The sequence below is a fragment of the Pseudoalteromonas sp. SR43-5 genome (genome assembly GCF_014163835.1).
Lineage (GTDB): Bacteria > Pseudomonadota > Gammaproteobacteria > Enterobacterales > Alteromonadaceae > Pseudoalteromonas > Pseudoalteromonas distincta.
Genome location: NZ_JACJEA010000011.1, coordinates 57,672 through 115,342 on the forward strand (window position 1 = coordinate 57,672; position 57,671 = coordinate 115,342).

General features: G+C 40.0%; 58 protein-coding genes and 1 pseudogene (2 of these 59 cut by a window edge). 5 read left to right on the forward strand and 54 right to left on the reverse strand.

The window, feature by feature from the left end; genetic code table 11:
* The 6 genes in view from H5090_RS08420 to ccmA are tightly spaced (at most 2 nt apart) and all read right to left on the reverse strand, a layout consistent with a single transcriptional unit that may run on beyond the window.
* Window positions 1-199 carry the 5' portion of a heme lyase CcmF/NrfE family subunit gene (locus H5090_RS08420; RefSeq protein WP_182695464.1) on the reverse strand. The gene continues 1,772 nt to the left of window position 1, outside the view, so the window shows 199 of its 1,971 coding nt (coding positions 1-199); it begins with the start codon at window positions 197-199; its stop codon lies off the left edge, out of view.
* Window positions 200-201: 2 nt separating this feature from the next.
* On the reverse strand, window positions 202-681 hold the full coding sequence (ccmE, locus tag H5090_RS08425) for a cytochrome c maturation protein CcmE (protein ID WP_002959283.1): 480 nt from the start codon (window positions 679-681) through the stop codon (window positions 202-204).
* Window positions 678-881, reverse strand: a complete 204-nt coding sequence (ccmD, locus tag H5090_RS08430) for a heme exporter protein CcmD (protein WP_002959284.1) — start codon at window positions 879-881, stop codon at window positions 678-680. The genes ccmE and ccmD overlap by 4 nt, the downstream gene beginning before the upstream one ends.
* 2 nt (window positions 882-883) lie before the next feature.
* Complete coding sequence (locus H5090_RS08435; RefSeq protein ID WP_138488717.1) at window positions 884-1,621, reverse strand: heme ABC transporter permease; 738 nt, start codon at window positions 1,619-1,621, stop codon at window positions 884-886.
* Complete coding sequence (gene ccmB, locus H5090_RS08440) at window positions 1,621-2,307, reverse strand: heme exporter protein CcmB (protein WP_002959286.1); 687 nt, start codon at window positions 2,305-2,307, stop codon at window positions 1,621-1,623. Before ccmB ends, H5090_RS08435 begins: the two co-directional genes overlap by 1 nt.
* Window positions 2,307-2,927: a cytochrome c biogenesis heme-transporting ATPase CcmA gene (gene ccmA, locus H5090_RS08445; RefSeq protein ID WP_152609331.1), complete on the reverse strand. Its 621-nt coding sequence runs from the start codon at window positions 2,925-2,927 to the stop codon at window positions 2,307-2,309. The genes ccmB and ccmA overlap by 1 nt, the downstream gene beginning before the upstream one ends.
* A gap of 103 nt (window positions 2,928-3,030) precedes the next feature.
* On the opposite strand from ccmA, the gene H5090_RS08450 reads away from it, so the two are divergent.
* Together H5090_RS08450 and H5090_RS08455 are read left to right on the forward strand one after the other, a co-directional pair.
* Window positions 3,031-5,484, forward strand: coding sequence for a flagellar hook-length control protein FliK (locus H5090_RS08450; protein WP_182695465.1), 2,454 nt, complete (start codon window positions 3,031-3,033; stop codon window positions 5,482-5,484).
* A 2-nt stretch (window positions 5,485-5,486) separates the two neighbouring features.
* Window positions 5,487-5,795 (forward strand): EscU/YscU/HrcU family type III secretion system export apparatus switch protein, encoded by a 309-nt coding sequence (locus H5090_RS08455; RefSeq protein WP_138488715.1) that lies wholly within the window; start codon window positions 5,487-5,489, stop codon window positions 5,793-5,795.
* A 29-nt stretch (window positions 5,796-5,824) separates the two neighbouring features.
* On the opposite strand, the gene H5090_RS08460 is transcribed toward H5090_RS08455, so the two are convergent.
* From H5090_RS08460 to H5090_RS08610, 31 genes are all read right to left on the reverse strand, one after another.
* The gene (locus tag H5090_RS08460; RefSeq protein ID WP_024595394.1) at window positions 5,825-6,226 is read right to left on the reverse strand and encodes a DUF2802 domain-containing protein; all 402 of its coding nucleotides are present in this window, start codon (window positions 6,224-6,226) and stop codon (window positions 5,825-5,827) included.
* A gap of 17 nt (window positions 6,227-6,243) precedes the next feature.
* Complete coding sequence (locus H5090_RS08465) at window positions 6,244-6,741, reverse strand: chemotaxis protein CheW (protein WP_002959294.1); 498 nt, start codon at window positions 6,739-6,741, stop codon at window positions 6,244-6,246.
* A 24-nt stretch (window positions 6,742-6,765) separates the two neighbouring features.
* On the reverse strand, window positions 6,766-7,557 hold the full coding sequence (locus tag H5090_RS08470) for a chemotaxis protein CheW (RefSeq protein WP_182695466.1): 792 nt from the start codon (window positions 7,555-7,557) through the stop codon (window positions 6,766-6,768).
* A gap of 3 nt (window positions 7,558-7,560) precedes the next feature.
* Window positions 7,561-8,331 carry a ParA family protein gene (locus tag H5090_RS08475; protein WP_182695467.1) on the reverse strand — a complete coding sequence of 257 codons (771 nt, stop codon included), beginning with the start codon at window positions 8,329-8,331 and terminating at the stop codon, window positions 7,561-7,563.
* Between the two features lie 12 nt (window positions 8,332-8,343).
* Complete coding sequence (locus H5090_RS08480; protein WP_182695468.1) at window positions 8,344-9,303, reverse strand: flagellar motor protein MotB; 960 nt, start codon at window positions 9,301-9,303, stop codon at window positions 8,344-8,346.
* 1 nt (window position 9,304) lies between these two features.
* Entirely contained in the window at window positions 9,305-10,069 is a 765-nt protein-coding gene (locus H5090_RS08485; RefSeq protein ID WP_024595391.1) for a flagellar motor protein, read from the reverse strand.
* The gene (locus H5090_RS08490; RefSeq protein ID WP_182695469.1) at window positions 10,062-11,225 is read right to left on the reverse strand and encodes a chemotaxis response regulator protein-glutamate methylesterase; all 1,164 of its coding nucleotides are present in this window, start codon (window positions 11,223-11,225) and stop codon (window positions 10,062-10,064) included. Before H5090_RS08490 ends, H5090_RS08485 begins: the two co-directional genes overlap by 8 nt.
* 58 nt (window positions 11,226-11,283) lie before the next feature.
* On the reverse strand, window positions 11,284-13,500 hold the full coding sequence (locus H5090_RS08495) for a chemotaxis protein CheA (protein WP_182695470.1): 2,217 nt from the start codon (window positions 13,498-13,500) through the stop codon (window positions 11,284-11,286).
* 15 nt (window positions 13,501-13,515) lie between these two features.
* A complete protein-coding gene (locus tag H5090_RS08500) occupies window positions 13,516-14,289 on the reverse strand; it encodes a protein phosphatase CheZ (protein ID WP_024595388.1) in 774 nt (257 codons plus the stop codon).
* A 17-nt stretch (window positions 14,290-14,306) separates the two neighbouring features.
* Entirely contained in the window at window positions 14,307-14,690 is a 384-nt protein-coding gene (gene cheY / locus H5090_RS08505) for a chemotaxis response regulator CheY (RefSeq protein ID WP_004588308.1), read from the reverse strand.
* Window positions 14,691-14,730: 40 nt separating this feature from the next.
* Window positions 14,731-15,441, reverse strand: a complete 711-nt coding sequence (locus H5090_RS08510) for an RNA polymerase sigma factor FliA (RefSeq protein WP_002959310.1) — start codon at window positions 15,439-15,441, stop codon at window positions 14,731-14,733.
* 26 nt (window positions 15,442-15,467) lie between these two features.
* Window positions 15,468-16,328: a MinD/ParA family protein gene (locus H5090_RS08515; RefSeq protein ID WP_182695471.1), complete on the reverse strand. Its 861-nt coding sequence runs from the start codon at window positions 16,326-16,328 to the stop codon at window positions 15,468-15,470.
* Window positions 16,321-17,802 (reverse strand): flagellar biosynthesis protein FlhF, encoded by a 1,482-nt coding sequence (gene flhF, locus H5090_RS08520; protein ID WP_182695472.1) that lies wholly within the window; start codon window positions 17,800-17,802, stop codon window positions 16,321-16,323. Before flhF ends, H5090_RS08515 begins: the two co-directional genes overlap by 8 nt.
* A 21-nt stretch (window positions 17,803-17,823) precedes the next feature.
* Window positions 17,824-19,935, reverse strand: coding sequence for a flagellar biosynthesis protein FlhA (flhA, locus tag H5090_RS08525; protein WP_039484610.1), 2,112 nt, complete (start codon window positions 19,933-19,935; stop codon window positions 17,824-17,826).
* 72 nt (window positions 19,936-20,007) lie between these two features.
* Window positions 20,008-21,138: a flagellar biosynthesis protein FlhB gene (gene flhB / locus H5090_RS08530; protein WP_182695473.1), complete on the reverse strand. Its 1,131-nt coding sequence runs from the start codon at window positions 21,136-21,138 to the stop codon at window positions 20,008-20,010.
* A gap of 9 nt (window positions 21,139-21,147) precedes the next feature.
* A complete protein-coding gene (gene fliR, locus H5090_RS08535; RefSeq protein WP_024596364.1) occupies window positions 21,148-21,927 on the reverse strand; it encodes a flagellar biosynthetic protein FliR in 780 nt (259 codons plus the stop codon).
* Between the two features lie 2 nt (window positions 21,928-21,929).
* Window positions 21,930-22,199 (reverse strand): flagellar biosynthesis protein FliQ, encoded by a 270-nt coding sequence (fliQ, locus tag H5090_RS08540; RefSeq protein WP_002959325.1) that lies wholly within the window; start codon window positions 22,197-22,199, stop codon window positions 21,930-21,932.
* A gap of 40 nt (window positions 22,200-22,239) precedes the next feature.
* Window positions 22,240-22,980 (reverse strand): flagellar type III secretion system pore protein FliP, encoded by a 741-nt coding sequence (gene fliP / locus H5090_RS08545; protein ID WP_002959327.1) that lies wholly within the window; start codon window positions 22,978-22,980, stop codon window positions 22,240-22,242.
* A gap of 4 nt (window positions 22,981-22,984) precedes the next feature.
* On the reverse strand, window positions 22,985-23,368 hold the full coding sequence (gene fliO / locus H5090_RS08550; protein WP_002959331.1) for a flagellar biosynthetic protein FliO: 384 nt from the start codon (window positions 23,366-23,368) through the stop codon (window positions 22,985-22,987).
* Window positions 23,365-23,763 (reverse strand): flagellar motor switch protein FliN, encoded by a 399-nt coding sequence (fliN, locus tag H5090_RS08555; protein ID WP_002959332.1) that lies wholly within the window; start codon window positions 23,761-23,763, stop codon window positions 23,365-23,367. The genes fliO and fliN overlap by 4 nt, the downstream gene beginning before the upstream one ends.
* A 20-nt stretch (window positions 23,764-23,783) precedes the next feature.
* A complete protein-coding gene (fliM, locus tag H5090_RS08560) occupies window positions 23,784-24,875 on the reverse strand; it encodes a flagellar motor switch protein FliM (protein WP_002959334.1) in 1,092 nt (363 codons plus the stop codon).
* Window positions 24,876-24,884: 9 nt separating this feature from the next.
* Complete coding sequence (gene fliL, locus H5090_RS08565; RefSeq protein ID WP_002959335.1) at window positions 24,885-25,415, reverse strand: flagellar basal body-associated protein FliL; 531 nt, start codon at window positions 25,413-25,415, stop codon at window positions 24,885-24,887.
* Window positions 25,416-25,472: 57 nt separating this feature from the next.
* The gene (locus H5090_RS08570) at window positions 25,473-27,494 is read right to left on the reverse strand and encodes a flagellar hook-length control protein FliK (RefSeq protein WP_182695474.1); all 2,022 of its coding nucleotides are present in this window, start codon (window positions 27,492-27,494) and stop codon (window positions 25,473-25,475) included.
* A gap of 89 nt (window positions 27,495-27,583) precedes the next feature.
* Window positions 27,584-28,030 carry a flagellar export protein FliJ gene (gene fliJ, locus H5090_RS08575; RefSeq protein WP_182695475.1) on the reverse strand — a complete coding sequence of 149 codons (447 nt, stop codon included), beginning with the start codon at window positions 28,028-28,030 and terminating at the stop codon, window positions 27,584-27,586.
* Entirely contained in the window at window positions 28,030-29,364 is a 1,335-nt protein-coding gene (fliI, locus tag H5090_RS08580) for a flagellar protein export ATPase FliI (RefSeq protein WP_002959338.1), read from the reverse strand. The genes fliJ and fliI overlap by 1 nt, the downstream gene beginning before the upstream one ends.
* Before the next feature lie 18 nt (window positions 29,365-29,382).
* Entirely contained in the window at window positions 29,383-30,189 is an 807-nt protein-coding gene (gene fliH / locus H5090_RS08585; protein ID WP_002959339.1) for a flagellar assembly protein FliH, read from the reverse strand.
* Window positions 30,190-30,192: 3 nt separating this feature from the next.
* Window positions 30,193-31,233: a flagellar motor switch protein FliG gene (fliG, locus tag H5090_RS08590; RefSeq protein WP_182695476.1), complete on the reverse strand. Its 1,041-nt coding sequence runs from the start codon at window positions 31,231-31,233 to the stop codon at window positions 30,193-30,195.
* A complete protein-coding gene (gene fliF, locus H5090_RS08595; protein WP_039484629.1) occupies window positions 31,226-32,941 on the reverse strand; it encodes a flagellar basal-body MS-ring/collar protein FliF in 1,716 nt (571 codons plus the stop codon). Before fliF ends, fliG begins: the two co-directional genes overlap by 8 nt.
* Before the next feature lie 20 nt (window positions 32,942-32,961).
* Window positions 32,962-33,294 carry a flagellar hook-basal body complex protein FliE gene (gene fliE, locus H5090_RS08600; protein ID WP_039484631.1) on the reverse strand — a complete coding sequence of 111 codons (333 nt, stop codon included), beginning with the start codon at window positions 33,292-33,294 and terminating at the stop codon, window positions 32,962-32,964.
* 156 nt (window positions 33,295-33,450) lie between these two features.
* Window positions 33,451-34,917, reverse strand: a complete 1,467-nt coding sequence (locus H5090_RS08605) for a sigma-54 dependent transcriptional regulator (protein ID WP_182695477.1) — start codon at window positions 34,915-34,917, stop codon at window positions 33,451-33,453.
* Complete coding sequence (locus tag H5090_RS08610) at window positions 34,914-36,026, reverse strand: PAS domain-containing sensor histidine kinase (protein WP_182695478.1); 1,113 nt, start codon at window positions 36,024-36,026, stop codon at window positions 34,914-34,916. The genes H5090_RS08605 and H5090_RS08610 overlap by 4 nt, the downstream gene beginning before the upstream one ends.
* 132 nt (window positions 36,027-36,158) lie before the next feature.
* On the opposite strand from H5090_RS08610, the gene H5090_RS08615 reads away from it, so the two are divergent.
* Window positions 36,159-36,752 carry a DNA-3-methyladenine glycosylase I gene (locus H5090_RS08615; protein WP_182695479.1) on the forward strand — a complete coding sequence of 198 codons (594 nt, stop codon included), beginning with the start codon at window positions 36,159-36,161 and terminating at the stop codon, window positions 36,750-36,752.
* 302 nt (window positions 36,753-37,054) lie between these two features.
* Here H5090_RS08615 and H5090_RS08620 read toward each other — a convergent pair whose 3' ends face one another.
* Together H5090_RS08620 and H5090_RS08625 are read right to left on the reverse strand one after the other, a co-directional pair.
* Window positions 37,055-38,491 (reverse strand): sigma-54-dependent Fis family transcriptional regulator, encoded by a 1,437-nt coding sequence (locus tag H5090_RS08620; RefSeq protein ID WP_138488706.1) that lies wholly within the window; start codon window positions 38,489-38,491, stop codon window positions 37,055-37,057.
* Between the two features lie 201 nt (window positions 38,492-38,692).
* Window positions 38,693-40,699 (reverse strand): 6-hydroxymethylpterin diphosphokinase MptE-like protein, encoded by a 2,007-nt coding sequence (locus H5090_RS08625; protein WP_310736313.1) that lies wholly within the window; start codon window positions 40,697-40,699, stop codon window positions 38,693-38,695.
* A gap of 243 nt (window positions 40,700-40,942) precedes the next feature.
* Between H5090_RS08625 and fliS the strand changes: the two genes are divergently transcribed.
* Together fliS and H5090_RS08635 are read left to right on the forward strand one after the other, a co-directional pair.
* Complete coding sequence (gene fliS, locus H5090_RS08630) at window positions 40,943-41,344, forward strand: flagellar export chaperone FliS (protein ID WP_182695480.1); 402 nt, start codon at window positions 40,943-40,945, stop codon at window positions 41,342-41,344.
* Window positions 41,345-41,352: 8 nt separating this feature from the next.
* Window positions 41,353-41,667 (forward strand): hypothetical protein, encoded by a 315-nt coding sequence (locus tag H5090_RS08635; protein ID WP_182695481.1) that lies wholly within the window; start codon window positions 41,353-41,355, stop codon window positions 41,665-41,667.
* Window positions 41,668-41,763: 96 nt separating this feature from the next.
* Here H5090_RS08635 and fliD read toward each other — a convergent pair whose 3' ends face one another.
* From fliD to flgC, 15 genes and pseudogenes are all read right to left on the reverse strand, one after another.
* Window positions 41,764-43,197, reverse strand: a complete 1,434-nt coding sequence (gene fliD, locus H5090_RS08640) for a flagellar filament capping protein FliD (protein WP_182695482.1) — start codon at window positions 43,195-43,197, stop codon at window positions 41,764-41,766.
* Window positions 43,198-43,258: 61 nt separating this feature from the next.
* Window positions 43,259-43,684: a flagellar protein FlaG gene (locus tag H5090_RS08645; protein ID WP_182695483.1), complete on the reverse strand. Its 426-nt coding sequence runs from the start codon at window positions 43,682-43,684 to the stop codon at window positions 43,259-43,261.
* A 156-nt stretch (window positions 43,685-43,840) separates the two neighbouring features.
* Entirely contained in the window at window positions 43,841-44,482 is a 642-nt protein-coding gene (locus H5090_RS21070) for a flagellin (protein WP_404936426.1), read from the reverse strand.
* Between the two features lie 123 nt (window positions 44,483-44,605).
* Window positions 44,606-45,358: pseudogene (locus H5090_RS21075) on the reverse strand (flagellin hook IN motif-containing protein); the annotation flags it as partial.
* A gap of 309 nt (window positions 45,359-45,667) precedes the next feature.
* Entirely contained in the window at window positions 45,668-47,167 is a 1,500-nt protein-coding gene (locus H5090_RS08655; RefSeq protein ID WP_182695484.1) for a flagellin, read from the reverse strand.
* 298 nt (window positions 47,168-47,465) lie between these two features.
* Window positions 47,466-48,719: a flagellar hook-associated protein FlgL gene (gene flgL, locus H5090_RS08660; RefSeq protein ID WP_182695485.1), complete on the reverse strand. Its 1,254-nt coding sequence runs from the start codon at window positions 48,717-48,719 to the stop codon at window positions 47,466-47,468.
* Window positions 48,720-48,721: 2 nt separating this feature from the next.
* Complete coding sequence (flgK, locus tag H5090_RS08665; RefSeq protein WP_182695486.1) at window positions 48,722-50,728, reverse strand: flagellar hook-associated protein FlgK; 2,007 nt, start codon at window positions 50,726-50,728, stop codon at window positions 48,722-48,724.
* 1 nt (window position 50,729) lies between these two features.
* Window positions 50,730-51,746 carry a flagellar assembly peptidoglycan hydrolase FlgJ gene (flgJ, locus tag H5090_RS08670; protein ID WP_182695487.1) on the reverse strand — a complete coding sequence of 339 codons (1,017 nt, stop codon included), beginning with the start codon at window positions 51,744-51,746 and terminating at the stop codon, window positions 50,730-50,732.
* Between the two features lie 166 nt (window positions 51,747-51,912).
* On the reverse strand, window positions 51,913-53,007 hold the full coding sequence (locus tag H5090_RS08675; protein WP_182693935.1) for a flagellar basal body P-ring protein FlgI: 1,095 nt from the start codon (window positions 53,005-53,007) through the stop codon (window positions 51,913-51,915).
* An 11-nt stretch (window positions 53,008-53,018) separates the two neighbouring features.
* Entirely contained in the window at window positions 53,019-53,702 is a 684-nt protein-coding gene (gene flgH / locus H5090_RS08680) for a flagellar basal body L-ring protein FlgH (protein ID WP_010553251.1), read from the reverse strand.
* 16 nt (window positions 53,703-53,718) lie between these two features.
* Window positions 53,719-54,507 carry a flagellar basal-body rod protein FlgG gene (flgG, locus tag H5090_RS08685; protein WP_002959420.1) on the reverse strand — a complete coding sequence of 263 codons (789 nt, stop codon included), beginning with the start codon at window positions 54,505-54,507 and terminating at the stop codon, window positions 53,719-53,721.
* Between the two features lie 21 nt (window positions 54,508-54,528).
* Window positions 54,529-55,272: a flagellar basal body rod protein FlgF gene (locus H5090_RS08690; protein WP_024589964.1), complete on the reverse strand. Its 744-nt coding sequence runs from the start codon at window positions 55,270-55,272 to the stop codon at window positions 54,529-54,531.
* A gap of 144 nt (window positions 55,273-55,416) precedes the next feature.
* Complete coding sequence (flgE, locus tag H5090_RS08695; protein ID WP_182695488.1) at window positions 55,417-56,787, reverse strand: flagellar hook protein FlgE; 1,371 nt, start codon at window positions 56,785-56,787, stop codon at window positions 55,417-55,419.
* A 60-nt stretch (window positions 56,788-56,847) separates the two neighbouring features.
* Window positions 56,848-57,528 carry a flagellar hook assembly protein FlgD gene (locus H5090_RS08700; RefSeq protein WP_002959427.1) on the reverse strand — a complete coding sequence of 227 codons (681 nt, stop codon included), beginning with the start codon at window positions 57,526-57,528 and terminating at the stop codon, window positions 56,848-56,850.
* Window positions 57,529-57,541: 13 nt separating this feature from the next.
* On the reverse strand, window positions 57,542-57,671 hold the final stretch of the coding sequence (gene flgC, locus H5090_RS08705) for a flagellar basal body rod protein FlgC (protein WP_002959429.1). It continues 302 nt past the right edge of the window; 130 of the gene's 432 nt are visible here — the last part of the coding sequence; its start codon lies beyond the right edge, outside the window; its stop codon occupies window positions 57,542-57,544.

Below are 57,671 nucleotides of genomic sequence, written 5' to 3' on the forward strand. Positions count from 1 at the left end.
TAAAGTCGTCTGTTAAACTTGCATAAATAAGTGCAGCAAAAGAGATTAGTACAAAAGCAAACTGGCCTATTGCTAAAGATGGAGCCGCACGCATTAACCGAAGATTACCAGTATGCGCGCCCCAAAGAGGAAAAATACACAGTAAAACGCTTAGCACCATGGCAAGCGTTAAAGAAAAATAACCAATTTCTGGGATCATAGCTAATTACCACTATCTAAGTTGTATTTTGGTTTTTCGTGCTTAATACCTTTAACTGCCTCTGCAACTTCTGCTGGCATATATTCTTCGTCATGCTTTGCAAGCACTTCAAATGCTTCAATAACATTAGGCTCGACTAATACGCCCTGCGCTACAATGCCTTGCCCCTCACGAAACAAGTCTGGCAATATGCCTTGATAACGCACAGTCACTAATGGGCCTGTATCTATTAGCTTAAAGCTTACTTGTAAGCTTTGTTCATTACGCTCAACCGTGCCTGGCACAACCATGCCGCCAATACGTAACTTTTGACCTATATGTGGTTTTTCTTTGTTAGGGCCTTTGCCATCAATTAATTCGCTTGGCGTATAAAAAAGATTAATATTTTCTTGCAGTGCATAAAGCACTAAACCAATTGACCCACCAATACCAAACAGTACGGCAATGATTACCAATAGGCGCTTTTTACGTCTTGGATTCATGAGATTTGTTCCTGCTTAGCTTTTTTAATTCGCGCTTCACGTATTATTTGTTGCTCCACTGAAGCCATAATACGTTTGGTGTCTCTCAAAGAGTTCACTAAAATACCGAGTAAAATAAGTGCGCATGTACCAAAAGAAAGCCAGACATAAAATCCATAACCTCCCATTGCAATAAAATCAGAAAAAGAGTCAAACTGCATAATTACCCCTTATTTAACAACGAGCGAACCCACGGTCGGTGCTTTTCTCGTTGCAAAATTTCATTTTTAAGACGAATTAAAGTCACTGTTCCAACAAAAGCAGCAAAGGCTAAAATATTAACCATAAGAGGCCAAAACATACTTGGATCTATTGCTTTTGTATCTAGCTTTGTAATGCTTGCACCTTGGTGTAACGTATTCCACCACTCAACAGAGTAATGAATAATAGGTAAATTAATTACGCCAACAATTGCTAAAATAGAAGCCGCACGCCCTGCTGACTTCTTATCTTCAAATGCATGGTAAAGCGAAAGTACGCCAAGATATAAAAATAATAAAATAAGTTCAGACGTTAAACGCGCATCCCATACCCACCAAGCACCCCACATAGGTTTACCCCATGCAGCGCCAGTAATAAGCGCTATAGCAGTAATACATGCACCAACAGGCGCAATAGCAATAACAGCAAGCTCGGCATTTCGTAGCTGCCATACAAGTGCAACGATAGCGGCAATCGCCATTGATGAGTAAGCCCCCATAGATAAAATGGCAGAAGGCACATGAATAAAGATGATACGGTAGCTGTCTTTTTGTTGGTAATCGGCAGGTGCAAAACCAAGCCCCCATACCCATCCAACAATCATACTAACTAAGGTAACTACGGCAAAATAAGGCAGTAACGTATTGCATAACTGGTATGCACGCTCTGCTTTAGCATAGGGATGTAACCACTTCCACATTAACTTACACTCACTTTTAAAGCTGACGATATGGCAATTGGTGCGCTTATAATAGCAATAAGTAACATTGCACCAAGGATGGCAAGCTGCCCACTATAATCCAGTGACATTGTACTGGTATCGATAGCCGACGTTGCAAAAATCAAAACAGGAATATACAAAGGCAGTACGAGTAAACTCATCAAAATACCCCCTTTTTGTAACCCCACAGTAAGCCCTGCGCCTATTGCGCCAATAAAGCTCAATAATGGTGTGCCTAATAATAATGTTAAAACGGTTGCTGTTAACGCCGTACTTTCTAGGTTTAACAACAATGCAAATAGCGGAGTCATTAATACAAGCGGTAAACCTGTCACCACCCAATGAGCAGCCACTTTAGCAAGTACGGTTAGCGATAATGGATAAGAGGATGCAATTAACTGCTCCAACGAGCCATCGTTAAAATCATCCCTAAACAACTTATCTAAACCCAACATGGTAGAGAGTAATGCGGCAACCCAAATAATACCTGGCGCCATTCTCGCAAGTAGACCGGGCTCAGGCCCTATTGCTAACGGAAATAATGAAATTACAATTAAGAAGAATAAAATAGGATTTACAATTTCGGCGCGCTGGCGAAACGCAAGTTTTACATCTTTGGTAAATACCGCACTAAATAGCAACCAATAAGAGTGTTGACGAGTCATTAGTGGCGATACTCCAGTGTAACCGTTTGTAAGTTACTAAAGTGGGTCGTTAAGTCTTGGTGAGTCGTTAATAAAATAGCACCACCGCTTTGTAAGTGTTCAGTAAATCGCTGCTGTAAAAAGGCGACACCGCTTTTATCAAGCGCGGTAAATGGCTCATCAAGTACCCATAATTTAGCATCACTTAACCAAAGCCTAACAAGCGCTACACGTCTTTGTTGTCCAGCAGATAACATTCTAACGGGTACGTCTTCAAGTCCAACAAGGCCAAGTTGCGCTAAAATAGGATATAAATCAGGCTCATTTATGTAGCCATTAATTTGTAACCAGTGGCGAACATTTTCAACTGCACTAAGCTGAGTACTTACACCTGTTTTATGCCCTATAAAAAGCAGCTCTCTGGCATACTCTTCATAGTACTTAGATATAGGTTGATCTTGGAACAAAACAGACCCTTCATCAGGCACAGAAAAGCCAGCAATAATACGCAATAGCGATGTTTTACCAGCCCCATTAGGACCCGCTAATTGCATGATTTGACCGCTATTAAGGCTAAAATTAAGATCCGCAAACAAACAACGATCTTGCTTGATGCAGGTGACGGACTTAATGTGTAACAAGATGACGATTCTCTCTGCCAAAAATTAGGCGTTAGTCTACCATAATGATAGGGTAATACGAATATTGCTTTATAATCGATTAACAAAAACTTGATTTAAAATAATGAATACACCAACGCAAATAACATTATCTAACTCATTGGTTATCAATCAATCTGCTCACAGCCAGACCAATGAGTTACCACAGTTACCTAGTGAGGTACTTGCGGCTAAAAACATCCAATTTTCGAAAGACTCGATTACGCTTGATGTATTTATTGATAAGCATTGGCAAACATTAAGGCTTGGCACTTCAAGCGCACCACAAAACCTGCAAAAAATAGTCAGTGCTAACATACAAATCAGCCCTGATGGTAAGCAGCTCAACATCTCGCCAAACAGTACAACCTTTACTTTAAATCAGCCGGTACAATTGCAGCGCTTGTTAAATTATGTAAGCACGGGCACTGAGGTACAAAGCCAACCAATGGATGTAAAAGTTGCTGTATCCCCGTCTCCCAAGTTAGTTATTGATAAACTCAACGCAAGTATTGCCATAAATAAAGACGTAGCCCAGTTACTTACAACAGAACAGCCTTTAAAAGTAGTTGTTAGTACGACTAATAAAGGCGCACAGATTAATGTTATTAACCGCTTTGCTGATACGGTTCACTCGCAACCACTTAGCCAAACTAAACTTACTAATTTACTCGCGGCCTTATTACCCAGTGCGCAGCTTCAAGCAACACCAAAACTGGCTATTTTAACTCATCCTCAAAAGTCAGGTTCATTTACAACACCTATTACTAATCAACAACTTGCCGAACTACCTAATACACCTATTAAAGTAAATTTAGTGAACCAGGCAGATAAATTATTTATTAAAACCGATACAAACAATATAAAAGTAACGCTTAACAACTCATTCTCAAAACCATTTAACGAGTTACTTTTAGCGCAAAAAAGCAATGCACCTGAAGTAGCCGTTTCTGCGAGTAATATTAAAGTAAATCCATTATTGACCCTAAATAGTCCAATAAAATCGTGGCTACAAAATAGTTTTAGTGATTTAAAAACGCGAATTAATGATGCGGTTAAATATTTTGAAAATAAGCCTTTTGCTACAATAAGTAAATCTGAGTTAACGCAGCTATCAACTTCGCCCGCGCAACAAAAAACGTCTTTTGCTATACAACTGAGTGAATCACCGCTAATTAGAGTTAACATTACTCAAAGTGTGAGTACTGCGTTAAATAACAATACGAGCAATATTTTGCCAGAGCACTTTTCAAGGCTCCCGCCGATTGTACAATTAACGCAACTAGTAAAAGGAAGTGTTAGTGTTTGGCAAACACCTGCAAACACAGCAGCAACTTACACGCCAATAACAAATAATTCTACTCCAGGTGAAGTGGCGAGCGCTAAGCCAAGTGATTTAAAAACAAGCCAATTAAGCTCCCTTATTACTAGTGAAAACAGTAAATCGAACACCTTGCTTAACCCTACCAATGAAGTAGTCACTAAGGGACTTACCACCTCCTCAGCACAGCTTGCAATAAACGATAACAATCAAAACAACACAAGCACAGTGAACACTAAAAGCATTACCTTGTTAACTGAGCCGTTATCTAATGCGCCCTCTCGTAGTCAAATGCTACAACCAATAGAAGCAAAACTATTAAGTACATTATTAAAGCTTCCTGATGCCACAACCCCTACAGATAGGCTGGCTTACAATAAACAACTTTTAAGCAGTCAAATTACTGATATTACAGATAAGGCAACAAAAGACACCCCTGATTTAACTCGCTTAATTAATCAGGCATTTAACCGTATGGTTTCAAGTAATAACATAAACCCTGCAACCATACAGCGTGAGATACTTGCTACTTTACAGCCCACTCAACTAGCGGGTGATATGCTGCAAAGTAGTTTCACTAAAGGGCTTGAACAGGTGGCTGTGAGTATTTTAGCTGCGCCTCTGATTAGCCAATCAGTAACGCCTATCAGTTTTAATAATCAAACTGGCTTAGATGCTCTCTTACAAGTACTTATACCTACTTTTAAAATGGGTAACACGGGAGCAAAAATGCTTGAACAGCTTCAACAAGCTCAAGTACAAGCTTTGGCCAGCGAAATCGTACACGTTAAAAACACACTTACCCAAGTGAGTCTCTCAACACCAAATCAACAGCCAGACACAAACCCGCTTGCACAATTTTTATTACCGATGAGATTACCTCCAGAAGCAGCCCAAACAGAAATAACACTTGGACAGTATAAAAAGCCAAGCGCCGGTAAATTAGAAGATAAAAATGTATGGTTTGTCAGATTAAACTTTGATTATGCCCAACTTGGGCAGCTACAAATTACTGCAGAGTTAATGGATCAAGCACTCGATTGCCAGCTATTAGCCTCGAGCCAAGAAGTAAGTGCAATTGCTCACCCTCACTTAGATAATTTAAGATCAAAACTAGCTAAACATGGCTTACAAGTTGGCGAGCTCAATTTAAGGCGAGGCGATGCCAACAATCAGGCATTCTATAAATCTCACGCAATTATTAATATTAAGGTTTAGCTATGAGTGAAACACCGATTAATAAATCAGCCATTGGGCTTTTGTACGAAGCTGGTAACACACCCACTGTAAGTGTTAAAGGGTTTGGTGAATTAGCTGATGAAATAATAGCAGCGGCTAAACTAAAAGGAATTATGATCCACGAAGATGCAGCACTTGCTAAAACGTTGTCGCATTTAGAGTTAGGAGAAGAAATTCCTAAAGAGCTTTATTATGTTATTGCAGAGCTTATTGCGTTTTCGTATGTATTAAGAGGTCAATTTCCGCCAGGTTGGCAGGATTTTCAAGGTAAGTTAAATATTAAGGCTTGAGCCAATTTATCCGCACATAAAAAAAGGCGCTAAGCACCTTTTTGTTTATGTAATGAAAATAGTAATTCGGCTTCTGCTCGTGGTAGTTCGCACTCGCGTATTACTTCATCAAGGTCTGCACCTAACTCAACCATTTTTACAGCACGAGAGTAAATTTTAGCATCAGGGTCATCGTATTTTTGCGCCGCTTGCTGTTGCATTAAATCTTGGTTTTGTTGTTCAACTTCAAGCACTCGCTTACCAATACTTAAGAGCCCGGTTCTAATCTCCGAAATTTCACTGCGCAAAATATGAGTCTGCTCAGAGCTATCTTTAAGCTGCTGCGATACAGCATTAATTTCATTCGCGTGTTTATTTTTTAATGCAATAATTAACGCCAGCGATATAAGTCCTACCGCTAACGCTGATATAGCTATACTAAGTAACACCATAATTTATTTGGTAAAGCTTATATATCGCTTAACTCATCCCATTCGTCATCACTGAGTAACTTATTTAAATCAACCAAAATCAGTAATTCATTATCGCGGTTACAAACACCTTGAATAAACTTAGCGCTTTCTTCAGTACCAACATTTGGCGCACTGTCGATTTCAGAGCTGCGCAAGTAAACCACTTCCGATACGCTGTCGGCTAAAATACCAATAACTTGCTCTTCTGCTTCAATAATTAAGATGCGAGAGTTGTCAGTTGCATCAGCAGCTAGCAAACCAAAACGTGCACGAGTATCAATAACGGTAACAACGTTGCCGCGTAAGTTAATAATACCAATCACATATGAAGGTGCACCTGGTACAGGAGCTATCTCTGTATAACGAAGTATTTCTTGTACTTGCATTACATTTACGCCGTAAGTTTCTTCCTCTAGCTTAAACGTAACCCACTGTAAAATTTCATCGTTATTATCTGCGTTTTTATTTGCTGACAGTAATTTATCTTGATTCATGCTATTACCCCGTAATGGTCATTACTACTGACGGCTATCTAAGCCTTTCTCTAATAATATATTTAAATTATCTACGTCTATCAAAGCACACATTTTTTCTTTTATAACGCCAGCAAGCCATGGGCGCTTGCTTTTATTTGTACGCCATTTTACATCTTCTTTACTCAATGTAATGTTATTTATCAACTTTTCAGCTAATAAACCCCACTGGCTATCACCTAGTGTAATCAAATATTGATAATCTAAAGATGCCTCTAATTTATCATCATATTTTTCTGGCATAACCCAGCGCGCAGTATCAACAACATTAAGCTTTTCTTCTCTGTTGAGCATAACGCCTTTAAACCATTTCGGCTTACCAAACAAATGATTTACTTCACCTAATTGATGTATTCCACCAAGTGCTTTTAATGGCACAGCCAAGGTCAAGCCAGCAACTTCAAAAAACAATGCCTGAAATTCACCATCAAAATAGTCTGATTGGCTAGTAGTTACAATCTCCAGCTCTGGCTTTTCTATAGTAGTAATTGCAGGTGCTATTACTTCCTCGTCAACCACTTCATTAACTTTTTCAGTTTCAAACGCTGGCTCAGCTATTGGCTCAATTTCAACATTGAGCAAGTCATTATCAAATGTACTCTCTGCTGCTTTTAATTGTTCTTTAGGTTTTGAATGAATATGCTGTTGTGAATCATCTGGGATTCGCTCAAGTAATTTTGCAACTGGCTCAAGGATATCTACAGGCTCATCTTCACATAACAAAGCCCCGAGGTATTGTTTCATTACTTTTTCATTAGCAAACAATTGCTTACTCATTCATTAACCTTGTTCAATTAAATATTCTAGCAGTGCTTTATATGCGTATACACCGCGCGAGCGAGGACAATACTCTACAGGTACTTTTTGTGCAAAGCTTGCATCTCTAAATTTGGTATCCACCGGTATCACACCTGGCCAAACTTTATCACCATATGTACTTTGCAATGTTTTGTATGCTTCTAACGATGCGTTAGTACGTTTGTCGTACATGGTAGGAATTATAGTATATTGATAATCTTTTGCTTGAGAGGATTGCATCAAATCCATAGTACGCATCATTCTATCAAGCCCTTTGAGTGCTAAAAACTCCGTTTGCACTGGCACTAAAATTCGCTCACTTGCTGCAAGCGCATTGACCATTAACACCCCTAAAACTGGAGGGCAATCTAAAATGGCATAATCGTAATGTTCGCTAATTTTTGCAAGCGCTTTTTTTAGTATTAACCCCATCCCTGTTTTATTACCCATACTTCGATCAAGCGTAGCTATTGCCATAGTCGCAGGTAAAATATCCAAGTTTTGAAGTGTTGATGGACACAAAGCTTGGAGTATCTCTTCACTTTGCATACTTGTACCACGGGCAAAAATATCGTACACACTGACTTCTAAATCCTCTGAGTCAATGCCAAAGTAATAAGTGAGTGACGCATGAGGGTCTGTATCTATAAGCAATACACGTTTACCTTGTAATGCCAAAATACCGGCAAGGCTCACTGCGGTTGTTGTTTTACCAACCCCTCCTTTTTGATTAGCGACAGTCCAAATCTTCACATTACATCCTAATTACTGTTCATTGCGCGTTGTTATGCGAATACCGCCATGAGGCAAACGAATTACTTTTATTGTATCGTCATCTGAAGGAAGTTCAATTTCAGGTTCAATCACTGCAGGCTCATCAGCTTGCCCGTCACTTTTAACCTCTTGTTTTGGCGGTAATCCATACTTAGAAAGTGCGATAACAACTTTACGATTTTCTGCGCGCCCTTGTTCTGTATCGTTACTTGCAAAAGGTGAATATTGGCCATAACCTTCTATCGCCATTCTAGCTGAATTAATGCCTAATGCTTCCAGCTCTACTAAAATTGACGTGGCTCTAGCTACCGACAGTTCCCAGTTCGAACGAAATATCTCATTACGAATACTTTCATCATCAGTATAACCTCGTACTCTTACATAGTTATCTACTGGTGCAATAATATCTCTAACAATCTTGACGACCTGCTTTGCTCGAGAGTGTGCAACTGAACTACCGCTTGAAAATAACATACCTGAGCTTAGCTCTATAATCAGCCAATCTTGGTTAAGCTCTAAACTGGCTTCTCCATCACGGATTTCATCAATAAGCGCTGACTGTAATTTAATTAATAAACTATCAAGAGGTTTGCCTAAATACTTTTGCTGGATATTGCTTGTATCACTTTGGCCGTCGAGTAGCTCAGGACCTTGCTCTTCTTTTAATATACTTTCGCCATAAAGAACTTCTTGTTCAGGTGTCACTCTATCTGTCAATATTCCATTACCGTTGACACCTTCACCTTGCTGGGAGTATTGGCGAGCTGACTTATCAAAAACCTGTTCAAGGGAATCTGACAATATTTGGAATTGTTCTTCTTTATTAATCGCTATCGCATACAGAACCACAAAAAAAGCAAACATAATAGTCATGTAATCGGCATACGATACAAGCCAACGTTCGGTATGTTGACTTTTAGCAGCAGAGTGACGAAGTCGTCGGCGTAACATGTTATTCGTCCACTAAATTAGGGCGCTCTACACGATAGGCTTCAAGCTTTAATTCTATATTTACTGGGCTTTCACCTATGCTTATTGCAATAACGCCTTCAGCAAGCATTTCATGGTAAAGCATTTTTTGCTCTACACGCTGTTTTAACTTATTTGCCATAGGTAAAAACAATAAATTAGCTAAACCAACACCATAAATGGTCGCAATAAATGCCGTTGCAACGCCGGCGCCAAGCATTTGTGGATCGGTAATAAACGACATTGCCTGTATTAAGCCAAGCACCGCACCTAAAATACCAATGGTAGGGCTGTAACCCCCCATTGCTTCATAAACACGCGCGGCTTCAAGCAAACGATCGCGCTCTAGCAGTAAATCAATTTCAAGCGTGTCTCGTAGTTTTTGCTCTGAGCAGCCATCGACAAGTAAGCTTAAACCTTTTGCTGCATACGCATCTGGGTGAGCTAAAGCTTCATTCTCAAGCGCTAAGTAACCTTCTTGACGTGCCTTATGAGACCATCGTTTAACTTGCTCTATTGCGTCTTCAATATCGTATTGTGGTGCAACAAAAACCCACGAGCTCATATTTAGCATTTTTTTGAATGTGCTAGCAGAGGTTTGCAACATAACAGCGCCAAGCGTGCCACCAAGTACAATAATAAGCGCAGGGCCATTAAATAAAGCTGAAACAACACCGCCTTCTAAAGAATAGCCTAAACCTATTGCACCAAGTGCTACCAATAGTCCAAATATTGAGAGTTTATCCACAACCTACCTCTCTCATTATACGTGCTGCAACATCGCTCAATGCTAAGCTTTCACTTGAAAGCCCCGCATTAGCAATTGCTTGGGGCATTCCATAAACGACACAGCTTTTCTCATCCTGTGCCCAAATAGTTGCCCCCGTTTGTTTTAACATTCTTGCACCATCACGACCATCAGCGCCCATACCTGTTAAAACAATAGCAAGTACATCGCCTTGATACGTTTTAGCTGCACTAGCAAACGTTACATCTACGCTTGGTTTATAACTTATTCTCTCGCTATGATCTTCAAATACGCGCAGCGTTCTATTTGCTCCACGCCCCTCTACCATCATCTGCTGCCCGCCAGGCGCTAAATAAGCAGTTCCTGGTTGTAAGCGATCGCCTTGTTGTGCTTCTTTCACTTTTATTTGGCACAAACCGTTTAAGCGCGCTGCAAACGCAGGTGTAAATGCAGCGGGCATGTGCTGAATAAGTAAAATAGGGAGAGAAAAACTAGCAGGCAATTGAGTCAATATAGTTTGCAGAGCAACAGGACCACCTGTAGAAGTACCAATAGCTAAAAGTTGATATTGTTTTCCACTTGCTCGCATTGAGGCAACATTTGAACTTGTCGATGCAACAGGCGCAGCTCTTTGAAAGCTTCTATCAGGCTGCTTGATTTGAGTTGTTGATGTGCTTGTTCTTTGCGAAAGTGAACTTGTTGGTTTCGTTGAAATGACTGGTTTAGCTGGTGTTGCCGCTCTAAATGTTCGCGGTAAACGTCTTCGTCCTATATCTTTTACTTTACTTTGCAAAAGCTTAATTGCATCTTCATTATTGCGCGCAATATCTTCAAATTTTTTCGGTAAAAAATCCATTGCGCCAGCATCTAACGCATCAAACGTTGCTGTTGCACCATCACGTGTAAGTGATGAAAACATTAAGATAGGAGTTGGGTTACTCGCCATTATCTCTTTAACTGCGCTAATACCATCAAGCACAGGCATTTCGACATCCATGGTGATCATGTCAGGACGCAATTGAGCTGCTTTCTCAACAGCCTCTCTGCCATTAACAGCAAAGCCTATAACTTGTATATCGCTATCTTGCTCAAGGATTTCGCTTACTCTACGGCGAAAAAAGCTTGAATCATCAACAACTAAAACTTTAACGGCCATTTAGCTCTCTTATTAAATTTATGCGTAGGTATATATTAAATATATACCTACTTTATTATTAGCCTGCGTAATGTTTTAACATGTTTGGAACGTCTAAAATCAGTGCAATGCCGCCATCTGAAGTTATTGTAGCGCCTGCCATACCTGGCGTTCCTTGAAGTAACGCATCAAGCGGCTTAATCACTACTTCTTCTTGGCCAATTAATGAGTCAACAACAAAACCAATTTGTTGCGTACCAATTTGTACAATAACGACGTGACCTTTAGATTTTCGCTGAGAACGATCTGAGTCTTTTACTAACCAATGCTCAAGGTAAAATAACGGTATCGCCTTTTTACGCACAATAATTGTTAATTGCCCATCAACTACATTCGTCTTCGTTAAATCTAAATTGAATATCTCACTAACACCAGCCAGTGGTAACGCAAATGTTTGTGCGCCAACAACGACCATTAATGTCGGTAATATAGCCAAGGTAAGTGGTACTTTTATTTCTAAAATAGTACCGACACCAAGTTCAGACTGAATGCTTACTGAGCCATTAAGTTGCGTGATCTTAGTTTTAACTACGTCCATTCCTACACCACGGCCTGAAATATCAGATATTTCTTCTTTTGTAGAAAAGCCAGGTGCAAAAATCAGGTTATATGCTTCGGTGTCAGAAAGTCGACTCGCTTGGTCATGATCGAGTACGCCTTTACTAATTGCAATTTTTTTCAGTTTTTCAGCATCCATACCTGCACCATCATCTTTGATGGTTAGCAAAATATGGTCGCCCTCTTGAGACGCTGATAAAGTAACATTACCTGTTCTAGGCTTACCAGCTGCTTCACGAACAGCGGGCATTTCAATACCATGGTCAACTGAGTTTCTAACTAAATGCACAAGCGGGTCGGCAAGTGCTTCAACTAAGTTTTTATCTAGATCGGTTTCTTCACCAATAAGTTTTAAATCAATATCTTTATTTAAGCTACGTGCTAAGTCGCGTACAACGCGAGGGAAGCGACCAAATACCTTCTTAATTGGTTGCATTCGCGTTTGCATAACCGCACCTTGAATATCCGCAGTCACTACATCTAAGTTAGAGATTGCTTTACCCATCGCTTCACTGTCTGAGTTAGTCGCTAAACTAACCAAACGATTTCGTACAAGAACTAACTCACCAACCATATTCATAATTTGATCGAGTCGTTTTGTATCTACGCGAACAGTGGTCTCTGCTGCTGGTGGCGCTGATTTTTTTGGAGCTGCTGGTGGTACTTTAGCTACTGGCTTCTCTGGCGCTTTTTCAACTGGTTTTGGAGTAGGAGCTTTAGCTGGCTCAGCTTTTTTTACTGGTTCACTCACTTGTTTAGCTGGCGGTGAAACAGGTTCAGGTTGTTTTGCAGCTGGCGCACTTTCTATCGATTTAGGAGCAGTGCCTTTACCATGAAGTTCATCAAGAAGCGCTTCAAATTCGTCATCACTAATTTCATCATCTGATGAATTAACTGTATTTACAGCTGGTATAGCAGATTCTACAGGTGTTTTATTGGCATCATTTTGTTCAGGTTTGCTCGTAACTTCACCAAAACTGCCAACACCATGTAACTCGTCTAATAAGCTGTCAAATTCATCATCAGTAATATCACCACTAAAATCACTACTACTTGCTACTGGTTTTTCAACTGCAGGACCTTGTCCTTTACCGTGCAGCTCATCAAGTAAGCTTTCAAATTCGTCTTCAGTGATTTCATCTATTTCAGCATCGCTAACCGAAGGCGCTCCGCTAAATAGTTCATCAAATGCAAACGGATCTTCATCATCAGCTACCGGTGTATCCACCACTTCATTATGAGGTTGTTCAACCTCTGTTTGTGAAGAGGCTTCAGTGGCTTCGGCTTCTGTTGGAGGTAGACCTAAGATATGAAGAGTATGAAGTAATTCAGGATCTGCAGGTTCAGGCTTGTCTCTGTTTTGGATAGTCGCAAACATCTCATTAATGGTGTCTAGTGCTTGTAAAATAACATCCATTAACTCTGAGTTGACTGTTCGCACGCCTTGACGTAGTAAATCAAATACGTTTTCAGCACCGTGACAAGCATCAACAAGTTCTGTCATAGCTAAAAAGCCTGCACCACCTTTTACAGTGTGAAAACCTCTAAATATAGCGTTTAGTAACTCGGTATCTTCTGGATTATTTTCCAGCTCAACTAACTGTTCAGATAAAAGCTCTAGGATTTCTCCAGCCTCTACAAGAAAGTCTTGTAAAATATCTTCATCGACTTCAAACATGCAGTTACTCTCCTCTTAGAAGCCCAAACTTGATAAAAGATCATCAACTTCATCTTGATCAGATACAACATCATTACGCGATTCTTTATCAATAATAGGGCCTTCAGGACCTGCTAAAGTTTGTGTGGCAACTGGTTCTTTTATTTTTTGTTGTTCTACTTTATTCGCGGTGCTGTTAGTGTCGTCTTGTTCAGCAAACGCAGTTAAAAGATGAAGTAAACTTTCTTCTACTTCCCTAACAAGTTCGATAACACGGCGAATAACTTGACCTGTTAAGTCTTGATAGTCTTGAGCCATTAGTACATTTGTCATTAAGTTTTGAAGCTCATCAGTCTTATGATGAGAGTTGTTCATAAACTTATCGATGCTATGGCAAAGTTGCTTAAACTCACCAAGCTCAATCTCGCGGCTCATTAAACGATCCCATGTCGGTTTAATATGAGATATTTCGTCCGCTAACTGTTGGGCTATAGGAAGACTCGCTTCCACTGCATCCATTGTTTTATTAGCCGCATTTTCTGTCATTTCTATAACATAATTAAGCCGCTTTTTAGCATCTGGAATCGCATCTGTCGTTATATCAGTTAAGCGAGTATCAAGCTCAAAACTTTTAAGGGCTTCGTGCAGTTGACGAGTCAACTTTCCAACTTCAGCAAATAATTCAGACTGCTCTTTAGATGCAGCCTCTAAAATCAACTGATTTGCTTTGTCTTGCTCATCATTTTCTAAAAAAACAACGAGCTGACGAGCTTGTTCTAACGTTATTTGAGGCGCAGCTGGTGCTGGCATAAGCCTCTCCCCCATCATTAGCCTAAGCGTTCAAATACTTTTTCTAATTTAGTTTTTAATGTTCCAGCCGTAAATGGCTTAACAATATAACCATTAACACCAGCTTGCGCTGCAGCTATTATTTGTTCTTTTTTAGCCTCTGCCGTTACCATTAATACAGGGATATGTTTTAACTTCTCGTCTGCACGTATTGCTCTTAAAAGATCAATACCCTGCATTCCAGGCATATTCCAATCCGTAACTACAAAATCAAACACTTGATTTTGCAACATAGGCAAAGCTGTAGACCCATCATCAGCTTCTTGAACGTTAGTGAAACCTAAGTCACGTAACAGATTTTTTATAATGCGTCTCATCGTTGAAAAATCATCAACTACAAGAATTTTCATGTTTTTATCCAAAACATCCCCCAGTGAGGTATTAACCTTTGTTTACTTACTACTAATTTATCCAGTCATTGATTTTAGCTTTAAGCTTAATCATCGCCTGACCATGTATCTGACTTACACGCGATTCACTTACATCGAGTATATGTCCTATTTCTTTTAAATTCATTTCATCGTTGTAGTACAAAGAAAGCACCATCGCATCACGCTCTGGTAATGACTTAATTGCACTTAGCAAAGACTCATTAAACCTATCATTTTTAACATTATTAAAAGGTTTATCTTGTGCTAAATCTTGGCCTACAGGAGTAATAACATCCTCATCTACACCAAGGTCTTCAATGCCTAATATTTTACTCGTATTCGCATCATTTAAAATATGATGGTACTCATTGAGCGAAATTTCAAGTTTTTCAGCAACTTCTATGTCCGTTGGTTCGCGGTTCAGACTACTTTCGAGCTCAGTAATTGCTTCTGCAACTTGCCTGTTTTTACGGTGAACTGAACGAGGAGCCCAATCACCACGGCGCATTTCATCAAGCATAGCACCGCGAATACGAATACCTGCAAAAGTTTCAAAGCTTGCGCCTTTTGTTGCATCAAAGTTTTTCGAAGCTTCTATTAAGCCTATCATTCCTGATTGAATTAAATCATCAAGTTGAACGCTAGGTGGTAATCGAGCAATTAGATGACATGCCACTTTTTTAACAAGTGATGCATGCTTCTCAACAATCACATTTAAATTTTGTGTTGATTGATATCCCATAGCTCTATTCACCAGTGTTGTCATAATTAACCGTTTACTAGTTTCTCAATGAAAAACTCTAAATGCCCAGATGGTTGGTTGGGTATTGGCCATTTAACTGTTTTTGTTGCCAGCGTTTTAAACGCAAGAGCGGCTGGCGAATTTGGAAAGAGCTCTACTATTACTTTTTGACGACGTGTTGCTTTGCGCATATTTTCATCATAAGGAACCGTTGCTACTAGCTCCATTGATACATCTAAAAAGCGGTCGGTAACTTTAGATAGCTTTGCAAACAATTCAGTGCCTTCACGCATACTGCGCACCATATTGGCAACAATTTTAAATTTATAAACGCCGTGCTCACGACTTAATACTTTAATAAGTGCGTAAGCGTCGGTGATTGATGTCGGCTCATCGCATACAACAACCATTACATCTTGCGCTGCACGCGAGAAGCTCAGTACCATGTCTGAAATACCAGCAGCTGTATCTACAATTAAAATATCAAATTCGGTATTCAATTCGCTAAACGCACGAATTAGCCCAGCATGCTCAGATGGTGATAATTCAACCATACTTTGCGAACCCGATGTAGCGGGTACAATTTTAATTCCTGCAGGGCCTTCAACTAAAATTTCATCAAGCTCACATTCACCAGACAAGACATGTGACAAGTTACGCTCTACACGTAAACCAAGCATCACATCACAGTTTGCTAAACCCAAGTCAGCATCCAGCACTAATACTCGATTACCTTGCTGCCCAAGTGCAATAGCTGTATTTAGAGAAACATTTGTTTTCCCTACTCCACCTTTACCACCGGTTACAGCGATAACTTTTACGCCGTTGTTATTGTTTTGACTCATTTTGCGCAGGCCGCTTGCTTGATCTAATACTGTGTTAATCATACATCCCTACTGTGCTTGGCGCCACTGATTGGTGCCTTGAATGTTGTTCTTTTGTTCTTTTTAAATATAATTGCTCAGCCTTTTTAACTAGTTTCTCAGCATTTGCAACACGAATATCCTCTGGTACTCGTTGACCATTAGTAAGATACCCTATTGGAAGGCGATTTTGAATCGCAATACTAATAATCTCACCCAAACTTAATGATTCGTCTAACTTAGTGAAAATACAGCCACTTAACTGTACTTTTTTAAAGTGACGTACAGTTTCTTGCAATACATTAATTTGTGCTGTCGCGCTAAGTACTAAGTAGCTGCGAATATCTACACGTTGGTTACGCATTAACGTGTTTAATTGCTCAGTTAAACGTAAATCTCGCTGGCTCATACCTGCTGTGTCAATTAATACTAGACGTTTATTTCGTAAATGATATAAAACTTCAGCTAATTCATTAGCATCTTTAACTTGCTTAACACCACAACCAATAATACGACCATATGTTGCAAGTTGTTCATAAGCACCAATTCTGTATGTATCAGTGGTTATTAACGCCACTTTATCGGCACCATATTTTTGTGCGCCTAGAGCTGCAAGCTTAGCAACAGTCGTTGTTTTACCCACACCTGTTGGACCCACTAACGCATATACACCACCTTGGCGAAGTATTTCATTATTGGTTGTTTGCATTTGATCTTCGACCATAGTTAACAATGCTTTCCAACCTTGCTTACGAGACACATCATCAGGTACAAAACATGCCATTTGCTGTGCTACTTCTTTATCGATACCCATACCGACTAAACGGTCAACCATACAAGCGCGTGTTGGATCGCGACGCGCCATATCTTGCTGCATCAAGCCTGATACTTGGTGCTCAAGTAATTGACGAATTGCGTTCATTTCTTCACGCATTGTTGTCATTTCTTCGCTTTCATTATTAGGTGCTTGTTGGCGAGTGGTTACTGGGCTATCTAAATCATCAAAGTCGCGGTCTAAATCATCAAAGCCTAAGCTATCCGCTTGAGTTTGTGGACGAACTCGCGCAGCAGCTTCAGGAGCAAACATATTTTTAGTACGCTGCCCCATATCAGGTTCTTGATAGTTATCAGTAGTATCAATACCCGATTGTGAAAACATCGATGCAAGCTCAGGAGAACGAGGACGCGGTGATTGACGCTCTAATAATGCTTGTAGGCTGTCAGCAACTTTTGCTTGAGGCTCAGGCTTGGCACGCTGTGGCTCTGGTTTTACAAAGTTATGCATGCTTTGTTGTGGCGCCTGAGTACGCGGCTCTGCAGGGCGTTGTGGTTGCGCTGCTACTTTAGGGGCTGCTTTGTCATAATCAACTGCCGCTACAATTTCTACACCGTTAGCCAGTTTTTTATTTGACATAATAACCGCATCAACACCTAACTCATCTTTAACTTCTTTAAGTGCTGTGCGCATATCTTTAGCAAAAAAACGTTTAATTTTCATGATTCAACCCCTGTTAAAATCTTATTGTTGGCCTACCGAGCTTACAATTTTGATCTGTCTTTCGTCTGGTACCTCTTGATAAGACATCACTCTCAATCCTGGAATGGTGTACTTAACAAAACGAGATAACACAGTGCGTAACATTCCTGACGTTAGCAATATAGAAGGTTCGCCGGCCATTTCTTGATTTTGATGCGCTTGTGTCAATGACACTTGAAGTCGCTCTGCAAGTCCTGGCTCAATACCGGCACCTTCATCGCCTGCATTTTGTAATGACTGATGCAACATCTGTTCCAACTCAGGCGCCAAGGTTATGACAGGGATTTCTGATGACATTCCCACCGCATCTTGAACAATTAATCTACGCAGTGAAATACGCACTGCAGCCGTTAATACATCAGGGTCTTGACTACGTGGGCCATACTCAACAAGGGTTTGAACAATTGAGCGCATATCGCGAATAGCCACGCCTTCATTTAATAAATTTTGTAGTACTTTTACAATAGCAGTTAATGGCAATACATCAGGTACTAGTCCTTCCACTAAGCGAGGATGGCTTTTAGCAAGCATATCAAGTAGGTTTTGAACTTCTTCATGCCCTAGTAATAACGCTGCACTGTTAGTTAATAACTGGCTAATATGAGTGGCAACTACCGTGGCTGAATCTACAACGGTATAACCTAGTGATTGTGCTTCATCTTTTTGATCAGGCTTGATCCATACGGCATCAAGGCCAAACGCAGGATCTTTTGTTTCAACCCCTTTAATTGGACCAAATACTTGTCCTGGGTTAATCGCTAGCTCGTCGCCATGCTTAAGCTCGCTTTCACCGGTTGAAACCCCCATTAGTGTTATTCTGTAAGCGTTAGGGTCAAGCTCTAAGTTGTCGCGTATATGTACCGGCGGCACTAAAAAACCAAGCTCTTGAGAAAGCTTTTTACGCACCCCCTTAATACGATTAAGTAGCTCACCACCTTGTGATTGGTCCACTAACGGAATTAATCTATAACCGACTTCTAAGCCAATTACATCAACCTGCTGAACGTCATCCCAGCCTAGTTCTTTTTGTTCTTGTTTATTAGCAACACCCGTTGCAACGCTTCCGCCATTAGCGGCCTCTTCAGCTTCTGCCGCAGCAGCTTTTAATTTACTTTGCTGTGTGTAGTAAGCTAAGTAACCCAGTAACGCACCTAAACTTAAAAAAGCAATATGCGGCATACCAGGCACTAAGCCCATGATGATCAAAATACCAGATGCAATAAAGAGTGACTTTTCGTTGCCTAGTTGTTTCTTAAATTGGTCCCCCATATTGAGCGACTCATTTTGGCGTGTTACAACAATCGCGGTACCAATTGAAAGCAGTAAAGAAGGGAGTTGAGCAACTAAGCCATCGCCAATGGTAAGTAATGTATATACTTCCATTGCATTGCCAAAACTCAAATTGTGCTGGATCATACCGACAAATAAACCACCAACAATATTGATGATTAGTATAACAATACCTGCAATCGCATCACCTTTTACAAATTTACTCGCACCATCCATTGAGCCGTAAAAATCAGCTTCGCGAGTTACTTCCTCGCGGCGGTCACGCGCTTGTTCTGCGCTGATAAAGCCTGCGTTCAAATCGGCGTCAATTGCCATTTGTTTACCCGGCATTGCATCAAGGGTGAAACGCGCAGATACCTCAGAAATACGACCAGCACCTTTAGTAATTACTACAAAGTTAATAATGATCAGGATTAAAAACACAACCAAACCAACAGCGTAGTTACCACCAATAACAACTGAGCCAAACGCTTCAATTACTTTACCGGCAGAGTCACCACCATTATGGCCTTCAAGTAACACAACTCGAGTACTGGCAACGTTAAGTGCTAAGCGCATAATTGTAGCGATTAGTAATACAGAGGGGAAAATACCAAATTCAACTGGCTTCATCGTGTAAACAGTTACAAGTAAAACCACTAACGCGAGAGCAATATTAAACGAGAAAAGGATATCGAGTAAAAATGGCGGTAGTGGTAAAATCACCATTCCCAAGGCAGCAAGCACAAGCAAAGGTGTACCTACCCCTTTGGCATAGTCTTTTTTGTCTCTGTTAAGTTGTTGTAATACCGCTTTAAAACTCATAATTCTACAATTTCAAAAAATTGACACTACGTAGAATTTGCAATAACTATTCCAAGTTACTCAGTTAACGGTTTAATACTTGTAGGCATCGGGGATTGGCAGCTTTTTATTGAGCTTAGTTGGACGTTTACCGCGCCCTTTATTAAAGCGCTTAAGCTGAAATACATACGCTAAAACTTGCGCTACTGCGGTAAATAGCTGATCGGGTATTTGCTCTCCTACTTCAGCCGTATGATAAAGCGCTCGGGTCAACATGGGGGATTCTAATATAGGTACTTCATTCCCTATTGCTACTTTTCGAATTTGCATCGCCATTTCATCAATGCCTTTAGCAAGCACTATAGGCGCACCTGCGCGCTCCGTGTCGTATTTTAATGCTACAGAGTAGTGAGTTGGGTTGGTAACAATAACATCAGCGTCAGGGACATCTTGCATCATGCGGTTTTGCGACATTTGCCTTTGTGTTTGCCTAATGCGCGCTTTTATTTGCGGGTCACCTTCAGAATTTTTATACTCATCTTTAATTTCTTGCATTGTCATTTTAAGTTGTTTGTTATGGTTGTAACTTTGAAATGGCGCATCAATGGCGGCAATAACAATTAAAGTGCACGAAAGGCCTAAAAACATCCACCCTAAAATCTCTAAGGCATGAATAATATTACCCGGTGCACTTTCTAAACTTAAATGCAGTATTTCATCAAAATAAGTATTAATTAAAAACACAGCAAAACTTGCAACCAAACCAAATTTTAAGAGTGACTTTACAAGCTCAATGACCGCTTGCGGACCAAACATCCGCTTAAAGCCCTTCATTGGCGACATTTTACTTGCTTTAGGTGCAGCAGCTTCCCAGCTAAAATTAAAACCACCGAGTAACGTATTACCAATAAATGCAGCCAAAACGATAATTAACACAAACATAGCCATAGGAAACATTAACGCGTCTGCAACCTCTCCCCACACGGCAAACATTTTAGTGGTATCAAAGGCTTCGTTGCGGTTTAAGCTAAGGGTTCGGCCCATTACATTGTATAAACCTTTACCAATTTCAGGACCATACATCAAAAGCGATATAGCCGAAAAAATAAGTACAAACATGGTACCTAACTCTTTTGAGCGTGCTATTTGGCCTTTCTTTTTAGATTCTTCAAGCTTTTTGGATGTCGGTTCTTCTGTTTTTTCTTGTCCTGAGTCTTCAGACATGACTTTCTCCTAAGGTGAGCAACCAACTAAAGTACACATTAGCTCAACCATTTTTAACCATTGAAACTCAAACTGAGTAACAAAGTTACCTAGTGTCGCCCAAATAATAATAAGTCCCGCTACCAAGGTAAACGGAAAACCAATAGAGAAAATATTTAATTGCGGCGCTGCACGCGTCATAATCCCAAACGACATATTAATAACGAGCATTGCGGTAAGCGGTGCAAGTGAGAGTACCAGTGCTGTAGTAAACATCCAGCCGCCCCAAGTCACTATGTCCCAGTAATGATCTACAGACCACCATGTGCCATCAATAGGTAGCACTTGAAAGCTATGCACCACCATTTGAATCATCATTAAATGACCGTTAAAAGCAAAAAATAACAAGGTGGCCAAAATAAGGAAAAACTGGCCAACCGCTGGGACGCTTGCGCCATTAGAGGGGTCAATAACCGAAGCAAAACCTAAACCGGTTTGCATCGCAAGTATTTGCCCTGCTAAAACAAAGGTATTTAATAAAAGTATAGATGCAAAACCAATAGCAACACCAATCAGCATTTGTTGAATAACGACTAAAATCATCTCAAACGAAAATAAATTAGTGAATGTAGCGGGCGGCAGAACAGGAACGACAAGAAAAGTTACAACAACTGATAACCCCATTTTTATACGCGTAGGGACATTTTTAGCACCTAAACCAGCCATAATCATAATCATTGAGCTAATGCGTACCAGGGGCAGCAAAAAATCGCTCAACCATTGAATAACGACAGCAAAGGGGTATTCCACGTTTAACCTGCAATTTCAGGAATAAGTAATACTAGGCGAGTAAAAAAATCCATCAGTTCTTGAGTAAGCCAGTGCCCACCTACAATTAGCGCACTAATGGTAATTAATAAACGAGGTAAAAAGCTCAACGTTTGTTCATTGATTGATGTTGCCGCCTGAAATACAGCAACCACTAAACCAATAATTAGGCCTGGGACTACAATTGCAGACACCAATTTAATAACTAAAAACAGCGCGTCACTTAGAATATCAACAAAAATTTCCGGTTCCATGTTGTACTCCTATCGTTGGGTCATGTTAATGCTTTGCATACTAAGTCCCTAAACCAAAGCTTTTAGCTAGAGTCCCCATCACTAAGCTCCAACCATCAACAAGTACAAACAGCATAATTTTAAACGGTAAGGACACTATCATGGGAGAAAGCATCATCATACCCATCGCCATTAATACCGAGGCGACCACTAAATCAACAATTAAAAATGGGATAAAAAACATAAACCCAATTATAAATGCCGTTTGCAGTTCGCTGGTTACAAAGGCCGGTATTAACACTATTAATGGCGTATCTTGTGGCGAATTTAGCTGATCGTAACCAGCAATTTTAGCGAACGTTTCTAAATCTTTTAAACGCACCTGTGAAAGCATAAATGCTTTCATTGGCTCTTTAGCAAGCTCTAAAGCCTCTACTGATGTAACCTGCTCATTTAAGTAAGGCTCTATAGCTCGCTCGTTTACCTGCTGATAAATAGGCGCCATTATAAAAATACTTAAAAAAAGTGACATACCTAATAACACTTGATTTGACGGTGTTTGCTGTAAGCCAATTGCTTGGCGCAAAATGGCGAGTACAACAATAATTCGTGTAAAAGAGGTCATCATAATTATGGCGGCCGGTATAAAACTCAGCGCCGTCATAATTGCTAAAACTTGTAACGTTACTGAGTAATCTTGTGTGCCATCAGCGTTTGTTGTAATAGTAAGGGCATCAATTCCTTCTGCACTTACATTTGGTACAAACACCATGGCAAAAATAATAAGCAGCCACTTTGTCATAGGTTTAATTCTTTTTATTTTGGTTTGATTGCGGGTTTAAAAGTTTACCAAATCGTTTAGCGAGTTCAGGCAGTTCTTTTTCACTTAATGGGGTTTCTAACTTGTGTAAATAATTAATACTGTGGGGAGTTACACCAAGTAAATGCTGAGCATTATCTATCTCAACAACCATTAAACGCTCGCGAGAACCTAAAGGTAGACTTCTAACTACTTTAAACTCATCACTATTTGCTAAATTAGGGTTAAGCTTTTTAACAAAAAATGCCAGTACAATAATCAGTACTAGCACCATTACAAGCGACAGCACCATAGAGAGTATATCCCCAGTGGGTGTTGCCACATCTGCTTTTGAAAAAACGGTAGTCGTTAAAGCAACTAATAAGCTCATCGTAATTTTTTGATCCGCTCTACTTGGCTTATCACGTCAGTTAAGCGAATACCAAATTTGTCGTTTACTACAACTACTTCGCCATGAGCGATTAAAGTACCATTAACTAGCACGTCTAGCGGCTCACCCGCAACACGGTCAAGCTCAACAACAGAGCCTTGATTAAGTTGCAGTAGGTTACGAATATTGATTTTAGAGCGCCCTACTTCCATTGAGATAGTAACGGGAATATCTAAAATAGTGTCGAGTTTTCGTTTTTCATCACCACTCATTTCGTGTTTTGAATCACTTAACTCATCAAGCTCTGCAACATGTGCTTCGCCACTATCATCTGGACCTTCGGCTTCTGCTAATGCTGCTGCCCATTCATCCATTGTGTCTTGATCATCGCTCATACTTTTAACCTTTTAATCAATTACCAGTCTAAGTCTACACCGTCAGAGAGGTGTAAATCATCTTCTAGTTCTGCTAATTCTGCATCTGAGTCAATTTTCTTGCCGCCTTTGGTAAATACATGCAGCTCAGATTTAACTGAATCAGGTCGTTTAATTTTTTCACTAATTTGAAGCGCAACATTATCGCGAGAGCGACCCATCTTGGCTCTAAATGTAGGGAGTTCCTCAACAAATACGGTTATATGCTCAGGCATTTCAACCGGAATAATATCACCTGCTTTTAATTCCATAATTTGCTTTAAGGTCAAATCAACTTCAAGTAACTGAGTCGACATATCAACCTCAACATCCATTATTTCATCGCGAAGTGCTTTGCTCCAACGTAAGTCGGTATCCTCTGTATCAGATTGAACACCCGCATCTAAAAGCTCTCGGATTGGCTCAAGCATCGAATACGGAAGTGCAATATGAAAATCGCCGCCACCGCCATCAAGCTCAATATGAAAAGAGCTAATAACCACAACCTCTGTTGGACTTACAATATTCGCCATAGCTGGGTTTACTTCTGAATCGAGATATTCAAACGATACATCCATAACCGGTGCCCATGCTTCTTTATAATCTTCAAAGATTATTTTAAGGAGCATTTGTACAATCCGGCGCTCTGTTGGGGTAAATTCTCGGCCCTCTATTTTTGCATGATAACGCCCATCACCACCAAAAAAGTTATCTACCAAAATAAACACAAGTCGTGCTTCCATGGTAATCAGGCCAGTGCCTTTTAAAGGCCTAAAACGGACCATATTTAAACTGGTTGGAACAAATAAAGTATGAATATACTCGCCAAACTTAATCATTTGCACGCCGTTAATAGACACCTCTGCGGTGCGACGCATCATATTAAATAGGCTAATTCGCATATGACGAGCAAAGCGTTCGTTAACAATTTCCAGCGTCGGCATACGACCACGTACGATCCGATCTTGCGAAGAAAAATCGTACTGAAGCGTACTTCCCCCGCCATCTTCACCTTCGTGTATATCTTCCTCTTCAACGTCATCAACGCCATGTAATAGCGCATCAATTTCGTCTTGGGATAATAAATCGCTCACGCTAACCCCTTATTGCATCACAAAGCCGGTAAACAATACCCGCTCAATTACTTTACTGCCTTCAACATCCATTAAGGCTTTTTGTACCTTTTCAAGTGCAGAAAAACGAAGTGTTTCTTTACCAGAGCTCGTACTTAACTCATCAGCAGTTGTAGTAGAAAATACGCTTAATAGCGTCCCTTCTATTAGTGGAATATGTTTTTTGGCTGTTTCTTCATTTACTTCGCCACGTACTAATAATTGTACTTTAATTTGTACAATTCTATCGCGACTTGAGCCAGGCACGTTAAATACAAATGGGCGTGGCATAGCAACATATAAAGCACTACCAACTTCTGCTGATGAACCAGAAGCTGCAGGAGCAGCATCAGTCGACATCGCAGTCTCTTCATCTAAGGTTTCAACTGGCGCATCCGAACCTGACATAAAAAAGTAACCCGCAGCACCACCTGCAATAAGTAGTACAGCTACTATGATTATTATTAGTTTCTTTTTACTTTTACCGGTTTCTTCGATTTCTAAACTTGCTTCTTCAGCCATCATGATTCCTTTAATCGCAAAGGTACTTGCTTGTTTTAACTATTATAATAGCAGTACTTAGGCATAGTAATCTATTGATGATGAAGTTTGTTGTCGAGAACTTTGTGCAGTGTTATTTGCTTGCTCGTCATTTTCATCATTAACTGACTTATTATTAGCCAAATTACCTTGGGCTCCACTCTCACTTTGCTCAGCTGTTTCACCACCTGATTGCCCATAAGAAATAGTGCTTTCACCAAGCTCTAGCCCTTGTTGCGCTAACATTTCACGTAAGCGCGGCATTGATTGCTCAAGCGCTTCTTTGGCTTGCTGGTTTTGTACAACAAAGTTTATATGTGCTTGTTCTGCATCGCTACGAATACGTATTTGCATGCTGCCCATTTCTGGAGGATCGAGGCGAATTTCTGCTTCTTTATTATTAATGCTCAACATTGAGCTAACGCGCTCTTGCAGTAATTTAGCTGCATCACTTTTAACAATATTAATTGCCTGCATTACACCTGGATCAATACTTACTTGCTTAACTTGTGATGTACTTTGTAATTGTTGAGTTTGAATTATTTGGGTATCAAGTAAGCTCTGCTCGTAACTTAATGAGTCGTATTGGCTTAATGTGCTCGTTTGCTGAGTATTTAAAGCGGCTGTAATTTGCGTAAATACTTGTGCTACACGTGCAGGCGTTTGTTCTGCCGTTGTTTTTCTAAGCCCATCTTTTTGTAACTCTTCAAGTGATTTTAATAAATCATCACGCTTAGCTGAGGTTGCTACAGCTTTATTAATATCCGCGCCTTCGTTTGTAGATGCCTTTAAGCTTAACTTTTGTGGATCATATACTGTATTAGGAGTCTCTGAGGCCACAAACGTTTTCGAGTCTGATTTAGCGGTATCAGCAAGCCCAATTTCAATAGAAGCTTTTAACTCATTAACTGTTTGCTTAAGCACTGACAACTGCTCGCCTTTAGGCTGCTCTGTTTTAATATATGCGTTTAATTGCGTTAATAAACTTTGTTTTTCAGTTGTATTAAGTGAATTTATTTCTGCGCTAAAAGAGTGTTTTGTTACCGTGCTTTGCGCTTTTTCGTTATCAGTAATAAATTGTGCTAGCATTTGCTTAAGATTTGAAGTGTTACTAGTTGCGCTATTTGTTGAATCAGCGTTCTCTAATACCTTAACTTGCGCGTTAAGTTGTGAGCGCTGCTCAGGCGTTAAACTAGCAATAACACTATTAGCTTTAATTAAGCTCGCATCTTTAGTCATTAACGTATCTATTGCTGCATTATTATCACCTTCAGTTGTGGCTAAAGGAGACTGAGTAACACCCGCTTTGTCGGTGGGTGTTGGCAAAACTATATTATTTTTATCAGCAGACTTATTTTGTCCTAGCTGCTCTTTAGAACTCATTAATGCAAATTCAGGTTTTTCTACTGTAGCGCCAGGGCTGTCATCGGGCTTTTTATTTATAGAATTTAATGGCCCTTCAATAGCTTCAGCAACACCACTTTTCCGATGCTTGCCTTCATTTAATGGTAAAGAGTTCAAAGGTAGTGAGCTTAAGTTATCGCTTTTTGAATCAATTAATTTAGCCGTTTTAGAGTCTACATTAGTGGCAATTGGATTTTGCACTACACTCGCTGTATTCGCTTCTTCAGTCGTTACTTCATCACTTGTATTAGCAGATAAAATTACTGAGGTGGTTTCTAACTCTGCATCTTCTAATTCTATACTTTTAGTTGCATCGAACGGCTTATTAATCGAGGTGCTCATTGCTTGTGCTGAATTAATTTGATCAAGCATCTCAACAGATAAAAAAGTAACTTCGTCTGTTGTTATTTCATCTAGCTTTACGCTCAGATTTTCATTTTCTTCTGGCTGTTTATGCTTAGGTATGGCAATCGAGTTTTCGGCATCGGGATTTTTATTGCCCTTAAGCAAAGGCCCCATAGAGTTATGCGCTTCGTTTAGCTGGCTTAAAAATTCCTCGCCTAAATTTCCTTCGCCATTAGCTAAGCTATTGTCTTTAAAAGCTAACAGTGAATCTTTTTCAGAAGAAACTAAAAACGAAATGTTATTCATCGCCATAAATCACCTAATACCATTACGGCAATATGCCACCGCATACCGCCAAAAGTTAAATACCACTAAGTAACAAAGCAATTAACGTGCCTGAATTACAAAGCTTTCCGACGTTGAAAAAACTGATTAGCTGAAAACTCATCTAACATTTTTTGCTCGTTTCTAGCCATTAATGCATTTGCTTTAAGTTTTTGATTCTCGATTAATTTGGCAACTGCTTTAGCTTTAATTTGCTGCTTAAGCCATAGCGTTTTACGTTGAGTAACAACTTGCTTAGCGGTATTTACTGTACTTGCTTGTTGGCGAATTGCCTCTTCAATTTTAGCTATAAAAGCATGGTACTGACCAAACCCTGCACTAGATAAACCCGACTTACCTTTTAGGTGTAACTGTTGAGAATATTCAAGTCTAAAGTTATTTAAGCCTTGCAGCTTTTGTTGATTTGCTTGCAAATTTTGATTGGCTTGTAAGTAACTCATGCGCAAATTTTCTTCTTTATCATTTTCAATTTTGAGCAATAAATCGAGTTTATTTTTAGCCATTATGCTTGTCCTAGTAACTGAGCAAGACCTTGCAGACCATCATCGTAACTAATGACATCTCGCATACCTTGTTGTAAAAATGCATTTACTCTTGGCATCATATTTATGGCTTGGTCGAGCATTTGATCGGTCCCTTTTTGATAAGCACCTAAAGTAATCATATCTTTGTTTTGTTGATACATTGAATAAACTTGCTTAAGTACACGGGCTTGTTGCATGTGTGGTTCAGAAACGACTTGAGGCATAACACGCGAAATCGATTTTTCTATATCTATGGCGGGATAGTGCCCGCTGTCGGCTAAATCACGCGATAATACAATGTGGCCATCTAAAATAGCTCGCGCTGCATCAGCAATAGGGTCTTGCATATCATCGCCTTCACTCAACACCGTAAAAAAGGCGGTAATTGAACCCTGGCCTTCACCGCCATTACCAGCACGTTCCACCAGCGCAGGTAATTTAGCAAACACCGAAGGCGGATAACCCTTTGTCGCAGGCGGCTCGCCTACAGCAAGTGCAATTTCACGTTGCGCCATTGCATAACGCGTTACCGAATCGAGTAACAATAATACGTTTAAACCCTGATCCCTAAAATACTCTGCAATAGTTACAGCGCTCTCACAGCCTTTTAAACGCATAAGCGGTGATGAATCAGCGGGCGCTGCGACAACAACTGAACGTTTGCGCCCCTCTACACCGAGTATTTCTTCAATAAATTCTTTTACTTCGCGACCACGCTCCCCCACTAAGCCAACAACAATTACATCGGCTTCGCTACCTCGGGTCATCATACCGAGAAGTACTGATTTACCCACACCAGAGCCTGCAAACAAGCCCATGCGCTGGCCTTGCCCTACTGTAATAACCGAGTTAATAGCACGCACACCTACATCCATAGGCTTAGTGATTGGTCTTCTTGAAAGCGGGTTTATAGTATTTTGTGCAAACTTTAAATGATGCTCAGCATTAATTTTACCAAGGCCATCTAGCGGTCGCCCTAAGCCATCAACCACGCGCCCTAGTAAACTCATCCCTACAGGTAAACCTAAGTTATTAACTTGAGGAATTACACGCGCACCAGGAAGTACACCAGAGATATGATCATTAGGCATTAAGTACAAAGTTTGATCGTTAAAACCGACTATTTCGGCGTCTACAAAGCCGTTCATAGTTTCTATTTTACATTGGCTACCAACGGGAGCACGTAAACCTCTAGCCTCAAGGGTAAGGCCAACAACACGCGTTAAAATACCTGCCACAGCAGGCGCTGGGGTTTTTATATGTTGTTGATATTGAGATAAGCGTTCGCTTAAAGGTGCACGTTGAGTTGACATAACACGCCAATAAAATAGTTAGATACCACTATTATGCAAAAAACTATCCAACGTTTCTTTGACACGTGTTTTAAGGGTCATATCGAGTGATGATTGCGCTGTTTTAACTTCACAGCCACCGCGCTCAAGAGTGGGCTCTGCCATTAATTGCCAGTTATTATCAATAATGGTTTGTTCACCGTAACTCTCTTTTATGAGCTCTAAATCTTCGGGGTTTAAATGAATTCGTACTTTTTCTTGCTCGGCATTAAGAGAATCTATACTTTGCTTTAACGTATGTAAGATCACATCTGGCGATGTTTTTACTTCTTGATAAATAACAGCTTCCGCTAACATGCTAGCAAGTTGTACTAATTGCTTTTCAGCTTGTTCATCGACTTTATCTAGCGGTGCAGTAAGTCCCTCTAAAATAGTTTTTAAACTTGTTAACTGCTCTTCAATTAATGGTTTTACGTCATCAAGGCCTTTGGTTTTACCTTGCTCTAAGCCTTCTTTGTAGCCAGCCTCTTTGCCTTCGCCAACGCCTTTTTCAAAACCGTCTATGTAGCCTTGCTCATGACCTTGCTTGAGGCCTTCTTCGTAGGCGTCTTGCCTAATGCGTTCAAGCTCAACCATAGTAAGCGCAGGCAATTCTGGTTCTTGTGGCTCATCAATTGGCATTTCTTCAGCTAATTCTTTTTTATACAGATCACTAAGCGGTGTACCGTAAGCTGTAGAGCGATTGCCAAAGCTGCTCTCATCTGGTGCTACATCTGGAATAGCCCAGTTTTTTAATAATTCATCTGCTTCATCAGCCCGAAGTGTGCGCCCTTTGAGTTTGCTCATGGTTTACAAGAACTCCTCGCCACCGCCGCCGCCCAGCTGAATTTCACCTGAGTCAGATAAACGACGCGCTGTTGATAAAATCTCTTTTTGCGCCGCTTCTACTTCACTTATACGAACAGGTGCCATAGCTTCTAAATCATCAGCAAGCATTTCGGCTGCACGCTTAGACATATTGCCCAGTATCTTATCTTTAAGGGCTTCGTCGGTGCCTTTAATTGCTTTCATTAATACGTCTTGTTGTACTTCTCGCAGGATTGCTTGAATACCACGGTCTTCAACATCCATTAAGTTTTCAAACACAAACATTAAGTCTTGAATTTGCTGCGACATCTCTTCGTCATGCTCACGAATAGAGTCCATTAACTGCCCTTCTACATTGGTATCTAGGTAGTTCATTATATCTGCAGCTGCTTTTAAGCCACCCATTTTAGCGGCTTGTGCACCTGCTTGGCCGGCAAATTGTTTTTCCATAATTTCGTTTAGCTCTTGCAGTGCTGCTGGCTGAACTTCTTCAAGGTTTGCAATACGCATTGTTAAATCTAAACGCACTTTTTCAGGGAACTGAGCAATAATCTCAGCTGACTGTTCTGGCTCTAAATACGATAATACAATGGTTTGAATTTGCGGATGCTCATTACGAATAATGTTTGCTACCTGCTTAGAGTCCATCCATTTTAATGAATCCAAGCCTTTAGCACCTGAGCCCATAACAATTTGGTCAATAAGGCTAGCGGCTTTGTCTTCACCAAGTGCTGCTGTAAGCGCTTTTTTAATAAAGTCTTCTGACTGAAAACCAATGGTACTAAAGCTTTGAATTTGTTCTATAAACAAGTTGTGTACAGCGCTAATTTTAGCTTGAGATAAATCCTGTAGCCCAGCCATTGCCATACCCACTTTTTGCACCTGTTTAGGTTCTAAGTGTTTAAGGATTTGCGCGGCATCTTCTTCTGATAAACTCAAAAGTAATATAGCAGCTTTATCTACCCCATCTAGCTTATCAACATCAAAGGCTGGCGGGAGTTGTTTTTGTTCTTGATCAGTCATCTTCTGTTAACCACGCTTTCACTACTTGTGATGATAGTTCTGGTTCGTTAGCTACAAGGGCACGAATTGCTTTGAGTAAATCTTCGTCGCCATGTAAATCCGGTAACTGCAGTGTACCATCACTTGAGAAACCAACCGAAGCAGAATCAAAGTCTTTATTTAGCATATCAAGTGTATTGTCGCCAATATCTACGCCTGAACTTAATGCATCTTCGTCGTATTCTTCTAGTGTATCGTCTGGGTAAATTAAGCGCTTAAGCATTGGTTTTACTACTGCCATTATCAATACAATTATAACTAAGGCGCCTAGTACAAGGCGGGCTATTTTCATAAACCAGTCTTGTTCCCACAGTGGCACTTCTATTGCTAAATTTGTTGCTTCACGTACAAACGGCACTGTTACTACTTCAAGTGCATCACCACGTTGCATATCAAAACCTACACCACCTTGTAATAAGCGACGAATATTTGACAATGCCTCTACCGAGCGCGGGGCCATAGTTGTTTCGCCGTTTTCTCCCACTTTAGGGACATAGTCAACAGCAACTGACACACTTATTCTGCGTATTACACCACTTTGCTGGCGCTTGTGAGAAATAGTTGTATCGAGTTCATAATTACGTGTTGCTTCTTTGTGGCTACGTGTTGGTGACGTAGCTGTGCCTGCGCCGCCTTGTCCTGCAACTTCAGGGATGTTTGAGTTTAGCGGTGGCTGATTTGTAAGCGCACCAGGAATACCAACAGCTAAACCACCAATGTTATTTTCTTCAAATGTGGTTTCGCTTCTAACCGCTGGTAGGTCTGGGTTATAACGCTTTTGAGTTTCCTCAACTGAGCTAAAGTCCATGCTCAAATCAACTTGAGCTGTATAGTTTGCAAGCCCAACAACCGGTATTAAAATACTGTCTATTTTTTCAAGATACTCTTGTTCGCGCTTACGTTCTAAATCGTATTCTTTACGAGAGCGTGCTGCTAATGAGCTTTGCGAACCTGAATTTAATAATCGACCATTTTGGTCAGTGACTGTAACACGTGCAGGCTCTAAGCCTTGTACTGCAGAAGCAATCATATCAACAACAGAGTCTACTTCTTCACGGTCAAGTGAGCGGCCACGCTTAAGTGTTAATACAACAGTAGCGGATGGTTTTTTCTCTCTGCGGGCAAATACGTTTTCTTTAGGGATGGCTAACAATACTTTGGCGCGAGTAATGTTATTTAGCTCTTCAATGGTGCGTGCTAATTGCTGTTCACGACCATGTTTTAAACGTTCACGCTCCAAGCGTTGGCTTACACCAAAGCCCATATCTTGCATAATTATGTCAGAGCCAGATGCAGGGCCTTGCTCTAACCCTTCGCGGGTCATTAGCAATTTAATGTTTTGGTATTCGCTTTCATCAACCGATACAACATTGCCATCTAGTTGGTATTCAATTTTTTGCGCATCTAAAAAGTCTAATGTTTGAATAAGTTCTTCTGTTTGCATTTTGCCTAACGGGCGCATATCTGGCTGACGAGCCCAAATAATAATAAAAATCGCGATAGCTAAACAAATAGCCAATGCTATAACCAATGTTACTTGGCGCAATACATCAACACCATTTAAAGCACTTAAGTAGCCTGACTTTTGTTCTTGTTGATCATCACCACCACTTTGGTCAATACCGCCACCAGCAAGTGCTAGGTCTGTAGATTGGTTAGATTGCGCCACAATAATTCTCCACTACCTAATTAAACAGGCATGTTCATGATTTCTTTATAAGCTTCAACAAGTTTATTACGAACCTGTACTGTAGCCTCAAAAGCAACTGACGATTTTTGAGAAGCAATCATCGCCTCAGCAAGGGATACACTTCGATCCCCCATCTCAACCGCTGTTACTTTTTGCGCGGCATCTTGTTGTAATCCGTGCACTGAATTTATTGCATCACTTAGCATGTCGCCAAATTGTGCTGTAGAAGTAGACTGCACCTGAGTTGGCAGTTTATTAGTTTGATTATTACGGCCGGCTTCTAAAGCCATTGATTGCATTTCTTGAAATACAGCACTGTTTTGAATTTTCATAATTTATCTCTGACACGCAGTGAACTCTTATAAGTAATAAAGCACAAAGCATGCCAAATAATTAATCATTAAAATACAATGGGTTAACTTTAATTTGTGTGAGTCAGAGTTTTGACAACCCTAAGCTCGCAGCGCAAACTTAGGGTTTATAGGAGGTTATGCAGGAAGTGAAATACCTAAATCGCGCATTTGCGCTAGTTTATAACGTAAAGTTCGTGGGCTTATACCCAACGTTTCAGCAACGTCTTTACGCTTACCTTGGCAACGTGCAAGGGTTTCTAAAATAATACGATGCTCTTTGTCTTTAAGCTCATCTTTATAGCTACCGGTATCTGCCGCTAGCAAACCTTGATTAGGCTCATCCTCAGCATGCAATTTTTCATCATAATATGCAGAGCTTAACGTGCTTTTATCAACACCTTTATCTGCATGAGCTAATTCTGTTGGCGATACGGTTTGCGCCGGTGCCAATGAAGGCTCCATAACAAAGTTATTAGATACTAAGTTTTCGATAAAAATAGCATGCTCGTTTATTGTATCGCCACTTCGCAGTATAAGTGCACGCTGTATAACATTATCAAGCTCGCGCACATTACCAGGCCACGCGTGAGCCAGTAACTTTTGCTCAGCAGCTTTATCTAAATACGCCATAGGCTCTTTGCTTTTACTTATATGGCGCTCAATTAAATGCTTAGCCAATACAATAATATCGCCAGGGCGTTGGCACAATGGTCGCCACATAAGTGGAAAAACATTAAGCCTGTAATATAAATCTTCTCTAAACTGATTTTCAGACACGGCTTCTTTTAAATCACGATTACTGGTTGCCAAAATACGTACATCGAGCTGAATTGTTTTACGCCCCCCTAAACGCTCTACTTCACGCTCTTGCAGTACGCGTAAAAGTTTAGCTTGTAGCCCTAAGTCCATTTCAGTAATTTCATCAAGTAAAATAGTGCCGCCTTGTGCTTGCTCAAACTTACCCGGACATGCTTGAATCGCCCCCGTAAAAGCCCCTTTTTCGTAACCAAATAACGTGGCTTCGAGCATATTTTCAGGAATAGCCGCGCAGTTAATCGCTACAAATGGCTCATTACATCGGCTCGACTTATCATGAATATAACGCGCAAGTACTTCCTTACCCGAACCACTTGGGCCAAGTACCATTACACTTGCATCAGAGCGTGCTACTTTACTTGCAAGCTCCAATAATTGAATACTAGTTGGATCAGCAACAACGGGGCCGTCGGTTTCTTTTGCTTTTTCAGGCAAATAACGGCTCACCATATTTAACAGCACTTCAGGTGCAAATGGTTTTGCCATGTAGTCAATTGCACCTAGGCGCATGGCCTCTACCGCATCGTCAATTGTGGCATACGCCGTCATCATCAATACAGGTAAATCAGGGTGGTTTAATTTAATACTGCGTAGTAAATCAAGTCCACTCATTGCGCCCATTTGCACGTCGCTTACAACAAGCGAAAATTGATCTTTTTTAAGCAGTAACATTGCTTGCTCAGCACTGCTCGCTGCAACACATTCAATACCCGACATTTCAAGGGTATCTATTAAGGCTTCACGAAGCCCTGCGTCATCTTCGACAACTAAAATAGTGTTACTCATAATGACCCCTCTAATTTAGATGTTGCCTTAATAGGCAGTAACAAGCTAAAGCAGGCACCACCATGCGTATTATTAGTCACATCAACACGGCCTTGGTGCGCACTAGCCACCGAACTCACTACAGCAAGCCCTAAACCTGTGCCCTGACTTTTTGTAGTAAAAAATGGTTCAAAAATTTTATCGCTTTGGCTTAAATCAACACCTGGGCCATTGTCGCTCACACTAATACGAACCATATCTAAATCTTTTAAATCTCTTTGTGCGCTAATTTTTACTTTTGCGCCACCGCCAATAACTTGAATACTATTGTGCACTAGATTTTGAATAGCACTGGCCAATGCCGTTTTATTACCAACTATTTGTACATCGGGTTCTGGTAAGCTTACATCTAGCTCACTTTCATTAAGTGCGACCATCGCATCAGCACCTGCTTTAACTTCGGTTAAAAGCTGCTGCATTGAAACTTGCTCAACAACTTGCTGATCGCCACTTTTAGCAAATAACAGCATGTCGTTTACTTGAGTTTCTAAATCTTTTAAACGCGACATTAACTTTGTTTGAAAATTATCGCGAGATGCTTCGGGTAAGCGCTTTGACCCTAAATTAGCAGCATAAAGCATAGCGGCTGAGAGCGGCGTACGGACTTGATGCGCTAATGATGCAACCATTTTGCCCAGCGCGCTTAATCGCTGCATATGTGCAACACGTTTTTGTAAGCGGCGAGTTTCGGTTAAATCCGTCATTAAAATAAGTTGCCCAGGCTCTGGTGCTAAAGCAGTAATATCAAGTTTTATTAGGCGTCCGTCTTTTAAAGACACTTCATGGCCATCATCTTGATGTGGCCTAAAAGAGCGCTGAATAACATTAAACCAGCGTTCGCCTTCAAGTGGCTCGCCAAGCATATCAATCGCTATTTGATTCGCTTTTGCAATCAACCCTTTGCCATCAAGTACAACCACGCCTGCTGGCATGGTATCAACCAAATGCGAAAGCCAACTTGCTTGCTTGCGCAGATCGCTTAATTCACCAATGTACTCCTCTTGAAGTAAACATGGGTTATACTGATTTGCAGAAAAAAACTGTGGTTTTAGCACGCTAGCAAGGGCCATAATCAAATCTCGAATTGATGTAGATACATGTCTAAATGCACGATTTATACCAAAATTTATTTACATACTTATCATTAAGTTACATCAATAATTTGAGCGACATAAAAATGACGCACACAAAAAGGAATAATAATGAGTGAGCAAAAAAAGTGCCGTTGCCCGTGGCTCGACACCACTAAACCCGACTACGTTATTTACCATGATGAAGAATGGGGCGTCCCTCTTTATGATGATACAAAGCTGTTTGAATTTATCACTCTTGAATCAGCGCAAGCCGGCTTAAGCTGGTACACAATTTTAAAAAAGCGCAGCGGTTATAAAAAAGCATTTGCTAATTTTGATGTAGATAAAGTGGCACAACTCACACAAGATGACATTGAGAGATTAATGCTTGATGAGGGTATTGTGCGCAATCGCTTAAAAATTGCGGCAACTGTTAACAACGCAAAGTGCTTTATAGAAATACAAAAAGAATTTGGAAGTTTTAGTAACTACCAATGGCAGTTTGTCGATAATAAACCGATTATAAGTAATTTAAATAACGCTGAGGACTACCCAGCAATTACAGAGGCATCAACTGCATTTGCTAAAGATTTAAAAAAACGGGGTTTTAAGTTTTTAGGCCCAACAACGGTATATGCGCATATGCAGGCCTGCGGTATGGTTAACGATCACAGTAATGATTGTTTTAGGAAAGAAGAAATTATTAAGACTTTTAGTGAGTAAGTGATTTATAACCATAAAAGTGATTAGTTCACAAAGAGGTTAAGAGAGGCTGCGCTTTAGAGAAGTAAAGCGTAAATTGACTATGGTTTCTCATTTACCTTCGTTTTTCTCTTTGTGAAATAACGTTTTATTTAAATGATTAAAAGCTACGCTTTTCACGCGAGCAAACTCAGCGTCTACCGCCAAGGTTTAAGTTTGGGTTATCTTGTAGACGCCATGCTTGCGTGACGGGCAAAGCCCGTAAAGTGATTGATCACAAATGAATAATAAATAACGAAAAGTATTTCACCATTTTCGTACTTCTAATCTCGTGAAAGATTATACTTTTTCATTTTCTCAACGAGTGTTGTTCTGCGAACCCCTAATATCTCTGCAGCGCGAGCTACAACGTAATCATAGCGCTCTAACGCTTGGGTAATTAAGCTAATTTCAAGCTCTGCTAAATAATCTTTAAGTTCAATACCATCATCAGGTAATAGCCCACTACCCGTTTGGCTAAACTCAGCGTCTGGCTCACTTTCGTAATCACTAAAGCCTGTGCTAAATATATCGTTAAAGGCGTCTTTTTCCATTAACTCTTCAGGGTATTCTGGCTCGTAGGCTTCAACTTCAATGTAACGATATTTGTTAGGTAAATCAGGAATATCGACCACTTTGTCAGGGAACATAATAACCATACGTTCCACTAAGTTAGCAAGCTCACGAATATTACCAGGCCAAGCATGTTCTTTTAAGCTCTCAACTGCGCGCTCTGTAAACTTAGCGGTAGAACCAGTCTGGTCGTTAACACGGCGCATTAACTCTTTTAAAAGCAGCGGAATATCATCAGCTCGTTCACTCAGCGATGGGTTTTCGATAGGGAATACATTTAAACGGTAATATAAATCTTCCCTAAAACTACCCTCTTCAATCATTGTTTCAAGATTACGATGCGTGGCCGCAATAACGCGTACATCAGCTTGGATTGCCTTTGTACCACCAACACGTTCGTAGCTGCGTTCTTGCAATACTCGCAGCAACTTAACTTGCATTTGCAGTGGCATATCGCCTATTTCATCTAAAAATAGCGTCCCACCTTGAGCTAGTTCAAAGCGCCCTTTACGAGCCGATATAGCACCAGTAAACGCGCCTTTTTCGTGGCCAAATAGTTCACTTTCGAGCAGCTCTGCCGGAATAGCACCACAGTTTACAGGTACAAACGGTCCATTAATTCGCTTTGAAAGCAGGTGTACATTACGGGCAACCACTTCTTTACCAGTGCCTGATTCGCCTAAAATTAAAACATTAGCATCGGTTTTTGCCACTTGTTCAATTAAAAAGCGAACATCTTTTACGGCCTCTGTTTCACCAACTAGTCCATCAAAAATTTTATGTGGTTTAGAATGCTTATGCTCATTTGGCAACATGCGCTGATACTGCTGGCAATCGTGAAGTAACTGAGTTGTCACTTCGTGATTAAATGGCTCGCAAATAAGCCCCACCACATTAGCGATACTTAATAGTGGTTTTAGCGTTTCGCCAATCAATAAAAACGGTAATGTTGGATAGCGTTTAATTAAGCTTTCGTGGTCAAGTGATTGCAACGCTCCTAAAATAATCATGCATTCTTGCTGCTGATATTTTTTGCATTCTTGTTCAAAGCAGTCTTCGCTTAATAGTTGTACAGCTTCACCAATAAAGCCAAGTGAAGCATTTAATCCTATTGCGCGGTTGTTATTATTATCTAAAATCAAGATCATATTTAGCGAGCCGTACTTTCACTAATTTGTATAATTAGTTAAATTGTAAGCCAGTTCAGCATGGATGCAAGTGATAGCGGCAGTTTTTTGACATAAACGCCAAAAAACAGACATCGCTATAAAAAATCAATCGTATGAATTTATGATTAAAGTTAATTTAAGTGTTCCACTAAACTTTAAATTGCCGCTATATCTCTTGTCTTAATATTTAGCTGGTTTATCATAACTTTCAATCAACTCAAGATAAATATCCACAATATGTTGATGAAAAATATCAATAGAGGTATTCATAAATTCAGTGCGTTTGCCTTGGTTGCTATAATAATATATGTTAGACATTATGTAAGCTTGGAAATATTTAAATGAGCCTTGTACGAGCCAGAAAGTCATTTCGTCTTTATTCTGTATTTCTAAAAGCATTTTATTTTGAGCTAAAAATGCGGACGAAAGATTCTCCCTAGTATCAAAGTAAATAGAAGTAAAGCTGAGAAGTTGCTCTAAAGTATGCTTTGTTTTTAATTGGACATCGTTTATTTGTAACAATACATCACTCACCGCTAGACCCTTTGAAGATGAAGCATTGCAGAGAAGCTCTTTTACTTTGCTATTTTTATCTATTAATTTTTTGCTTATTTTAACATCTGTTATGTCTTTTGCTTCCGTATTTTGAATAAAGGCGCCATCTGAAGTATTAAATGCTTTTACATGTGTTTGTTCTTGTAACAGTAATTCAACATTAGATTTAGATGAATCGAAAGTATTTGTTGTTCCGACCCTGTCCCTAAAATTCCCTTTGACATATCTTTCATTTTTCATTAAACCATCAAAACGTTCTTTATGTTTGAAGTCTTTATCGAAAAAAATACTATGCTTTGAGTGATGGTACTTTTCAGAAACAAAACCAAAATCCATTCCAATAAAGTACAATAACTCAAAACCTAACTCTACAGCGACGGCCACTGCGGCATTTGTCACTGTAGGGTTTGTATAAAAAGGCCTTGAGTATTTTGACTCTTTATCTAACCCTTTAATTAAACATCCTCCAGCATCGTTAACTTTATTTAAAAGAAAAGCAGCCTTAAAGCGAGATAATATTCCATGATATACAGTATTTAATGCAATGATATTTAAATCATTTAACTTAATATTTACTTCATCCGTTCTCTCAACAACCCTTACAAATTCGTCTAATATAGCAACTCGCTCCATCTCAATATGCATATCAGGCTTGATATCATTAACTAGCAGCGCCTTTAAAGCGGTACCACACGAAATGATTATAATATCCTCTTTATTGGCTTTTAAAAAATCAATTGCTAAGTCAAGTGACGGTCCATTAGCAACAATAAATACCGGCGCCTCTTTTATACAATTCTTAAACGTATTTGCTTTCTTTAAAACTGGGAATTGCAACTTCAGATTAGATATGGTGTGAGAAATACCAATAATCTCATCTTCAAAAAAACCCCACCCACTATGCCACCTATGAGCAACTTCTTTTATTTTTTCAGCTACCTTATCCATTAAAGGGCTATCGTAATGCTTGAAGAAATACATTAAACTTAAGTTAAAATGACCCTGCTTATTTAACAGCGTGGATATTTCATTTACAGCATTATACTCGTTACCACCAATACATAATGAAAAAGTCCCGCCTTGATTAGTACAATGTTCAAATAGAGGCCTAAGTTCAACACAATGTAACATTGCATAAAAAACAGCATTATTTGGTTCAAATAAAAAAACATTTAATAACTTTTTTTTCCGAATTAACTCTTCTATTTGATACCCTAATCCAGCTCCAAAGAAGCAAATGAAATCTAAACGTTCCTCATTGGTAGGTTTCGGTAACTCACTCCCTACAGCTTCTACCCGGTTATTATAAATCTTCTTAAGTACAGTAGAATGTTTAAAATGATTATGTTCATCTGATTCATGTGCGATACCGTAATGATGATATGCAGGTTCTTGTAAAAACAACTCAACTTGCTTTACAGCTAATTCACTTGGTGGCTCTCTATAAGTAAATTCATTATTATTAATTAAATTCACTTGCCCGAATTCATCTAAAGCAACGCCTAAATTTTCCACCTCAAAATTCTTAAAAGTATTATAAACATTTGGCATTTTTTCTTTTAATAGTTCTAAATTGGATATCAATGTCGCTTTAAGAATCATTTTTTGGAGCTCTAAATTAGTAGTATCCACAACAACCTCTCCTTTAGTATGTATTACACGCCAGCTATGCGATATGAAAAGCCAGAATATTAAGCATTTTATAGGCCAACGTTACAAGCTGAGTTACATTGACATGGAAATAACTTTTTTATTTTTTTAAACTTTAACTAATATAAACTAAAGAATATAGTTTAATAGCCGATACATATAAGATTAGTGGCACTCAATTTGCTTGGTTATCTTCACAAGTATATTTTATTTAGGATTATCTTCATGGCTCACGTATCATTAAAAAAATACGGTCAAGTTCGTGCTAGCAGCATTGCCGAAATGGCCCCTTACGAACAAATAAACCTTATATTCAGTAATATCATCGGTCGCTTAGCAGCAACTAAAGGGTTTATTGAGCGCAAAGAAATACAAAAAAAAGGTGAAAATATTTCGGCCTGTGTTTTATTATTTGGTGCACTGCAAGACGCACTTAATTTAGAAGTAGAACAAGACCCTAGTATTTCTAACAATTTATTGGCACTGTACGACTACTGCCAACGCCGTTTAACGCAAGCGAACATAAACAACGATATTGAAGCAATTGTGGAAGTATCAAGTATTGTTAAAGAAATTAAAGAAGGCTGGGATAACATTCCACTAGATCAACGCAGCCCTGCGGTTTAATTTAAATTATGGACTCGCCAACATCTTCAGAGCCACTAACCAACTACTCTGAGCTCATACAAACGTTGCTTAGTAATATTGAAGTGTTAGTAAATGATGATAATGCAGATGAAGCTCAGCCTCTTTTAGACACTTTAAATGTTGAACTAAAGCAATGGTGCGAAAGCAGCGACGGCCCAAGTGCAGAGCAATTAGAATTAATTCAGCTTCGTATAAATACCATTTTAGTAAAAGCGAATAGTGCAAAAAACGAGTCATCTAAAGCTATTATTAAACATAAAAAATCAGGTAAGGCGATTAAAGCTTATAAAGCAAGTCGCTAAAATCTACTCAAATAGAAAACACAAAAAAACCGTTTTAAATAACGGTTTTTTTATGCTTTCTTAATTTAGCTATTAATTTAATATTACATTTATCTACTAAGAGTTATCTCTTACTACGCCTGGCATATTCTCTAATTGAGCTTGAACATAACTGCTGGTGTTATTAAGGCTCGCCACTAATAAATCCATCGCATTATATTGAGCATATAATCGAGAAGATAGCGACTCCATTTTACTGGCAAGATCCAAGCGATCATCATCTAAATCGTCTAGCTGATTTGTTTTACTGTCTATTCGGTTTTGAATAATGCCGTCAGAATCTGTATAAAAGCTCATTAGCTCATCAAAAGACTGCGCAAAACCATCATCGTCATCACCAACAAAAAACTGCTGCACTAAATTTACATCTGCATCTATTTGCTCATCGAGTGTTTCTGTATTTAGCGTTAAAACACCGTAGCGGTCTGTTTCGACACCTAATTGCGAAAGTGATAACGAATTACCATCGCCTAAATCAACTGATTCCGTTATTTCACTTCGAAGCTTTGACATAACACCACGAAGTAGTGAGTCACCAGCCATAACACCTGCGCCATCCGCACTCGATGCACCCAAGTTATTACTAAGCTCTAACAACTCATTGTAGCTACTGATAAAACTATTTAAACCTGTTTTAATATTATTATTATTTTCGGTAATTGATATGTCGCTTATGTCGTCGTCGGTATCGTGCGGTTTTTTAGCTGTTATATCCACGCCATCAATCACGTTACTAAATTCATTAGTGTTGCTTGATACCGTCAACGTACCATCAATTGTTATTTGTGCATTTTGAGCAGCGTTAACTTGTGTTAAATTAGTTGTGTGGTTAGCAGGGTCTGCGTCTGATACATCATAAGCTAATCGAGATAACCCGCCTGTATCAGTATTATTACCGTCATCGTCTTGTACGGTAATTGTAATTGCGTTGTCTTCGCCGGTTTCTTTACTAGTGAGCACTAAATGCTGACCGGTATCACTCGTGACTATAGTTGCCACAACAGAGTCATTACTATCACTGCCAGTAAAAGGGCCGTTATTAATTTGGTCTCGTAAATCTTCTAACGTGTTTGTAGCCGATAAAACAGTAGAGAAACTATTTGCACCAGAACCGATTGTAATTACGCCAGCTCCAATTGCCTCGTCTGCTGCAAATGCAGGGGAAGATAACTTATGAGCTTGTGCTAATGCGTCTACTTTTACATTGTAACTGCCTGGCTGAGCGTCTTTATCTGAGCTAATAGATATAAAATCATCATTGCCAGATGCAGTTCGCTTTTGATAGTTATCACTATCACCCAATGCTTCCATTGAGGTTTGTACTTTTTCAAGTGCAGATTTTAATGCCCCAACAGCTGAAATATCCGTAGTTAACTTACTTTCTGTAGTATTTAAACGAGCTTCAGCAGGTGCTTGTTCTGCATTAACGAGTGCATCAACAATATCTGATACTGCTAACCCAGAACCTAACCCATTAAATGTAATAGACATACTTCACCTCTTTAAATACTCAAAAATAAACTAACTTAGTATTAGTAATTACAACTACCGACTAAACCGTTTGATCAATCAAAATACCGGCAGATTCAGACAGTTTAGAAACTAGGCTTAAGACTTCCTCAGAAGGGTATTGCTTAATTACTTCGCCACTGTTTTTATCGAGCACTTTGATTACATCACGGCCTGAATCTTCATCAACTTTAAATTGCAAACTGCGATTCATTTCACCCATAAAGTCCTGCAATTGTTGCGCCATTTGTTCTAGCTGTTCGCGCTCTAAGGGCTGATCTTTTTCATCTTGATTGTTATTTTTGTATTGGTTTTGCTGTAAATTTTGTTGATTTTGTGCTTCCGTCTGCTTTACATCATCAACCGCTCGCTCAGTCAAAGAACGAGCAGCTTGCCCCGCTTGCTTATCATCACCAGCAACGGGGGTCGGTAATGTTGTAATTTCTGCGTTTGAAGTAATTGTATTCATAACAGATTCCTATTTTTCACTTAATTAAACCAACAATAGCTTAGTTTATATTCTTAAACCACAAAAGGAGGTAGCTAAAGCCACCTCCTTTTTTAAAATACTAATACTGACTTTATGTATTAGTTAGCTAACCATTAAGCTATTACTTTTAACTTATTAACCTAATAAGCTAAGTGCTGTTTGTGGTAACTGGTTCGCTTGCGATAAGATTGATGTACCTGCTTGTTGCAAGATTTGGTTTTTCGTCATTTCAGCTGTTTCGGTTGCAAAGTCGGTATCTTGAATACGGCTACGTGATGCCGATACGTTTTCAGAGATGTTTGCAAGGTTGCTGATAGTATGGTCAAAACGGTTTTGAACCGCACCTAAACCAGCTCGCTGAGCATCGATATTAGCAATTGCGTTATCGATAATTGCTAAAGCATCTTGCGACCCTTTTTGGCTTGTAATATCAAGTGAATCTACATCGGCTAATTTACTTGTAACAACTGCATTTGCAACAGCCGCTACCTCTGCCGAGTCTCCCGCTACTGTAAATGTCTCTGATGAGTTTAACTGTATACTTCCTGAAATCACTGTTGAATCAGCTGTTGCAGACTGTGAAGTTAATGTAACAGCTGTACCATCATCTCCAGCATATCCCTGAGGTGTAATATCAACTTCCATAGTAGTACCACCATCATCAAAGTCTTCCAATTTTATATCTTCACCTTGGTTATTTGATATAGAAAGAACACCATTTTCTATTGTTGCAGTAACCCCATGATCATCAGTTTTTGCATTGATGGCTTCAGCCATGGCTTGCTCATCACCATCTACTGTTCCTGTTGAAACATAGGCTAATTTCTCACCATTAAGCTCAAAACTTACTGATGAATCTTTTGCTGAAATAGTAGAGCCAGCTGCAGAGCCAAGCTGAATGTTTGCCTCTGTTCTAGCCTGCGCTGATACACCGGTTGAATCAGTTACACCATTAATTGCAGCTGCTGCATCTTTTGCAGTTGAGCCTTCAGCAATATTAACAGTAGCAGAGTCACGACCAGAAATAGTATAAGTAGCAGCAGATACACCTGTAACCGTCGATGCGCCTGCTGAAGCAACACTTGCTTGACCAAAACTACTATTATTGCTTGTAGCTGCAGCACCTTGCAAATTAACTTGTTTAGAACCGATACTATCAGCTGCAACGCTCGATAATGACACATTAATAGTTTCGTTAGAATTAGCACCAATTTGGAATGATTTAGAGCCAAAGCTACCATCTAAAAGCTGTTGACCACCAAATGATGTTGTATCAGCAATTCGTGTAAGTTCCGTTTGTAATGCTGCCACTTCTTTTTGAAGTGACGCTCGGTCTTCTGTAGAGTTTGAGCCGTTAGCAGATTGTAGTGCTAGTTCACGCATACGTTGTAATATGCTTGTAGACTCACTCATTGCACCTTCAGCAGTTTGTGCCATTGAGATACCGTCGTTAGCGTTACGCTGTGCTACTGCTAAACCATTTACTTGCGATGTTAAACGGTTTGAAATTTGTAGGCCTGCCGCATCATCTTTTGCGCTGTTGATACGCATACCTGATGATAAACGCTCCATTGACGTTGCAAGGTCAGAGCCTGAGGTAGATAGGTTACGCTGAGCGTTTAATGAAGATACATTTGTATTTACTGAAATCATAATAAAACTCCTGATTACTTTCGTAATGTGACTGTTTAGATTTAACCAAGAGCTGTCACAATTGTATGTTCAAGCTCTGTACTGGTTAAGTTAACGGCAGGAGAAAACTTATCTTTAGCGTTATTTTGATTTATTTTTAAAGTTATTTATCAAACTCACTTAAGTGACTAATTTAAAACATAATAATATGTAATTTTTATATAATAAAGTTTTTTTATTCAAACAAAGCATATTACTTTTTATCACAAACAAAAAAACACATCTATAAAGATGTGCTTCTTATTAGCAGTTAACTAAAACTGTTCGTTACTAACCACCTAATAAACTAATAGCGGCCTGTGGAACTTGGTTTGCCTGTGAAAGTATTGAGGTACCCGCCTGCTGTAGTATCTGATTTTTGGTCATCTCAGCCGTTTCAGTAGCAAAATCAGTGTCTTGAATTCGACTACGTGATGCCGACACATTTTCTTCAATGTTTGCGAGGTTGTTAATTGTAAAGCTAAAGCGGTTCTGTACAGCACCTAAACTTGCTCGCTGTGCATCAATGTTTGCAATAGCGTTATCTATAATTGAAAGTGCACCTTGAGAACTTTTTTGATCAGTTATGTTTATATCGGCTACATTTTCAAGCTGGCTAGTTACCTTCGTCGTCACATTATCAATCTCGTCATTTTGCGCTATTGTTGAAAATGTTTCTGATGAATTTAATTGAATGGCACCTGCGACTCTAGCTGAGTCTGTTCCGCCAGTTGTTAATGTAACAGCCTCCCCTACGGTATCATCGTAACCACGCGGAGTTATGAGTAATGAAGAGCTAGCTCCGCCAGCAAATTCTTCAATTTCTATGTCATCGCCGTTGTTATTCGATACTGAAAGTACACCATTATCTAACGTTGCTGTTACACCATGCTCATCTGTTGCTTTATTGATTGCCTCAGCCATTGCTTGTTCATCGCCTGTTGCTGTTCCCGTAGCTACAAATGAAACCTTCTCGCCATTTAGCTCAAAGCTAACGGATTCACCCGGAAGTGTAGCTGTACCTGATATATCCAAGCGCGCTTCAGTTCTGGCTTGTGCAGTAACACCTGTAGCATCTTTAACGCTATTTATGGCGTCAGCCGCTTCTGCAGCTGTAGAGCCACTTTGTATAGTTACTTGAGAATCTTCTCGACCTGATATATCTAGCGTACCAAAAACAGTAGTGCTATTAGATAATGCCCCCGTAGCTGTGGCTGTAACTTGGCCAAAGCCGTCAGAACCTGTAGTTAAGGTAGCCCCTTGAAGATTGACTTGGTTTGAACCGATTTTTTCGGCTGCAACACTCGATAGAGATACGTTAATGGTTTCATTTGCATTAGCGCCTACCTGGAAAGCTTTGCTGCCATATGAACCATCAAGCAGTTGTTGCCCACCAAATGAGGTAGTATCTGCAATACGTGTTAATTCAACCTGTAGTGCAGATACTTCTTTTTGTAGTGCTTCACGGTCTTCTGCCGAGTTTGAACCGTTTGCTGATTGTAGTGCAAGCTCACGCATTCGCTGTAATATATTAGTCGATTCATTCATTGCGCCTTCAGCTGTTTGCGCCATTGAAATACCATCGTTGGCATTACGCTGAGCAACTGATAAACCATTTATTTGAGAGGTTAAACGGTTTGAAATTTGCAAACCGGCCGCATCATCTTTTGCGCTATTAATACGCATACCTGATGACAAACGCTCCATTGAGGTTGCTAAACCTTCGCCAGATTTTGTTAAGTTACGTTGTGCGTTTAATGACGACACATTAGTATTTACTGTTAATGCCATTTTACCATCTCCTAGGTTTAAACAGAGTGTGGTTCAACACGATTTAACAGGAACCACTGTTCGATAATTTCTTACAATAAGAAAAGCATTTACTGTGCCAACTTTAATTTATTTTTAAGGCGATGTTTTTATTGATAAATATGACGCTTATTAAATTGTAAATAAATAGTGAAGTGGTTTAGAAGGGAGTGACATTTTTTTGCCGCGGTTTTGTAGCCAATTTTTGCCGCAAAGTATTGCCGCTTTAAAGTAGGTAAAGCGGCAAGGTATTTCTGGTTATAATCTGCTTATAACTTGCTTATAAGTAATCGAATAATGAAAGGTTAGTTAAACGGCCAAAAGTTGCTTGCGATGCTTGCAGTGCAGTTTCTTGTTTGGTTAGTTCGCTAATAGCTTCTGCCATATCAACTTCAACTAAGTTAGAGCGATTACTTTTATTTTGAATATCGAGCGCTAAGTTTGAATCGCTTACTCTTTCAAGTGCATTCATACGCCCACCTAAACTTGCTTGCGTAAACACAACTTGCTCGCTGGCGTTTTGTAATTGCACTAAGCCATCAGCAAGTACTTGCTGAAAGTCATCACCCTCAAGTGTGCCGTCATTTAAACCTGTAATAAGCGATTGCAACGTATTAAGTACGTTTTCTTTGCCTGGTTTTTCAAGGCTAAAATCGAGTTGACCTGGTGCTGTGCCTTCAAATTCAATTTTCATACCTGCAAAATCGATAGGCTCATCAGTAACTTCACCTGTTACTGCGGGGGTTAATGCTGCGCCGTCTCGGTATATTTCGTATGTTTGTGGATCCGTTGCTGTAGCCCCTGCGTTTACTAATACACTATATGTATTTGCAGTTGCTAGAGCTGTTGGGTCTGCGTTGTAATTTGCTTGATGAAACTTGTCAAACTCAGCTTGGCCGTCAACATATACACTTGCCGCTGTAATAGAGCCTGAAACACTTGCCGTGTTAGATTCTACATTTAATCGCGCGTTAGTTTTTTCAAACGTATCAAAGCCGTTATCACTTGCCTTAATTGAAACACCTTCAGCTATAGTTATCTGGTGCTGACCCTGGTCGCCATTATAGGTGTACTCACCCGCCGCAGAATCAAACTGATACGGCTGCGTGCTGTCTTGATATCCTGAAAATATGAATTTTCCGTCTTCTGATCGGGTGTTCATTAAGTTAGCTAGCGTTTGTTGAATGCCACTAAGTTCTGATGCAAACGTCTTTAAATCATCTTTAGTGTACGCACCATTACCAGCTTGAATAGTGAGTTCTTGCGCTTGTTGAATATTACTATTTATGCTTTGTAATACGCTTTCTTCTGTTTCTAGGCGGCCATTTAGCTGATTGATATTTTTAGTGTATTGCTCATTAGTTTGTATTTTATTTGAATACAGCATAGCTTGCGAAATAGCAGCTGGTGCTTCTGAGGTGGTTAAATACTTTTCACCTGTTGTTACTCGCTCTTGAGCATTTGCAACACCTTGTTGGTTGTCGAGTATTTTATTTATGTTGTTTTGGTACATTAAATTATTTGATAAACGCATAATTACCTCGCCGCATTTAATAAGGTGTCAAAAATTTCTTGAGCTGCTGCTAAAACTTGTGCTGATGCTGAGTATGATTGCTGAAAACGCAGTAAATTTGCAGCCTCTTCATCAAGGTTCACACCAGATAAAGACTCGTACCATGCCTCAGATTGCTGTGCTAGAGCGTCAAATGCAGCCCCACTTGTGATTGCTTGGCCAGTTATAACACCTATATCACTCACTAATCCTGAATAAGCTTGGTTGAACGTTTTATGGTTATCGGCCGTTGCTGTTGTCTCTACGTTTAAGCGTACTAACTCGCCATTTTGTAAATCAGCTAATTTTAAACCATTACGGTTATCGTCAAAGCCGCCTTCGTTAAACTCAAGTGTAAAGGTGTCGCCTGTTGCTGGTGTACCTTCTATATCAAAGTCAAAACCATATGAATCATAAGGGGTACCAAGACCTGCTAAAACATTTTTACCCGGTGGCGCTATCGTTACTGCTACATTAGTACCGTTACCATCGCTAATTAAATAATCATTTGTACCAGCAGCTTTAACAAGCGTTATTTCACCGTTTGTTAAGCCTGGTGCTGTAGTAAAACCACCGGAGGTAACACTTGTTACTTCTCCCGCTGAAATAGTAGCGGTACCTATATTATTTAAATCGTTAGCAGTACGGATTGGCGATGCTAGTGCTAAATCTTCTGCGCGCCCTGTTGCAAGTGTAATACTTGAAGCGGCATCTGAATTAAGCTTTATTTGAAATTGATCCCCCTCAACACCTGCCCCAGATACATTTACTTGAAGACCAAATGATTCGCCTGAGGTAATAGTCGATGAATCAATAACACCTGTCGATATATCAGCAAGTGAAGGCTGCCCTAACGGATCGCCTTTGTTATCTATAGGCTGAATACTTACTTCGTTGGCATTGCCTGTATAGGTAATAATAAAGTCACTGGCAGGAAGTTCACTGCCCTTACCTGGCTCTACCGTTGCAGTCATACCAGCAGTGCCCGTGTTAGCTTGATACGCATATGCGCCAACGGTAGGTATATTAAAAATATTACCCCCTAGCTGACCTGTTGCATCCATACCCAATTTGTTTTGTTCGTTAAATGCATCAGCAATAGCTAAGCCCATTTGACCAATTTGGTTTTGCGCAGGGACTAATATGTCATCTCTAAAAGCAAGTAAACCGCCAATTTTGCCTTTAAGCTTGCTTACATCAACTTCAAGCGGCACAGCTTTGCCACCATTAACGTCAAGCGTGAATTCTTTAAAGTTAGGATCAGGATCCCCTGTCATCGAAAATAAGTTAAATGCGCCATTTTGCATAACAACCGCTTCGCCTGTGCCCATAAAAACGAGTTTTTCGCCATTTGGACCATCAAGCGTTTCTATGTCTATTAGCTCTGACAAGTCGCGTATTGCTTTATCGCGTTCGTTATAGGTAGAGCTGGCATCTGCGGCGTTATTAGTGCCATTAACTGCTGCAATATTTTGATTTAGCGTACTAATACTTTGAATGAGTGAGTTTGCTTCACCTGAAAATATTTCGAGCTGCTCGTTTACTATACTTTTTTGATCAAGCACGATGCCCGAAAGCCTATCCATTTGATCAATTAAACTTTGCGCATCTGTCATTACTAATGAGCGAGCAACAGTAGACGAAGGCTGATTTAACGCCTCTTGCACGTTATTAAATAAAGAGTTAATACCAGTCGAAAGGTTGTTCGACTCTTCAGAAAAAATAGTATCAACTCGATTAGCCTCAGTAATAAACTGATCGAAAAACGATTTATTAGAGGTGTCACGATTTAGCTGTGACTGAGCAAACTCGTTTAATAATCGGTATGTTTCGCCTCGCCCCACTTGGTTATCAACCATAGTGGTAAACTCTGTACGCTCACGCACATAGCCTTCGGTATTTACATTGGCGATATTTTTACTTGTCGTTTGCAGTAGCTCCGAGCTTGCTCTAACCCCAGAACTGGCAATGTTCAATAAATTAAACGACATGTTACTCTACTCCTTGGCGGATCACGTTTGCCGCAATGTCTTTTAGCTGACTGCTATTGAGCACTTTTTTTATTTTGCTGGCATAATTTGGATCGGTTGCATAACCTGCTTTTTGTAATGAATCTAAAAAGTCATTTGGTTTTGCTGTATTTTGTAATGCTTCTTTGTAGCGTGGGTTTTGCGTTAAAAAATCAACGAAGTCGTTCACGCTATCTTTAACTGAATCGTAGGCTCTAAAGCTGGCTTGTTTTTTAACGGGTGTGCCTTGTTCAAACTCAAGCGTTACTTTGCTTGCTTTATCACCTTCCCAGCTTTTATCTGACTTAATATTAAATAAGTTATTTGAGCTGCCACCGTCATTTTTATTAATAATGTGCTTACCCCAACCGGTTTCAAGTGCCGCTTGTGCAACCATTACCGCAGGATTTAAACCAATTTTTTGCGCTGCCGTTTTAGCGTGTTCCCACACTGAACTTACAAACTCTTCTGCATTTTTAAATGTTGGGCTATCGGTTTTAGTCTCTGCAGTATCGACTTTAGGCTCAGCAATATCGGCTTTAGTGTTATTAACGATAAGATCGGATTGCTTATTTTTTTGCTCATGAGGAAGAGCAGATCCCACTTGTGTATCGCTAAAGATATCGTTGGTTGTTCTAAGCACCGAGCCTGGCATAAAGTTTTTAGACTCAGGCGATAACTGCTGAACTATTAGATCGGCAAGGCCTAACGAGCCATTTGAAGAAAGCTCTGTTGAAAGTTGCTGGTCGTGCATTTCTTCAAAAAACTTTACGCCACTTGAATTAAATGGGCTGTCTTTGTCCTCAAATGCTTCGTTAGCTTTACGCATTCCTTTGAGCAACATTTGCGTAAAAATAGCTTCAAATTGTGCGGCCGCTTTTTTGAGCGCAGCTTTAGAGGCATCAGTTGATGCATCGCCACTCGTTAAGGCTTCTTTACGAAGTGAATCTAAGTTGCCTAAATCAAAAAAGTTTTGTTTATCGAGGTGATTAGTTTCCATCGGCTTTTTGACACAAAATGAATAATACAGTTAAAAATGCAAAAATTGAGCCACTACAGATAAAACAAGGAAGATAAAAATAATAAACTTAAGTTGCTGTAAATAAAAAGCCCTAATTTCAAAAACATAGGGCTTGAGTAATACGTTATTTATTGGCTTGGGTTATTTATATAACAACCAACTGTCCGTTAATTGCGCCGGCTTCTTTTAGTGCTTCTAAAATAGCCATTAAGTCACCAGGCGCTGCGCCTACTTCGTTAATTGCGCGAACTAAATCGTCAAGGCTTACGCCTGGATTAAATACAAAGGCGCGCGAGTCATCTTGGTTTACATCAATAATACTTTGCTGCGTGACAACTGTATCACCGTTTGCTAGCGGATTTGGTTGTGACACGTTTTGTTGTTCTGCAATTGTTACTGTTAAGCCACCATGAGTTATAGCCGCAGGCTGAAGCTTAACGTTCTTGCCAATGACAATTGTACCGGTGCGCGAGTTAACTATAATTTTAGCGGCCATGTCAGCTGGTTTAAATTCTAAGTTTTCGAGTGTTGATAAGTACGATACACGCTGGGATGCGTCGCGTGGAGCTATAACACGAATAGAAACAGAATCAATTGCCTGTGCGCTATTTGGGCCAACTAAGTCATTAATTGTTTTTTCTAGGCGTTTTGCCGTTGTAAAGTCTGGGCGGTTTAAATTAAAAGTAATGTAATCGCCTTGCATAAATGGGCTTTCCACGGCGCGCTCAACTGTAGCGCCATTTGGTATACGACCAACTGTAGGGGTGTTAATTACAACTCTACTACCATCAAGGCCTTGTGCGCCTAAGCCACCGACAATTAAACTACCTTGTGCAATTGCGTACACGTTACCGTCTACACCTTTTAAAAAAGTTTGTAGTAAAGTACCGCCACGTAAGCTGCCTGCACTACCAATAGAAGAAACCGTAATATCGATTGCTTGCCCAGGCTTTCTAAATGCAGGTAGTTCTGCATGCACCGCCACAGCGGCAACATTTTTAATTTTAGGACTTTGAGTTGAGGGTAGCGTAATACCAAAGCTGTTCAACATGCCTCTAAAACTTTGTTGTGTGTATGAGTTTTGCTCGCCAGTGCCTGGTAAACCAACCACTAAGCCATAACCAACTAATTGGTTAGAGCGTACGCCTTCAACCATAGACACATCTTTTATGCGCTCAGCACTGGCAGTAAACTGCCAACCTAATAACACAACTAAACATAAAGCTTTAAGGCTATTCATGTTGTTACCCTCTAAAATGGAAACAGCGAACTGCTAAAGAAACGTGTAAGCCAACCAGGACTTTGCGCTTCTTGCGTTTGCCCTTTACCTGAGTATTGAATACGTGCATTAGCAATACGATTTGATTCAACCGTATTATCGGCGCTTACGTCTTGAGGGCGTACTAGCCCTTCTAAACGAATAAACTCTTCACCGGTATTAAGCGTTAGCCATTTTTCGCCGCGAATAACTAAGTTACCATTAGGTAAAACGCGCATTACATTAACCGAAATATCGCCCACTAAGCTGTTTGACTGGTTTGATTTTGAATCACCCGTAAACGACGAATCACTACCAATGCCAAACTGAATACTATCGCCACCTATATTTACAGGTAGACCACCTAAGCCAATAACAGGATCTAAGCTTGCGTCGGTTTCTTTGTCTGTTTCTGTTTTAGCGGCTTTTGTTGCTTGAGTAGACTCTTGCAATTTAACCGTAATTATATCGCCAGTACGTAGCGCTTTTTTATCAGAATATAAGTCGTTTGATGTATGAGTATTAAACAATGAACCTGTGGCTACCAGCGGCTCTAAAATAGGCTCGGGGTACATAGGTGCGTAGTAAGGGTCGTCCTGCACTACTTCACTATTTTGCGTAGACATACAGCCACTTAAAAATAATGTGCCCGCTGTAAATAAAATAATATTACGCATAATTCCCCCTACTCTATTAAAGCTGTTGATTGATATAACTCATCATTTCGTCAACGGCCGAAATTACTTTTGAGTTCATTTCGTAAATACGCTGAGTTTCTATTAGATTTACGAGCTCTTCAGTTACATTTACGTTTGAAGTTTCGAGTGAGCCTTGAATAATGCTACCTAACCCTTCAACACCCGGGTTACCTTGTACCGGCGCACCACTTACAGCGGTTTCGGTATAAAGGTTTTGACCAATTGGCTCAAGGCCCGATGGATTAATAAAGTCACTAATAGTCAACTGACCAATTACAACGTTATCGGCTTGACCTGCAACACGTACAGATACTTCGCCGTCTTGCGAAACCGTAATTGATTGCGCGTCATCAGGTACATTCATTTCTGGCTGAATAACGTAACCAGCGCCCGATGTTACAATTCGTCCATCGCCATCAGTAGTAAACTGACCATTGCGCGAGTAAGCAATATTGCCATCTGGTTGCAGTACTTCAAAAAAGCCTTCACCAGAAATCATCCAATCTAGTGAGTTTTCAGTGGTCAACATGTTGCCTTGCGTAAACTCTTTTTGGTTAGCTACAACTTTAGCACCCGCACCTAACATTAAGCCCGACGGCATTTCGGTATCTTGCGATGAACGACCACCTGGTTGATTAATATTTTGATAAAGTAAATCTTCAAATATAGCGCGGCTTTTTTTGTAACCTACGGTACTCGCATTCGCTAAATTATTTGAAATAACCGATATATCGGTTTGTTGAGCGTCTAGCCCAGTTTTACTGATCCACAATGCTGGATTCATAATCGTGTCCTCATTTTAAAGTTAAACTATGCGTAATAACTGATCTTGACGCTCGTCAATTTCTTCAGCTGTTTTCATTAATTTCACTTGTAATTCAAATTGGCGCTGGTGGCTTATCATGTCGACCATTTCGTGAACAGGGTTCACATTTGACATTTCAAGCGAACCACTTAAAACTTTTACATTGGCAGAGGTATCTACTGTTACATTTGCTTTTGGTCTAAATAAACCATCGTTACCTTTTTCGAGCTGTGAGCTATTTGCTTCTACCACTCTAAGCGTGTCTATTTCTTCTAAAAAGTTAGCGGGAGCGCCTTGCGGTCGAACTTGAATAGCGCCATCTTGGCTAAACCCTATTTTTTCGACTGGGACGGGTAAAATAACAGGTCCCCCTTCGCCAATAACTTGACGACCGTGGCTGGTTACGAGCATGCCTTGAGCAGTAATGTTTAACGTACCCACTTTTGTGTAAGCTTCATTACCGGAGGCATCTTGCACAGCAAGCCATGCATTATCGCTCATCGCGATATCTAAGTCTCGCCCGGTTTGAACAATGCCACCCGATACCATGTTAGAACCCGGACGCTCTTGCATTGAAAATACACGTGTAGGCAAACCTTCGCCAAACGCTTGCATAGAACGCGCTTGCGCAAAGTCAGCTTTAAATCCTGTTGTATTTGCATTCGCCAAATTATTGGCTTTTAAAGCAAGCCCTTGTAGGCTTTGCTTAGCGCCAGAGGCCGCAATGTAGACCATTTTGTCCATAGTATCGACTCACATAAAAAATCTCTGAACTTACAAATGCAAAATAGGTGCCAGATTAAATTTGACGCAACATTGAGAGGTATTTAGAAGGGCTTACAAAAAAGGCTGCAAAAATGCAGCCTAATATATTTAATGGGGTTTAGCTTATCGAATCTGCAAAATACTTTGCTGAATAGTTGAGTTAACTTCAAGCGCACGTGAGTTTGCTTGGTAATTACGCTGTGCAGTAATTAAGTCTACAAGCTCGTTTGTAAGATTAGTATTTGATTGCTCAAGCGCTGATGAGTTAATTCCACCAAACGTACCCGAACCGGCTTCACCCGCTACAGGTTCACCTGAATCAATACTTTGCTTCCAGCTTGTATCACCCACTTGTGATAACCCTTGTGAGTTAGGAAAACGCACCATAGCCACTTGCCCTAGGAATGTTGAGTCACCGTTACTGTAAGAAGCGACAATTTTACCGTCTGTTCCTATATCAATTCCGGCTAAACGACCTACTGTTGAGCCATCTTGATCGAGTGCTTTTACTTCAAAACCACTTGAATACTGAGTTGGGATACGTCCAGCCGTGTTATTTTCATCGCGCCAGTTAAGCTCAATACCAGTACCTGGGAAAGTTGCACCATTGTCTAGTAATGTTGATAAACCAGCACCAGAACCCGCTGGTAGTAATATTTCATCAAAAGTAGTTGTATTTGTATTTGCCACACCACCTGTTGTTGATGGTAAACCACTTGAGTCAAAACCTAGGGTGGTCAGTGGTGTATAAGGTGTCGTTGTTTGTTCTCCACCAGTTGTGCCATCAACTACTTTGCCATCGAGAGTTGCATATACTTTCCAACTGTTATCTATACCACCTGCTGCGGCATCATCTTCTTTGGCAAAAAAGTATTGTAAAATGTGAGGTTCACCTAGTGAATCATATACTGTTGTTGACGTAGATGAGTTATAAGTACCACTGGATGTAGGGTCAAAATCTAGACCTGTTGGATCCGCCGTTGCATCTAAGTTAAACGACAAAAATACATTTTCGGTTGCGCGAGGAGAACCAGACGAATCAGGGATTTGAATTGGATCAGTTGTGCTCAAACTTACCGACGTTGTATCACCTGTAGATGAGTCAACAGGGAATGCTTGTAAAAAGTTACCTTTTGCGTCAACCATAAAGTTATCTTGGTTAAGCTTAAATGCACCTGCACGTGTATATGTTAAATCTTGCGAAGATAAATCGTCAGTCATCGCAAAATAACCTTCACCAGTGATTGCTAAATCAAGTGAGTTATTTGTAAATTGTAGTGAGCCTTGATGAAACTGCTGCGCAACCATGGTTGTTTGCACACCGTCACCATTTTTAGTCTTACCAGAGCTAAATACTGACGATGCATAAACATCGGCAAACTCAGCGCGTGACTCTTTAAAACCTGTGGTATTAACGTTTGCAATGTTATTTGCAGTTACGTCTAAATCTTTTTGTGCGGCAGCTAAGCCAGTTAATGCAATATTGAAGCTCATAATTCACCTCTAACCTGTTAATATTTAGCCTGCTGACAGGCGAAGTATAATTAAAATTTATTACGCGATTTCTGCGACGTCTGTCAGCCTAACCGCACCTTCTTTAGTGTTAATAATAATGCCACTTGAGCCATTAATATTAACGCTTTCAATGTTCTTGAACGTAGCAATGGGTAAGCTTGAAAATTCACCGTCAGTACTTCCTTCGGCGGTTACTGAATATTCACCTTCAGGTAAACGCTCACCAGCTTCATTTTTGCCATCCCACGCAAAACGTACCGCACCTGCTGGCTGAGAACCCATATCAATAGTTCTTACTAGCTGACCTGATGCATCAGTAACTTTAATTTTTAAGTTATCAACGGCTTCTTCTGCCACTGCAGAGCCTCTGGCATCACCTGTTTCATTTAAATCCAGGGTGTTTGACTCTAGTAAAGCTTGTTTGCCTACAAGTGTAGATGCTTGCAGTGCTGAATTAGATGTCATTGAAGAGGCTAAAGATTCAAAATTAGTATTTAAATCTGTAATCCCTTGCGCCATCGTAAAGCTAGTCATTTGAGCAATCATTTGGTCATTATCCGCAGGGTTACTGGGATCCTGATACGATAATTGCTGAGTTAACAAAGAGAAAAAGTCTTCTTGTGTTAACGCATCACTCTCATTATCACTGGTAGCAACTTGTTGCTCTTGCCAGCGTATAGAGTCTAAATAGGATGAAGATGTACTAATATCGTTACTCATAACCTACCCTCGGTTACCGCTGCCCTAGCAACAGTGTTTTACTTAGCATTTGCTTAGCTGCATCAGCAACTTGCACGTTTGTTTGGTAAGAACGAGAGGCAGAAATCATATTTGCCATCTCCTCTACAACATTAACGTTGGGT

Bases quoted from the DNA above. Each gene is read 5' to 3' on its own strand.
- ccmE (WP_002959283.1), bottom strand. From the start codon at position 681: ATGAATCCAAGACGTAAAAAGCGCCTATTGGTAATCATTGCCGTACTG.
- ccmD (WP_002959284.1), bottom strand. From the start codon at position 881: ATGCAGTTTGACTCTTTTTCTGATTTTATTGCAATGGGAGGTTATGGA.
- H5090_RS08435 (WP_138488717.1), bottom strand. From the start codon at position 1,621: ATGTGGAAGTGGTTACATCCCTATGCTAAAGCAGAGCGTGCATACCAG.
- ccmB (WP_002959286.1), bottom strand. From the start codon at position 2,307: ATGACTCGTCAACACTCTTATTGGTTGCTATTTAGTGCGGTATTTACC.
- H5090_RS08450 (WP_182695465.1), top strand. From the start codon at position 3,031: ATGAATACACCAACGCAAATAACATTATCTAACTCATTGGTTATCAAT.
- H5090_RS08455 (WP_138488715.1), top strand. From the start codon at position 5,487: ATGAGTGAAACACCGATTAATAAATCAGCCATTGGGCTTTTGTACGAA.
- H5090_RS08460 (WP_024595394.1), bottom strand. From the start codon at position 6,226: ATGGTGTTACTTAGTATAGCTATATCAGCGTTAGCGGTAGGACTTATA.
- H5090_RS08465 (WP_002959294.1), bottom strand. From the start codon at position 6,741: ATGAATCAAGATAAATTACTGTCAGCAAATAAAAACGCAGATAATAAC.
- H5090_RS08470 (WP_182695466.1), bottom strand. From the start codon at position 7,557: ATGAGTAAGCAATTGTTTGCTAATGAAAAAGTAATGAAACAATACCTC.
- H5090_RS08480 (WP_182695468.1), bottom strand. From the start codon at position 9,303: ATGTTACGCCGACGACTTCGTCACTCTGCTGCTAAAAGTCAACATACC.
- H5090_RS08490 (WP_182695469.1), bottom strand. From the start codon at position 11,225: ATGGCCGTTAAAGTTTTAGTTGTTGATGATTCAAGCTTTTTTCGCCGT.
- H5090_RS08495 (WP_182695470.1), bottom strand. From the start codon at position 13,500: ATGTTTGAAGTCGATGAAGATATTTTACAAGACTTTCTTGTAGAGGCT.
- H5090_RS08500 (WP_024595388.1), bottom strand. From the start codon at position 14,289: ATGCCAGCACCAGCTGCGCCTCAAATAACGTTAGAACAAGCTCGTCAG.
- H5090_RS08510 (WP_002959310.1), bottom strand. From the start codon at position 15,441: ATGGGATATCAATCAACACAAAATTTAAATGTGATTGTTGAGAAGCAT.
- H5090_RS08515 (WP_182695471.1), bottom strand. From the start codon at position 16,328: ATGATTAACACAGTATTAGATCAAGCAAGCGGCCTGCGCAAAATGAGT.
- flhF (WP_182695472.1), bottom strand. From the start codon at position 17,802: ATGAAAATTAAACGTTTTTTTGCTAAAGATATGCGCACAGCACTTAAA.
- flhA (WP_039484610.1), bottom strand. From the start codon at position 19,935: ATGAGTTTTAAAGCGGTATTACAACAACTTAACAGAGACAAAAAAGAC.
- flhB (WP_182695473.1), bottom strand. From the start codon at position 21,138: ATGTCTGAAGACTCAGGACAAGAAAAAACAGAAGAACCGACATCCAAA.
- fliQ (WP_002959325.1), bottom strand. From the start codon at position 22,199: ATGGAACCGGAAATTTTTGTTGATATTCTAAGTGACGCGCTGTTTTTA.
- fliP (WP_002959327.1), bottom strand. From the start codon at position 22,980: ATGACAAAGTGGCTGCTTATTATTTTTGCCATGGTGTTTGTACCAAAT.
- fliO (WP_002959331.1), bottom strand. From the start codon at position 23,368: ATGAGCTTATTAGTTGCTTTAACGACTACCGTTTTTTCAAAAGCAGAT.
- fliN (WP_002959332.1), bottom strand. From the start codon at position 23,763: ATGAGCGATGATCAAGACACAATGGATGAATGGGCAGCAGCATTAGCA.
- fliL (WP_002959335.1), bottom strand. From the start codon at position 25,415: ATGGCTGAAGAAGCAAGTTTAGAAATCGAAGAAACCGGTAAAAGTAAA.
- H5090_RS08570 (WP_182695474.1), bottom strand. From the start codon at position 27,494: ATGGCGATGAATAACATTTCGTTTTTAGTTTCTTCTGAAAAAGATTCA.
- fliJ (WP_182695475.1), bottom strand. From the start codon at position 28,030: ATGGCTAAAAATAAACTCGATTTATTGCTCAAAATTGAAAATGATAAA.
- fliI (WP_002959338.1), bottom strand. From the start codon at position 29,364: ATGTCAACTCAACGTGCACCTTTAAGCGAACGCTTATCTCAATATCAA.
- fliH (WP_002959339.1), bottom strand. From the start codon at position 30,189: ATGAGCAAACTCAAAGGGCGCACACTTCGGGCTGATGAAGCAGATGAA.
- fliG (WP_182695476.1), bottom strand. From the start codon at position 31,233: ATGACTGATCAAGAACAAAAACAACTCCCGCCAGCCTTTGATGTTGAT.
- fliE (WP_039484631.1), bottom strand. From the start codon at position 33,294: ATGAAAATTCAAAACAGTGCTGTATTTCAAGAAATGCAATCAATGGCT.
- H5090_RS08605 (WP_182695477.1), bottom strand. From the start codon at position 34,917: ATGAGTAACACTATTTTAGTTGTCGAAGATGACGCAGGGCTTCGTGAA.
- H5090_RS08610 (WP_182695478.1), bottom strand. From the start codon at position 36,026: ATGGCCCTTGCTAGCGTGCTAAAACCACAGTTTTTTTCTGCAAATCAG.
- H5090_RS08615 (WP_182695479.1), top strand. From the start codon at position 36,159: ATGAGTGAGCAAAAAAAGTGCCGTTGCCCGTGGCTCGACACCACTAAA.
- H5090_RS08620 (WP_138488706.1), bottom strand. From the start codon at position 38,491: ATGATCTTGATTTTAGATAATAATAACAACCGCGCAATAGGATTAAAT.
- fliS (WP_182695480.1), top strand. From the start codon at position 40,943: ATGGCTCACGTATCATTAAAAAAATACGGTCAAGTTCGTGCTAGCAGC.
- H5090_RS08635 (WP_182695481.1), top strand. From the start codon at position 41,353: ATGGACTCGCCAACATCTTCAGAGCCACTAACCAACTACTCTGAGCTC.
- fliD (WP_182695482.1), bottom strand. From the start codon at position 43,197: ATGTCTATTACATTTAATGGGTTAGGTTCTGGGTTAGCAGTATCAGAT.
- H5090_RS08645 (WP_182695483.1), bottom strand. From the start codon at position 43,684: ATGAATACAATTACTTCAAACGCAGAAATTACAACATTACCGACCCCC.
- H5090_RS21070 (WP_404936426.1), bottom strand. From the start codon at position 44,482: ATGGCTGAAGCCATCAATGCAAAAACTGATGATCATGGGGTTACTGCA.
- H5090_RS08655 (WP_182695484.1), bottom strand. From the start codon at position 47,167: ATGGCATTAACAGTAAATACTAATGTGTCGTCATTAAACGCACAACGT.
- flgL (WP_182695485.1), bottom strand. From the start codon at position 48,719: ATGCGTTTATCAAATAATTTAATGTACCAAAACAACATAAATAAAATA.
- flgK (WP_182695486.1), bottom strand. From the start codon at position 50,728: ATGTCGTTTAATTTATTGAACATTGCCAGTTCTGGGGTTAGAGCAAGC.
- flgJ (WP_182695487.1), bottom strand. From the start codon at position 51,746: ATGGAAACTAATCACCTCGATAAACAAAACTTTTTTGATTTAGGCAAC.
- H5090_RS08675 (WP_182693935.1), bottom strand. From the start codon at position 53,007: ATGAATAGCCTTAAAGCTTTATGTTTAGTTGTGTTATTAGGTTGGCAG.
- flgH (WP_010553251.1), bottom strand. From the start codon at position 53,702: ATGCGTAATATTATTTTATTTACAGCGGGCACATTATTTTTAAGTGGC.
- flgG (WP_002959420.1), bottom strand. From the start codon at position 54,507: ATGAATCCAGCATTGTGGATCAGTAAAACTGGGCTAGACGCTCAACAA.
- H5090_RS08690 (WP_024589964.1), bottom strand. From the start codon at position 55,272: ATGGACAAAATGGTCTACATTGCGGCCTCTGGCGCTAAGCAAAGCCTA.
- flgE (WP_182695488.1), bottom strand. From the start codon at position 56,787: ATGAGCTTCAATATTGCATTAACTGGCTTAGCTGCCGCACAAAAAGAT.
- H5090_RS08700 (WP_002959427.1), bottom strand. From the start codon at position 57,528: ATGAGTAACGATATTAGTACATCTTCATCCTATTTAGACTCTATACGC.